This is a genomic window from Roseomonas sp. E05, assembly GCF_030063475.1.
GTDB lineage: Bacteria > Pseudomonadota > Alphaproteobacteria > Acetobacterales > Acetobacteraceae > Pseudoroseomonas.
This window is the reverse complement of sequence record NZ_JASIRT010000012.1, coordinates 55,596-111,543: the sequence shown is the minus strand read 5'-3', so window position 1 is coordinate 111,543 and position 55,948 is coordinate 55,596. Positions and strand designations below refer to the sequence as shown.

The 55,948-nt window shown below is 71.6% G+C and carries 52 protein-coding genes and 1 other RNA gene (2 of these 53 only partly in view); 30 read left to right on the top strand and 23 right to left on the bottom strand.

Going from position 1 to position 55,948, the window contains the following annotated elements; genetic code table 11:
• On the bottom strand, positions 1-1,289 hold the 5' portion of the coding sequence (locus QMO56_RS14230; RefSeq protein WP_283526612.1) for a DNA polymerase III subunit gamma/tau. Its footprint begins 586 nt before the window's first position; 1,289 of the gene's 1,875 nt are visible here — the first part of the coding sequence; its start codon is at positions 1,287-1,289; its stop codon lies beyond the left edge, outside the window.
• A gap of 85 nt (positions 1,290-1,374) precedes the next feature.
• An RNA gene (gene ffs / locus QMO56_RS14225) (signal recognition particle sRNA small type) lies at positions 1,375-1,466 on the bottom strand.
• A gap of 106 nt (positions 1,467-1,572) precedes the next feature.
• Between ffs and nudC the strand changes: the two genes are divergently transcribed.
• Complete coding sequence (gene nudC / locus QMO56_RS14220) at positions 1,573-2,499, top strand: NAD(+) diphosphatase (RefSeq protein ID WP_283526610.1); 927 nt, start codon at positions 1,573-1,575, stop codon at positions 2,497-2,499.
• On the top strand, positions 2,496-2,795 hold the full coding sequence (locus QMO56_RS14215) for a phosphoribosylamine--glycine ligase (protein WP_283526608.1): 300 nt from the start codon (positions 2,496-2,498) through the stop codon (positions 2,793-2,795). The genes nudC and QMO56_RS14215 overlap by 4 nt, the downstream gene beginning before the upstream one ends.
• A 262-nt stretch (positions 2,796-3,057) precedes the next feature.
• On the opposite strand, the gene QMO56_RS14210 is transcribed toward QMO56_RS14215, so the two are convergent.
• The 7 genes from QMO56_RS14210 to QMO56_RS14180 all read right to left on the bottom strand — a co-directional run bounded on the left by QMO56_RS14210 (position 3,058) and on the right by QMO56_RS14180 (position 8,131).
• Positions 3,058-4,014, bottom strand: a complete 957-nt coding sequence (locus QMO56_RS14210; RefSeq protein ID WP_283526606.1) for an SMP-30/gluconolactonase/LRE family protein — start codon at positions 4,012-4,014, stop codon at positions 3,058-3,060.
• Between the two features lie 81 nt (positions 4,015-4,095).
• Complete coding sequence (locus QMO56_RS14205; protein ID WP_283526604.1) at positions 4,096-4,281, bottom strand: hypothetical protein; 186 nt, start codon at positions 4,279-4,281, stop codon at positions 4,096-4,098.
• Between the two features lie 87 nt (positions 4,282-4,368).
• Positions 4,369-4,869 carry a YdcF family protein gene (locus QMO56_RS14200; protein ID WP_283526603.1) on the bottom strand — a complete coding sequence of 167 codons (501 nt, stop codon included), beginning with the start codon at positions 4,867-4,869 and terminating at the stop codon, positions 4,369-4,371.
• 10 nt (positions 4,870-4,879) lie between these two features.
• Positions 4,880-6,118, bottom strand: coding sequence for a methyltransferase (locus QMO56_RS14195; protein WP_283526601.1), 1,239 nt, complete (start codon positions 6,116-6,118; stop codon positions 4,880-4,882).
• Positions 6,119-6,503: 385 nt separating this feature from the next.
• Positions 6,504-6,773, bottom strand: a complete 270-nt coding sequence (locus QMO56_RS14190; RefSeq protein ID WP_283526599.1) for a DUF3140 domain-containing protein — start codon at positions 6,771-6,773, stop codon at positions 6,504-6,506.
• Positions 6,774-6,821: 48 nt separating this feature from the next.
• A complete protein-coding gene (locus QMO56_RS14185; protein ID WP_283526598.1) occupies positions 6,822-7,337 on the bottom strand; it encodes a hypothetical protein in 516 nt (171 codons plus the stop codon).
• 74 nt (positions 7,338-7,411) lie between these two features.
• Positions 7,412-8,131, bottom strand: coding sequence for a DUF1868 domain-containing protein (locus QMO56_RS14180; protein ID WP_283526597.1), 720 nt, complete (start codon positions 8,129-8,131; stop codon positions 7,412-7,414).
• Positions 8,132-8,252: 121 nt separating this feature from the next.
• Here QMO56_RS14180 and ltnD point away from each other — a divergent pair, with 121 nt between their 5' ends.
• Positions 8,253-9,170 carry an L-threonate dehydrogenase gene (gene ltnD, locus QMO56_RS14175; protein WP_283526666.1) on the top strand — a complete coding sequence of 306 codons (918 nt, stop codon included), beginning with the start codon at positions 8,253-8,255 and terminating at the stop codon, positions 9,168-9,170.
• An 80-nt stretch (positions 9,171-9,250) separates the two neighbouring features.
• Here the strand turns inward: ltnD and QMO56_RS14170 are convergent, their stop codons facing one another.
• Positions 9,251-9,568: a TIGR02300 family protein gene (locus QMO56_RS14170; RefSeq protein ID WP_283526596.1), complete on the bottom strand. Its 318-nt coding sequence runs from the start codon at positions 9,566-9,568 to the stop codon at positions 9,251-9,253.
• A 100-nt stretch (positions 9,569-9,668) separates the two neighbouring features.
• Between QMO56_RS14170 and aroA the strand changes: the two genes are divergently transcribed.
• The 11 genes from aroA (at position 9,669) to QMO56_RS14115 (ending at position 20,699) form a co-directional block, all read left to right on the top strand.
• Positions 9,669-11,036 (top strand): 3-phosphoshikimate 1-carboxyvinyltransferase, encoded by a 1,368-nt coding sequence (gene aroA, locus QMO56_RS14165; protein WP_283526595.1) that lies wholly within the window; start codon positions 9,669-9,671, stop codon positions 11,034-11,036.
• A gap of 2 nt (positions 11,037-11,038) precedes the next feature.
• Positions 11,039-11,698, top strand: coding sequence for a (d)CMP kinase (gene cmk, locus QMO56_RS14160; protein WP_283526594.1), 660 nt, complete (start codon positions 11,039-11,041; stop codon positions 11,696-11,698).
• A gap of 472 nt (positions 11,699-12,170) precedes the next feature.
• Entirely contained in the window at positions 12,171-13,892 is a 1,722-nt protein-coding gene (gene rpsA / locus QMO56_RS14155) for a 30S ribosomal protein S1 (protein ID WP_283526593.1), read from the top strand.
• Positions 13,893-14,016: 124 nt separating this feature from the next.
• Positions 14,017-14,925: a signal peptide peptidase SppA gene (sppA, locus tag QMO56_RS14150; RefSeq protein ID WP_283526592.1), complete on the top strand. Its 909-nt coding sequence runs from the start codon at positions 14,017-14,019 to the stop codon at positions 14,923-14,925.
• Between the two features lie 85 nt (positions 14,926-15,010).
• Entirely contained in the window at positions 15,011-15,340 is a 330-nt protein-coding gene (gene ihfB, locus QMO56_RS14145) for an integration host factor subunit beta (protein WP_283526591.1), read from the top strand.
• Positions 15,337-15,681 (top strand): lipopolysaccharide assembly protein LapA domain-containing protein, encoded by a 345-nt coding sequence (locus tag QMO56_RS14140; protein ID WP_283526590.1) that lies wholly within the window; start codon positions 15,337-15,339, stop codon positions 15,679-15,681. The genes ihfB and QMO56_RS14140 overlap by 4 nt, the downstream gene beginning before the upstream one ends.
• Before the next feature lies 1 nt (position 15,682).
• Positions 15,683-16,393, top strand: coding sequence for an orotidine-5'-phosphate decarboxylase (pyrF, locus tag QMO56_RS14135; RefSeq protein WP_283526589.1), 711 nt, complete (start codon positions 15,683-15,685; stop codon positions 16,391-16,393).
• Entirely contained in the window at positions 16,393-17,061 is a 669-nt protein-coding gene (locus tag QMO56_RS14130; RefSeq protein ID WP_283526588.1) for a phosphoribosylanthranilate isomerase, read from the top strand. The genes pyrF and QMO56_RS14130 overlap by 1 nt, the downstream gene beginning before the upstream one ends.
• A gap of 203 nt (positions 17,062-17,264) precedes the next feature.
• Positions 17,265-18,482 (top strand): tryptophan synthase subunit beta, encoded by a 1,218-nt coding sequence (gene trpB / locus QMO56_RS14125; protein ID WP_283526587.1) that lies wholly within the window; start codon positions 17,265-17,267, stop codon positions 18,480-18,482.
• Complete coding sequence (gene trpA, locus QMO56_RS14120; RefSeq protein ID WP_283526586.1) at positions 18,479-19,309, top strand: tryptophan synthase subunit alpha; 831 nt, start codon at positions 18,479-18,481, stop codon at positions 19,307-19,309. Before trpB ends, trpA begins: the two co-directional genes overlap by 4 nt.
• 142 nt (positions 19,310-19,451) lie before the next feature.
• Positions 19,452-20,699, top strand: a complete 1,248-nt coding sequence (locus QMO56_RS14115) for a DUF2254 domain-containing protein (protein WP_283526585.1) — start codon at positions 19,452-19,454, stop codon at positions 20,697-20,699.
• A 50-nt stretch (positions 20,700-20,749) separates the two neighbouring features.
• Here QMO56_RS14115 and QMO56_RS14110 read toward each other — a convergent pair whose 3' ends face one another.
• The 3 genes from QMO56_RS14110 to QMO56_RS14100 form a co-directional block, all read right to left on the bottom strand.
• Positions 20,750-22,789, bottom strand: coding sequence for an NAD(+) synthase (locus tag QMO56_RS14110; protein WP_283526584.1), 2,040 nt, complete (start codon positions 22,787-22,789; stop codon positions 20,750-20,752).
• Positions 22,790-22,872: 83 nt separating this feature from the next.
• Entirely contained in the window at positions 22,873-24,189 is a 1,317-nt protein-coding gene (locus tag QMO56_RS14105) for an LLM class flavin-dependent oxidoreductase (RefSeq protein ID WP_283526583.1), read from the bottom strand.
• 252 nt (positions 24,190-24,441) lie between these two features.
• The gene (locus tag QMO56_RS14100) at positions 24,442-25,935 is read right to left on the bottom strand and encodes a serine hydrolase (RefSeq protein WP_283526582.1); all 1,494 of its coding nucleotides are present in this window, start codon (positions 25,933-25,935) and stop codon (positions 24,442-24,444) included.
• A 44-nt stretch (positions 25,936-25,979) separates the two neighbouring features.
• On the opposite strand from QMO56_RS14100, the gene QMO56_RS14095 reads away from it, so the two are divergent.
• From QMO56_RS14095 to zwf, 7 genes are all read left to right on the top strand, one after another.
• Complete coding sequence (locus QMO56_RS14095) at positions 25,980-27,737, top strand: M28 family peptidase (RefSeq protein WP_283526581.1); 1,758 nt, start codon at positions 25,980-25,982, stop codon at positions 27,735-27,737.
• A 305-nt stretch (positions 27,738-28,042) separates the two neighbouring features.
• Complete coding sequence (locus QMO56_RS14090; protein WP_283526580.1) at positions 28,043-29,620, top strand: ABC transporter substrate-binding protein; 1,578 nt, start codon at positions 28,043-28,045, stop codon at positions 29,618-29,620.
• Positions 29,620-30,630, top strand: coding sequence for an ABC transporter permease (locus tag QMO56_RS14085; RefSeq protein ID WP_283526579.1), 1,011 nt, complete (start codon positions 29,620-29,622; stop codon positions 30,628-30,630). Before QMO56_RS14090 ends, QMO56_RS14085 begins: the two co-directional genes overlap by 1 nt.
• Complete coding sequence (locus QMO56_RS14080) at positions 30,630-31,469, top strand: ABC transporter permease (RefSeq protein WP_283526578.1); 840 nt, start codon at positions 30,630-30,632, stop codon at positions 31,467-31,469. Before QMO56_RS14085 ends, QMO56_RS14080 begins: the two co-directional genes overlap by 1 nt.
• Positions 31,469-32,452, top strand: coding sequence for an ABC transporter ATP-binding protein (locus QMO56_RS14075; RefSeq protein WP_283526577.1), 984 nt, complete (start codon positions 31,469-31,471; stop codon positions 32,450-32,452). The genes QMO56_RS14080 and QMO56_RS14075 overlap by 1 nt, the downstream gene beginning before the upstream one ends.
• Positions 32,449-33,474: an ABC transporter ATP-binding protein gene (locus tag QMO56_RS14070; protein WP_283526576.1), complete on the top strand. Its 1,026-nt coding sequence runs from the start codon at positions 32,449-32,451 to the stop codon at positions 33,472-33,474. The genes QMO56_RS14075 and QMO56_RS14070 overlap by 4 nt, the downstream gene beginning before the upstream one ends.
• Before the next feature lie 268 nt (positions 33,475-33,742).
• Positions 33,743-35,221: a glucose-6-phosphate dehydrogenase gene (zwf, locus tag QMO56_RS14065; protein WP_283526575.1), complete on the top strand. Its 1,479-nt coding sequence runs from the start codon at positions 33,743-33,745 to the stop codon at positions 35,219-35,221.
• A gap of 131 nt (positions 35,222-35,352) precedes the next feature.
• Here the strand turns inward: zwf and eutC are convergent, their stop codons facing one another.
• Positions 35,353-36,102: an ethanolamine ammonia-lyase subunit EutC gene (gene eutC, locus QMO56_RS14060; protein ID WP_283526574.1), complete on the bottom strand. Its 750-nt coding sequence runs from the start codon at positions 36,100-36,102 to the stop codon at positions 35,353-35,355.
• Positions 36,092-37,489 carry an ethanolamine ammonia-lyase subunit EutB gene (locus QMO56_RS14055; RefSeq protein ID WP_283526573.1) on the bottom strand — a complete coding sequence of 466 codons (1,398 nt, stop codon included), beginning with the start codon at positions 37,487-37,489 and terminating at the stop codon, positions 36,092-36,094. Before QMO56_RS14055 ends, eutC begins: the two co-directional genes overlap by 11 nt.
• 161 nt (positions 37,490-37,650) lie before the next feature.
• On the opposite strand from QMO56_RS14055, the gene QMO56_RS14050 reads away from it, so the two are divergent.
• Positions 37,651-38,340 (top strand): fumarylacetoacetate hydrolase family protein, encoded by a 690-nt coding sequence (locus QMO56_RS14050; RefSeq protein ID WP_283526572.1) that lies wholly within the window; start codon positions 37,651-37,653, stop codon positions 38,338-38,340.
• A gap of 351 nt (positions 38,341-38,691) precedes the next feature.
• Here QMO56_RS14050 and QMO56_RS14045 read toward each other — a convergent pair whose 3' ends face one another.
• From QMO56_RS14045 to QMO56_RS14015, 7 genes are all read right to left on the bottom strand, one after another.
• The gene (locus QMO56_RS14045; protein WP_283526571.1) at positions 38,692-39,063 is read right to left on the bottom strand and encodes a cupin domain-containing protein; all 372 of its coding nucleotides are present in this window, start codon (positions 39,061-39,063) and stop codon (positions 38,692-38,694) included.
• A 102-nt stretch (positions 39,064-39,165) separates the two neighbouring features.
• Positions 39,166-40,143 (bottom strand): tripartite tricarboxylate transporter substrate binding protein, encoded by a 978-nt coding sequence (locus tag QMO56_RS14040; protein ID WP_283526570.1) that lies wholly within the window; start codon positions 40,141-40,143, stop codon positions 39,166-39,168.
• Positions 40,144-40,322: 179 nt separating this feature from the next.
• On the bottom strand, positions 40,323-41,627 hold the full coding sequence (locus tag QMO56_RS14035; protein WP_283526569.1) for a TRAP transporter large permease: 1,305 nt from the start codon (positions 41,625-41,627) through the stop codon (positions 40,323-40,325).
• A complete protein-coding gene (locus QMO56_RS14030) occupies positions 41,624-42,214 on the bottom strand; it encodes a TRAP transporter small permease subunit (protein WP_283526568.1) in 591 nt (196 codons plus the stop codon). Before QMO56_RS14030 ends, QMO56_RS14035 begins: the two co-directional genes overlap by 4 nt.
• 1 nt (position 42,215) lies before the next feature.
• On the bottom strand, positions 42,216-43,214 hold the full coding sequence (locus QMO56_RS14025) for a TRAP transporter substrate-binding protein (RefSeq protein ID WP_283526567.1): 999 nt from the start codon (positions 43,212-43,214) through the stop codon (positions 42,216-42,218).
• Positions 43,215-43,283: 69 nt separating this feature from the next.
• Positions 43,284-44,957, bottom strand: coding sequence for a hydantoinase B/oxoprolinase family protein (locus QMO56_RS14020; protein ID WP_283526566.1), 1,674 nt, complete (start codon positions 44,955-44,957; stop codon positions 43,284-43,286).
• Positions 44,954-47,041 carry a hydantoinase/oxoprolinase family protein gene (locus QMO56_RS14015; RefSeq protein WP_283526565.1) on the bottom strand — a complete coding sequence of 696 codons (2,088 nt, stop codon included), beginning with the start codon at positions 47,039-47,041 and terminating at the stop codon, positions 44,954-44,956. Before QMO56_RS14015 ends, QMO56_RS14020 begins: the two co-directional genes overlap by 4 nt.
• Before the next feature lie 296 nt (positions 47,042-47,337).
• Here QMO56_RS14015 and QMO56_RS14010 point away from each other — a divergent pair, with 296 nt between their 5' ends.
• Both QMO56_RS14010 and QMO56_RS14005 read left to right on the top strand, forming a co-directional pair.
• On the top strand, positions 47,338-47,718 hold the full coding sequence (locus tag QMO56_RS14010; protein WP_283526564.1) for a hypothetical protein: 381 nt from the start codon (positions 47,338-47,340) through the stop codon (positions 47,716-47,718).
• Positions 47,719-47,813: 95 nt separating this feature from the next.
• Complete coding sequence (locus QMO56_RS14005; protein ID WP_283526563.1) at positions 47,814-48,056, top strand: DUF3297 family protein; 243 nt, start codon at positions 47,814-47,816, stop codon at positions 48,054-48,056.
• Positions 48,057-48,065: 9 nt separating this feature from the next.
• Here QMO56_RS14005 and QMO56_RS14000 read toward each other — a convergent pair whose 3' ends face one another.
• Positions 48,066-50,210, bottom strand: coding sequence for an HWE histidine kinase domain-containing protein (locus QMO56_RS14000; RefSeq protein ID WP_283526562.1), 2,145 nt, complete (start codon positions 50,208-50,210; stop codon positions 48,066-48,068).
• A gap of 292 nt (positions 50,211-50,502) precedes the next feature.
• Here QMO56_RS14000 and QMO56_RS13995 point away from each other — a divergent pair, with 292 nt between their 5' ends.
• The 6 genes from QMO56_RS13995 to QMO56_RS13970 all read left to right on the top strand — a co-directional run.
• On the top strand, positions 50,503-51,000 hold the full coding sequence (locus tag QMO56_RS13995) for an Lrp/AsnC family transcriptional regulator (RefSeq protein ID WP_283526561.1): 498 nt from the start codon (positions 50,503-50,505) through the stop codon (positions 50,998-51,000).
• A gap of 251 nt (positions 51,001-51,251) precedes the next feature.
• Positions 51,252-52,124, top strand: a complete 873-nt coding sequence (locus QMO56_RS13990; RefSeq protein ID WP_283526560.1) for an ABC transporter permease — start codon at positions 51,252-51,254, stop codon at positions 52,122-52,124.
• Positions 52,125-52,129: 5 nt separating this feature from the next.
• Positions 52,130-52,867 carry an ABC transporter ATP-binding protein gene (locus QMO56_RS13985; RefSeq protein WP_283526559.1) on the top strand — a complete coding sequence of 246 codons (738 nt, stop codon included), beginning with the start codon at positions 52,130-52,132 and terminating at the stop codon, positions 52,865-52,867.
• On the top strand, positions 52,867-54,009 hold the full coding sequence (locus tag QMO56_RS13980) for an acyl-CoA dehydrogenase family protein (protein WP_283526558.1): 1,143 nt from the start codon (positions 52,867-52,869) through the stop codon (positions 54,007-54,009). Before QMO56_RS13985 ends, QMO56_RS13980 begins: the two co-directional genes overlap by 1 nt.
• Positions 54,010-54,020: 11 nt before the next feature.
• Entirely contained in the window at positions 54,021-55,133 is a 1,113-nt protein-coding gene (locus tag QMO56_RS13975) for an LLM class flavin-dependent oxidoreductase (protein WP_283526557.1), read from the top strand.
• Between the two features lie 2 nt (positions 55,134-55,135).
• Positions 55,136-55,948: the 5' portion of an ABC transporter substrate-binding protein gene (locus tag QMO56_RS13970; RefSeq protein WP_283526556.1), read on the top strand. Its footprint extends 153 nt past the window's final position; only the first 813 of its 966 coding nucleotides appear in the window; its start codon is at positions 55,136-55,138; its stop codon lies off the right edge, out of view.

The following is a 55,948-nucleotide window of genomic DNA, read 5'->3' as shown; positions in this document are numbered from 1 at the left end:
CTGGCGCCGCCCTCGGTCAGCCGCTTCACCAGGTCGCCCGGCGTCGGCATGTCGGCCAGATGCGCGAGGCGGATCAGCACCATCTCGGCCGCCGCGCGGCGGTCCGGCGCCTCGGCCACCTCGCTGATGCCCTTCAGCAGCACCTGCCAGGCACGGCCCAGCACGGGCACCGAAAGCTTTTCCGCCAGCGCCACGCCGCGCACCCGCTCCGCCTCGGGCAGCGCGGGGTCCTGCCGCAGGGCGGGCACGGCGCGCAGGCGGGTCAGGGTGTGGGTGAGGTCCAGCAGGTCGGCCAGCACCACGCCGGGATCGGCGCCGCGCTCATGCCCGCGGTCCATGGCGGCCAGCACGGCGGCGATGTCGCCCTGGAAGGTGGCCTCCAGCAGGTCGAAGAGCAGGCCGCGGTCCGCGAGGCCCAGCATGTCCCGCACCAGGTTGGCCTGCACGCCCTCCGGGCTGCCGGCGGCCTGGGCGATGGCCTGGTCGAGCAGGGAAAGACCGTCGCGCACCGAGCCGTCCGCCGCGCGGGCGACCATGGCCAGCGCCTCCTCGGAGGCGGGCACGGCCTCGGCCTCGGCGATGCGGGCGAAATGCGCGCGCAGCTGCTCCTGCGGCACGCGGCGCAGGTCGAAGCGCTGGCAGCGCGAGAGGATGGTGGTCGGGACCTTGCGGATCTCGGTCGTTGCGAAGAGGAATTTGACCTGGGGCGGCGGTTCCTCCAGCGTCTTCAGCAGCGCGTTGAACGCCGCTGTCGAGAGCATGTGGACCTCGTCAAGGATATAGACCTTGAAGCGCGCCCGGGCCGGGCGGTAGCGCACCGCCTCGCGCAGCTCGCGGATATTGTCCACGCCGTTGTTGGAGGCGGCGTCCAGCTCCAGCACGTCCGGGTGGCGGTCAGCCAGGATCGCCTGGCATTCCGGGCAGACGCCGCAGGGATCGGCGGTCGGGCCGCCATTCCCGTCCGGCCCGACGCAGTTCAGCGCGCGGGCGATGATGCGGGCGGTGGTGGTCTTGCCGACGCCGCGCACGCCGGTGAGCATGAAGGCATGCGCCACCCGGTTCTGCGCGAAGGCATTCCTCAAGGTCCGCACCAGCGCCTCCTGGCCGATCAGGTCGGCGAAGGTCTGCGGGCGGTACTTGCGGGCGAGGACGCGGTAGGGGGTGGCCGGCGCCTCGGCGGCGGCCGGGGCGGGCGCAGCGGCGGCCGGCGCGGGCTCCTCGCCGAACAGGCCCGGCCCCTCGGGCGGGGGCGGCTGGTCGAGGCTGTCGGGGAGCAGGTCGCTTGGCATGGCGCGCGGCGTGAATCCGGTGCTGGCCGCGGCGGGCCGTGGGGCGGGAGTTTGGAAGGCCGCCAGATGGGGGAGGCCTCCGGTGGAAGACCGGCGGAACGACCCAGACGGAAACTCGTTGCGGCTGCTTCCTTCCGGACCTGACCGGGTTGGCGAGGCGCCTGTCCGCCGCCGACCTTCCACCGCCCAATATCATGCCTGGCCCCCGCCGGAGCAAGGGGGGGGTGGCGAAACTCCCGGCCGGTTGCCGGGGCGGCCGCCGCGTGGCAGGGTCCGGGGCAGCATGCTGTCCATCCCGGCTTCCCGTCCCAACGCCTATACCGGCAGCCCCCTCGACCGCGCCTCCGGCCGGCGGGAGGATGCCGACTTCATCAACGCCGCCCTGAGCTCGCCCGAGGCGCTCTACGTGCCGGTCTGGCGCAGCCGCTCGCTGATGCGAGGTGTCGAGGAAGGCCACCCGGAGGCCGTCCTGCTCTCCCCCGCCGCCGCCGAGGCGGTGCGCATGGCCGGCGGCCCCTGGGCCTTCCTGGGCCTGTGGGACGGCCGCCCGGTCTTCGCGGTGGACTGCTCCGCCGCCGAGGACCCCCTCCCCCTGCTCCCCGAGGGCTTCGGCGGTTTCACCGATCTGCGCGCCGTGGCCGGCCTGCTGCCGCCGGGCGAGGCCAGCGTGCTGGCGCATGCCCGCGGGCTGATGCACTGGCGCGTGCGGCACCGCTTCTGCGGCGTCTGCGGCGGCGCCTGCGAGCCGCGCTCGGCCGGCAATGCCATGGCCTGCACGGTCTGCAATGCGCAGCACTTCCCGCGCACCGACCCGGCGGTGATCATGCTGGTGACGGACGGCCCTCGCGCCCTGCTCGGCCATTCCACCCGTTTCCCCAACAGCGTGATGTACTCGACGCTGGCCGGCTTCGTGGAGCCGGGCGAGAGCCTGGAGGAGGCGGTGCGGCGCGAGGTGATGGAGGAGGTCGGCGTGCAGGTCGGCGCGGTGCACTACCACTCCTCGCAGCCCTGGCCCTTCCCCGCCTCGATCATGCTCGGCTTCCATGCCGAGGCGCTCTCCGGCGAGATCAGCATCGACCCGGAGGAGCTGCGCGACGCGCGCTGGTTCACCCGCGCCGAGATCCGCGCCCCGGAGCAGCACGGCTTCGCGCTGCCGCGCCTCGACTCGATCGCGCGGCGGCTGATCGAGGACTGGCTGGAGGCCGAATGATGCGCACCCTCCCTCTCCTGGCCCTGCTGCCGCTGCTCGCCGCCTGCGCCAGGACGCCCAGCCCCATCCCGACCGACGAGCCGCTCTCGCCGGTGCAGGCGGCCTGCCGCGATGAGGCGCGGAAGGCCCAGTCCGTGGACGACTTCGCCCGGCAGCTGAACATGAACAACCCCAACAACCGGGACCGGGTGATGCACGACATGCGGGTGGCGGAGCTGCGCGCCTATCGCGACTGCCTGCGTCGCAACGGGCTCGCCTCGCCGGGCGGCGTCGAATCGCCGGGGCCACCGCGGTGAAAGGCCAGGGGGCGCTGCCCCCTGGGCCCCCGCCGGGGGGATAGTATCCCCCCGGACCCCGCCAGCAACGGCCACTGCATCGCTTCGCGCCGGAGGGCATGGCCCTCCGGCGACTGCCGGTGCCGTATGCGCTGCCGTTTGAATGTTCCTGCCATCCGGCAAGCGCGCGCCTGGAAGCCTGAGAGCAAAAAACGCAAGGCGGGGTCCGGGGTGGCACTGCCACCCCGGCGGGGATCAGGGGGCAGCGCCCCCTGCTCCGCTTTCAGCCGCCTGCGACGCCCTGTACCGTCAGCAGCACGCTGTAGATCGAGCGTGAGGCCGCCATGAACAGCCGGTTCCGGTAAAGGCCACCGAAGCAGAGATTGGCGCAGCGTTCCGGCAGGTCGATATGACCGAGCGGCTCGCCCTGCGGGCTGAACACGCGGACGCCGTCGAAGTCCGGCCCGCCCATGCCCCAGCCGCACCAGAGATTGCCCTCGGTGTCCAGGCGGAAGCCGTCCGGCGTGTCGCCCGGCTCGCCCTGCACGGCCACGCGGCGGTTCGCGATGCGCCCGTCTTCCGTCACGTCATAGGCGGCGATGCGGCGCGGCTCGGCGCGGCTCTCCACCACATAGAGGATGCGCTCGTCGGGCGAGAAGGCCAGGCCGTTGGGGCCGGCCAGTTCGTCGGTCAGCAGCGTCACGGCGCCGGTCTGGCCGTCGATGCGGTAGACGCCGTGCGGCAGCTCGGGCTCGGCCTTGTGGCCCTCGATATGGCCGGCGATGCCGAAGGGCGGGTCGGTGAACCAGACGCTGCCGTCCGACTTCACCACGACGTCGTTCGGCGAGTTCAGCCGCTTGCCGTCGTAGCGGTCGGCCAGCACGGTGATGCGGCCGTCATGCTCGGTGCGGGTGACGCGGCGGCCGCCATGCTCGCAGGTGACGAGCCGGCCCTGCCGGTCCCGCGTGTTGCCATTGGCGAAGTTGGAGGACTGGCGGAACACCGTGACCTGCCCGGTGACCTCGTCCCAGCGCAGGATGCGGTCGTTCGGGATGTCGGACCACAGCAGGGCGCGATGGTCGCCGAACCAGACCGGCCCCTCCGCCCAGCGGCAGCCGCCGGCCAGCTTCTCCACCGCCCCGTTCATCGCCCGGAAGCGGTGGAAGGAAGGATGGAAGGCGCGGAAGCGCGGGTCCGGGTAGCGCTGGCTCGGCTCCCAGGGCGTCTCGTTCTGAATCATCGGGCCTCTCTCCCTTCGGGCGGCCGCAGCCTGCCATGGGCGCCACGGCACGGCCAGGGAGGGGCAGCCGTCAATCGGCGCTCAGGGATTGCGCTGTCCGGGCTTTTTCTGCGCCGGCGGATCGCCGGTCCATTCGTCGGTGATCAGCGCCTGGGCCTCGCTGATCCGGTCCTGCTCGCGCCCGGAGGGGGGTTTCGGGATGTAGCCCTCCGAGGCCTTTTCGGCGGGGTAGCGGGCCTTCGGACCTTCCGGCGGCTTGGCGGTCATGCGGGGCCTCCCTTCTGCTCTGCCTGGAACACCCGTCCTGAACGCCGAAGCGGCGGCGCCGTTCCATCGCGGCGGCGGCGTGGCGTCTCAGTCCTGGCGCCGCCGCAGTCTTTCCCAGCCCGCCAGGAGGGCGTCGTAGGGGAGCGCCAGCCCCTCACGCGCCCGCCACCACCAGCGCTCGCGCCAGTCATGGGCGGCCTCGGGCGGCGGTGCGGCGTGGGCCGGCACGCCGAAGGTGCGCAGCAGCATCACGCAGCGCAGCAGATGATAGCCGCTGCTGACGGCAAAGACCGGCCCCTCATGGCCTTGCAGCATCCGGGCGCAGGCGCGGGCGGAGCTGAGCGTGTCAGTGGCGGTGAGCTCCGGCCGGATGGCGGGGCCGGGCACGCCGAGATCCTGCAGCAGCCGCGCCATCACCTCGGCCTCGGGCGGGCCGTTGCGGCCCTGCCCGCCGGTCGGGATGTAGAGGGGGTCCTGCAGCGTGGCGCCGAAGGCGGCGGCGGCCATCACCCGGCGGCGCATGGTCAGGCTGGGGCCGCCATCGGCCCGCACCGCCGCGCCGAAGATGACAATGGCCGGCCTGCTCATCGGGGGTGGCTCATCCGGGCGGGGCCGCCAGCAGGAGCCGGTTCAGCGGCTCCATCGCGCCGCGCAGGGCGGCCAGGTCGCGGGCATAGGCCTCGCGGGAGATGCCGCGCCCCGCCAGCACGCCGCCGATCTCGCCAAGGCTGCGCCGCCCGTCCACCTGCGCCAGGATGGCCGCCGCCAGGCGCGGCACCGGCACGCCGACGCGCAGCCCGTCGAAGGTGACGCGCAGCACGCCGTCCGCGGGCAGGCCCCTGGCCAGAGCCGGGCCATCCAGCTCGCGCAGAACGGGGATGGCGGCGGGGTTCTCCCAGTCCGGCAGCGGTGCCGGGTCGCGCGTGCAGTAGGCGATGTGGATGCCCATGTTGCCGGTGATGGCCTCGGCGAGCGCCGCGCGCGCCACCGGGTCCAGCCGCGCGGTACGGGCGCGCAGCTTCGGGTCGTTCAGGTAGCGGTCGGGGTCGTAGCGCAGCGGCTCGACGAAGCAGCGGAGCGTAAGCCCTGCCCCCTCGATCAGCCGCGCCAGGGCGGGCACGGTGAAGGCGGCGTCCCGCGGGTTCAGCAGCAGGTCGTAGAGGCCGGCGTCGCCGCCGTCGAGATGGTCGGTGATCCAGGGATTGCGGCGCAGCCAGGCGGTCTCGGGCGCCTGCTTCCAGAGGCGCTTCGCGGCCTCCACGCGCTCGGGCGGCGGCTCGGAATCGGGGGCGAGCAGGCGCAGCGCGTCCTGCAGCATGTAGACGCCGGTGCGGCCATGCGGGGCATAGACCATCAGCCCAAGGCCGCCGCCCGGCGCCAGCGCCCCCGCCAGCGCCGCCAGCCCCGCCGCCGGGTCGGGCAGGTGGTGCAGCACGCCGCAGCAATCGATGTAGTCGAATTCGCCCAGCCCGAGTTCCGGCAGGTCCAGCAGCGAGCCGCCGACGAAGCGGATGTTGGTCAGGCCGCGCGCCCTGGCCCGCGCCTCCGCCACCTCCCGCGCGGCGGCCGAGCGATCGAGCCAGACCACCTCGCCAGGGCGCCCGGCCCAGGCCATCTGCTGGGCCAGCATCATGGTGCCGTCGCCACTGCCGCCGCCGGCCATCAGCGCGCGCAGGGGCTGGCTCGCCGGGCGGCGGGCGCCGAAGATCCAATGGTCGATCTCGCGCAGGTGGCTGGGGCTGCCGACGATCAGCCGCTTCGCCTCCTCGCGCGGGTCGCGCTGCGGGTAGGGATAGGCTTCGTACTGCGCGGCGAGGCGGGCATCGGTGGCGTCCATGGCCCGCTGGGATAGGCGATGCGCGGCGGGTGCGCCAGCGGGCTTCCCGCCGGGGCCCGGCCCCCCCATCTCCGGTCCATGCCGCCGATTTCCACCCTTTCCCGCATCGTCCTCGTGTTGCTGGCGGTGAGCGCGCTGGTGCGCATCGCCCTCTACGCCTTTGAGTGACGCGGCCAGGGAGGGCGCCGCCCTCCCTGGACCCTCCCGCCGGGGTGGTTGAACCACCCCGGACCCCGGCATTCGTTCCTTGCCCCCCGGCGCGAGGCGACGCAGCGGCCGTTCCTGGCGGGGTCCGGGGGGACACTGTCCCCCCGGCGGAGGATCCAAGGAGGCAGCGCCTCCTTGGCCCCGCTCAGCCGGCAAGCGGATCATGCCCCCTCGTTCATCAGCGGCCTCCGCCAGCGGGTGTCGCTGACATCGGCCGTTGCGCCATGTGCCGGTGGACGTAACCGACGACCTTGAGCATGTCGGCCCAGCCTGCCTCGGTCAGCCCGGCCTGCCGGAGGGCTCTGACCGCCAAATGCGCGCCCATGTGGTGGCCGACGGCTTCATGCTGCTTCGGGCCGGCCACCTTCTCTCCACCGGGCGCCATGCCGGCCGAGCGGCTTTCTCCGCTCTTCACCCATTGGCGCGGCTTCGCCGGCGGCCTGTTCACCACCCGGCGGAACCCGGCGGATCGCCCTGCGGTCCTTCGCCGCCCCCGTCATGCCGCACGCCCCAGCGCCCTGGCCAGTTCGCCCTTGTTCATGCGGGAGCGGCCGGGAATGTCGCGCCGCCGCGCCTCGGCCAGCAGCGCCGCCTTGGTGGTGCTTTCCACATCGGCGGTGCGGCGGGCGGTGGCAGTCTTGCGCGCCACCTCCTCCGGCTGGGCACTGGACTGACGGCCCTTGCGGCTGTCGGCGCGCTTCTTGGCGGTCGTGCGGCGGTACTCCTCGCCGGAGAGCGATTCGCGCGCCTTGCGCGGCAGGTAACGCTCGCCGGTCGTGCCGCTCCTGCGGCCGGACTTGGTGCCCCAGTCCTCGCGCTGCCACTGCTCCAGATGATTGTCGGCCGACTTGGGGCCGCGATAGCCGCCGCCTTCCGCCTTGTACTCGCTGACCGCGAGCTGCGCCTTGCGGGCCGACCACTGGCCGGGCTTGCCGCCCCTGGCCCCGTGCGTGACCTTGCGCTTCACCTTCTCCCAGAGCCTTGGATCGGTCTTCTCCGCCGTTCCGGCCATTTCGCCATCTCCGCTGCGCCACCTGCAACGTGAGGGACAACGGGCCAGTTGCCCCGACTCCTCAGCCCACTCCCTCAGCCGAGTCGCAGGACCGGGCGAAAGGCGTTCAGCGTCTCGAAGGCGCAGAGGCTGGGCGCGGGGAAGCGCAGCACGGGGTACCGGATGGCGAAGGCCTCGCCGAGGCGGCGCTGTGCCGCCGTCAAGCCGGCCGCCTCGGGCGGGTCCAGCCAGGCAAGGGAGTAGTTCAACGTGAGATGGAAGGCGTAGCGGCCATGGCTCGCGCGCCTCAGGCCGAGTCTCCGCGCCAGCGCCTGCCGCAGGGCGGCGAGCCGCTGCGCGGTGGCGACATCCTGCGGCTCCAGCCACAGCACCGTGCCGCCGCCGGAGGTCGGGCCGAGCGCGGTCGGGCGCATGGTGAAGCCGCCGGGCACGTGGAACCCGTTCAAGCAATCGGCAAAGTGCCGCGTCACTCCGGGGACGGAGGCATCGAGCGGCAGGCCGGCGGGCCAGTCCTGCGGGTGGCGCGCGCGGTCGTGCACGCCGTTGAACACCGTCATGTGAAAGCTGGCGGGGTCCAGCGCGACGAGCTTTGTGCCCCAGCCCGGCGCCGCGGCCAGTTCGGCGGCGATCGCTGCCAGCGCGGCATGCTCCGGCGCCTCCGGCGGCAGGGGGCAGAGCACCGTGTTCCCCGCAAAGGGCAGCGCCGTACCGTCCGGGGCGAACTTCACCCCGGGCACGGGATGCGGCTGGCCCGGCCTCCCGGTCAGGCGGGCGATGGCGGTATCGGGCGGCATGCGGGTCCTGCGGCGGTCATGGAGCGCATCAGCAGGCATCCGCGCGCCGCTGAAAAGGGGCTGCCTTGGCAGCCGCCACGCCCGGCGCCACCCTGCGGCGGAGGAACGGGAGGAGATGACCATGCAGGTTGGCGTCATCGGCTTGGGCAGCATGGGGATGGGCGCGGCGCTGTCGCTGCTGCGGGCCGGGCTCGCGGTGACGGGCTGCGACCCCCGCCCGGCGGCACGCGACGAGTTCGTCGCCGCCGGTGGCGCGGCGGTGGCCAGCGCCGCCGAACTGCCGCAGGGCACCGAGGCCCTGGTGGTGCTGGTGGTGAATGCCGCGCAGACCGAGGCGGCGCTGTTCGGCCCCGAGGGCGCCCTGCCCCGCCTGGCGCGGGGCGCGGTGGTGCTCTCCTGCGCCACCATGGCGCCGGACGCGGCCCGCCGCATCGCGGCGCGGCTGGAAGAGGCCGGCATGCTGCCGCTCGACGCGCCTGTCTCGGGCGGGGCGGCCAAGGCGCGCGAGGGCGCGATGACCGTGATGGCCGCCGGCGGCGCGGCGGCCTTCGGCAAGGCGGCACCCGTGCTGGACGCCATTGCCATCAAGGTCTGGCGGCTCGGCGAGGCGCCAGGACTAGGCGCCACGGTGAAGGTGGTGCACCAGCTCCTCGCCGGGGTGCATATCGCCGTGGCGGCGGAGGCCATGGCGCTTGGCATCCGCGCCGGGGCGGACCCGAAGACGCTCTACGACGTCGTCACCTCGGCCGCGGGCAACTCCTGGATGTTCGAGAACCGTATGGCACGGGTGCTGACGGGCGACGACGCGCCGCGCTCGGCGGTGGACATCTTCGTGAAGGACCTGGGGCTGGTGACGGAAATGGCCCGCTCGCTGGGCTTCCCGGTGCCGCTGGCAGCGCAGGCGCAGCAACTCTTCACGGCGGCGCATGCCATGGGGCAGGGGCAGAAGGATGACGGCTTCGTCATTCGCGTCTGGCAGGCACTCGCCGGCATCGCGCTGCCTGGGGACAGCAAGGCGCCGGCAGAAGGCAAGGCATAAGAAAAGGCCGGGAGAATCGCTTCCCCCGGCCCGCTCGCCCAGCCGTTTCCGGGCGCGCCTGCGGCGGCGCCCGGGGCGGCTCAGCTCTCTTCCTCGCGGTCGGTCTCGACCTCGATGTCGGCGTCGATGTCGTCCTCGGCGTCCTCAAGGTCCTCGGCGTCGTCGAGCGCCTCGTCGGTGTCCACGTCCTCCAGGTCGACCTCGTCGGAGTCGGCCTCGGGGGCGGGGCGCTTCTTGACCTTTTCCTCCACCGGCGCGGCGGCGCGGCGCAGGCGGGGCTGCTCGGCCGGCTGCTCGGTGCCGCATTTCGGGCACACGGCAGGCTGGCGCCCCAGATCGTAGAACTTGGCGCCGCAGGCGACGCAGGTGCGTTTCAGACCCAGATCGGGCTTGGCCATCAGCGTGAGTATCCCGGGAAAAAGGGGCCAGGCGCGGGCCGGCCGCGAAACAGGGGCGCGCATTGCCACGCCCCCAGGCTCCGTGTCAAACCCTCGCCTCGTGGGACACGAATCGAATGCCAGGCCGCTGCGTGCCGCCAGGCCGCAGAAAGGCCTCTCCGGCCGCCTCACCGTCGCCGGCGACAAGTCGATCAGCCATCGGGCGCTGATGTTCGGCGCCCTCGCGGTCGGCCGCACGGAAATCACCGGACTGCTGGAGGGCGAGGACGTGCTGCGCACCGCCGCCGCCATGCGCGCCCTGGGCGCCACGGTGGAGCGGCTGGCGCCCGGGCACTGGCAGGTGGCGGGGCGCGGCGTCGGCGGCCTCACCGAGCCCGAGGACGTGCTGGACATGGGCAATTCCGGCACCGCCGCGCGGCTGATCTGCGGGCTGATCGCCGGCCACCCGATCTTCGCCGTGCTGACCGGCGACGCCTCCCTGCGCAAGCGGCCGATGAAGCGCGTGACCGACCCGCTCGCCGCCTCCGGCGCCCGCTTCACGAGCCGCCAGGGCGGCCGGCTGCCGCTGGCCATCGAGGGCGCGGCCGAGCCGCTGCCGCTGGACTACACCCTGCCGATGGCCTCGGCCCAGGTGAAGTCGGCGGTGCTGCTGGCGGGACTCGGGGCGCGCGGCGTGACCCGCGTGGTCGAGCCGGAGGCGAGTCGCGACCACACCGAGAACATGCTGCGCCATTTCGGCGCCACCGTGCGGGTCGCGCCGCAGGGGCAGGGCCGCGTGATTGAGCTGGAGGGCCAGCCGGAGCTGGTGGCGGCGCCGGTGGCGGTGCCGGGCGATCCCTCCTCCGCCGCCTTTCCCCTGGTGGCGGCGCTGCTGGTGCCGGGCTCCGAGGTGACGGTGGAAAGCGTCGGACTGAACCCGCTGCGCACCGGCCTGTTCACCACGCTGCGCGAGATGGGCGCCGACCTCACGGTCAGCGACGCGCGCACCGAGGGCGGCGAGCCGATGGGCGACCTCACCGCCCGCCACGGCGCCCTGCGCGCGGTGGACGTGCCGGCCGGGCGCGTGCCCTCCATGGTGGACGAATACCCGATCCTGGCCGTGGCGGCCGCCTGCGCCGCCGGCGTCAGCCGCTTCCGTGGCCTGGCCGAGCTGCGGGTGAAGGAGAGCGACCGCGTTGCCGCCACCGCCGCCCTGCTCGCCGTCAACGGGGTGATGGTGGAGATCGAGGGCGATGACATGCTGGTGCACGGCACCGGCGCCCCGCCGGCGGGCGGCGGCCATGTCGTCACCCATATGGACCACCGCATCGCCATGAGCGCGCTGGTGCTCGGGCTGGCGACCCAGGCGCCGGTGACGGTGGACGATGCCAGCTTCATCGACACCTCCTTCCCCGGCTTCGCCGACCTCATCAACCGTGCCGCGGGCGGCGACGCCCTGCAGCGCCTGAACCGCCCGGGCAAGCCGTGAGCATGTCGCCGGAGGTCACCATCCGGAGCCTAGCCGGCATGGTCATCGCCGTGGACGGACCGGCGGCGGCCGGCAAGGGCACGCTGGCGCGCCGCCTCGCCGCCGAGCTGGGCCTGCCCTATCTCGACACCGGCCTGCTCTACCGCGCGACCGGCCGCCGGCTGCTGGACGCCGGCGCCGATCCGCGCGACCCCGTCGCCGCCGAGGCCGCCGCCCGCGCCCTGGCGCCGGCCGACCTGGAGCGCCCGGACCTGCGCGGCCCGGAGGCGGACAGGGCCGCGAGCGCCGTCGCCGCCATCCCCGCCGTGCGCGCCGCGCTTCTGGACTGGCAGCGCGACTTCGGCCGCACGCATGGCGCGGTGCTGGATGGACGGGACATCGGCACGGTGGTCTTCCCCGAGGCGCCGGTAAAGCTGTTCGTCACCGCCAAGGATGAGGAGCGCGCCCGTCGCCGCTGGCTGGAGCTGCAGGGGCGTGGCGTCACGGCCGAGCTGCCGGCGGTGCTGGCCGATCTCCGCGCGCGGGACGCGCAGGATGCCAGCCGCGCCACGGCACCGCTGAAGCCGGCGGCGGACGCGCTGCTGCTGGATACCACGACACTGGATGCCGAAGCCGCCTTCCGGACCGCCCGCGCCCTGGTGGCGGAGCGCCTCGGCCTCTGAACGGCACGCCCGGCGAGGGCAGAGCCGGGGGAGAATGAATTCTCCCCCGGAACCCCCTCTTCTTCTTTTCTGTCAGTTTTTCCAGCACTGCCGGAGAGCACGCAGGCCGGGGCCTCAGGCCCCCAGGCTTTCCTCGCCCCTTCTTCAGGGGAACAGGCCTCCCCTCGCCCGCCCCTCCGCGACGGTGAAACGTTGCGCTCCTGTCCGATTCCCCTTGACGCCAGGGGCCGGACTGGCCTAGGCGAGCCCTAAACCCTGTCACCGGCTGGTGCCGGGGCGTCCGGATCTCTGCGAAGCGCTGTACAGGCGCCCGCACCCGCCGGACCGGGAAGGGCGGACCGGAACACCGCTTATCGCAATAGGGCCGAACGGCGCCGCCTGCAGGCAGGCGCCCGGCTAAGCCGTGCTCGCGCAGGCGGGGGCGCATGAATCCTTCCGGGGCCTCCCGGGTGGATCAGGAACACACTGCTACATGGCACATGCCGACAGCCTTTCCACGACCCCGGCCGGTGGTGAGGACTTCGCCGCCCTGCTCGACGCCACGCTCGGCGCCGACACTGGCTTCGCCGGCTCGGTCGTCACCGGCAAGGTGGTCCGGATCGACGACGATTTCGCGGTCGTGGATGTCGGGCTGAAGAGCGAGGGGCGCGTACCCCTCAAGGAATTCGCGCCGCAGGGCCAGAAGCCCGAGGTGAAGGCCGGCGACACCGTCGAGCTGTTCGTCGAGCGCTACGAGGACAAGGACGGCTCCATCGTCCTGTCCCGCGAGAAGGCGCGCCGCGAGGAAGCCTGGACCAACCTGGAGAAGGCCTTCAACGCGCAGCAGCGCGTCAACGGCGTCATCTTCGGGCGCGTGAAGGGTGGCTTCACCGTCGATCTCGGCGGCGCCGTGGCCTTCCTCCCTGGCTCCCAGGTGGATATCCGCCCGGTGCGCGACGTCGGGCCGCTGATGGGCTCGCCGCAGCCCTTCCAGATCCTGAAGATGGACCGCGCCCGCGGCAACATCGTCGTCAGCCGCCGCGCGGTGCTGGAAGAGACCCGCGCCGAGCAGCGCAGCGAACTGATCCAGGGCCTCAAGGAAGGCATGATCCTGGACGGCGTGGTGAAGAACATCACCGACTACGGCGCCTTCGTGGATCTGGGCGGCGTGGACGGCCTGCTGCACGTCACCGACATCGCCTGGCGCCGCATCAACCACCCCTCCGAGGCCCTGACCATCGGTCAGCAGGTCCGCGTGCAGGTCATCCGCTTCAACCCCGAGACGCAGCGCATCTCGCTGGGCATGAAGCAGCTGATGTCCGACCCGTGGGAGGGTGTGTCGATCAAGTACCCGGTCGGCGCCAAGTTCTCCGGCCGCGTGACCAACATCACCGACTACGGCGCCTTCGTGGAGCTGGAGCCGGGCGTCGAGGGCCTGGTCCACGTCTCCGAGATGAGCTGGACCAAGAAGAACGTCCATCCGGGCAAGATCGTCGCCACCTCGCAGGAGGTCGACGTGATGATCCTGGACGTGGACGAGCCGAAGCGCCGCATCAGCCTCGGCCTCAAGCAGGCCCAGGGCAATCCCTGGGAGCTGTTCCTCGAGGCGCATGGCCCCGGCTCCATCGTCGAGGGCGAGATCCGCAACATCACCGAGTTCGGTCTGTTCGTGGGTCTGGCTCCCGAGATCGACGGCATGGTGCACATGTCCGACCTTTCCTGGGACGTCCCTGGCGAGCAGGCCATGGCCGACTACAAGAAGGGCGACATCGTCAAGGCGAAGGTGCTGGATGTTGACGTCGAGAAGGAGCGTATCTCCCTCGGCATCAAGCAGCTCCAGGCCGATCCGGCCGCCGAGGTGCTGGACCGCGTCCGCAAGGGTGACGTCGTCACCTGCATCGTGACCAAGGTCGAGCAGAACGGCATCGAGGTGAAGGTCGAGGAGGTGCTCACCGGCTTCATCCGCCGCGCCGAGCTGGCCCGCGACCGTGGCGACCAGCGCCCCGACAAGTTCGCCATCGGCGAGAAGGTCGATGCGAAGGTCACCGCCGTGGACCGCGCCGCCCGCCGCCTGGCCCTGACCATCAAGGGCAAGGAAGTGGAGGAGGAGCGCGAGGCGATGAAGGAGTACGGCACCACCGACTCCGGCGCCTCCCTGGGCGACATCCTCGGCGCGGCGATCCGCCGCCGCAACCAGATGGCGGGCGACGAGTAATCGTCCCCTCCCCTCTGGAGGAACTGCAGCGCCCCGGGTGGTCCGCCACCCGGGGCGTTTGCGTCTCGGGGGCGCCGGCAAGCCTTGACCGGGCGGCCCGCCCACCGCCATTGATGCGCGCAGCATGAGCGCTCCCCTGGAACATGATCTGCTGGTCGATCGCCGCCGCCTCAAGCGCCGCCTGCTGGGCTGGCGCGTGGCGGCTGTGCTGCTGGCGGCGGCGGCGCTGTTCGCCGTGTTCGGCACGCGGCTGGAGACGCGGGAGCACCTGGTGCGCTTCAGCGTCGAAGGCACCATCGGCGACGACCACCGCATCACCGAGGCGATCGCCAAGGCCGCGCGCGACCCGTCGGTGCGCGGCATGATCCTCTCCATCGACAGTCCCGGCGGCACGGTGGCCGGCGGCGAGGGGCTGCACGCCGCGCTCGGCCGTTTCCGCGAGCGCAAGCCGCTGGTGGCGGTGATGCGCGGCACCGCCGCCTCCGCCGCCTACATGATCGCCCTGCCGGCGGAGCGGATTTTCGCCCGCGAATCCACCGTCACCGGCTCGATCGGCGTGATCCTGCAGTCCTTCAACGTCAGCGGGCTGCTGGATATGCTGGGCGTCCAGCCGGAGATGCTGACCTCCGGGCCGCTGAAGGGCGTGCCCAGCCCCTTCCGCCCGCTCACGCCCGAGGGGCGGGCGGCGCTGGAGACGGTGCTGCGCGACCTGCACGGGCAGTTCGTCAGCATGGTGGCGGCAGGCCGCAGCCTGCCGCGCGAGCAGGTGGAGATGCTGGCGGATGGCCGCATCTACACCGGGAAGCAGGCGCTGGACCTGAAGCTGGTGGATGCCATCGGCGGGGAGCCGGAGGCGCGCACTTGGCTGGCCGGCGCGCATGACATCCCCGCCGACCTGCGCGTGCGGGATCTGGACCCGCGGGACACGGTGGAGCGCGCGCTGGGCGTCTCCGTGCATATGCTGATGAAAAGCCTGATTTCAGAATGGCTTGCAATTGACGGCCCGCAGGCTGTTTGGCAGCTTCCGCGATGAAGGGCCGCAAGCGCGCTTGCGGCCTGGCGGCGGGGTGGCAATCTTCCGGCCGGGGTTCCGGCGCAGGGCAGGAGGCAGGCGGGCCATGACCAAATCCGAACTGATCGCGCAGCTGGCCGCGGCCAACCCGCACCTGCGCCAGCCTGACGTGGAGCTGATCGTCAGCACCATCTTCGACGAGATCACCGCCGCCCTGTCACGCGGGGACCGGGTGGAGCTGCGCGGCTTCGGCGCCTTCTCCGCCAAGCAGCGCGACCCGCGCACCGGCCGCAACCCGCGCACCGGCGAGTCCGTGCCGGTCGCCGGCAAGTCCGTTCCCTATTTCAAGCCCGGCAAGGAACTGCGCGAGCGCGTCAATGGCGGCCCGCTGCAGGCGCCGAAGCGCAGCCCCCGCACCACGGTGACCACTCCATGACCATCATCGGCCTCCTGCTCACCGCCCTGCTGCTGCTGGTGCTGGTGCTCTTCGCCATCTCCAACGCCGCCCCGGTCGCGCTGCAGCTCTGGCCTTTCGACGTGAGCTGGGAGGTGCCGCTGGCCGGCGCGGTGCTGGGTGCCGCGGCGCTCGCCTTCCTGCTCGGCGCGCTGCTGGCCTGGGGCAGCGCCCTGCATTACCGCCGCCGCGCCCGCAAGATGCAGCGCGCCGCGCAGCTGCTGGAGGCCGAGCTGGCCGAAATCCGGGCGCAGCAGGACGCCGCCAACCCGGTTCCCTCCACCGCGCCGGCCGCCTCCACGGCCCTGGCCCCGACCCACTGAGATGCGCGGGAAGCCCAACAGCACCGGGCTGATCACCGCGCTCGACACGCCCGATGCCGCCCGCGCCGAGGCCTGGGCGCGCGCCGTCGCGCCGCATGTCGGGCTGGTGAAGGTGGGGCTGGAGCTGTTCTGCGCCGCCGGCCCGGCGGTGGTGGCGCGCATCGCCGCGCACCGCCCGGTCTTCCTGGACCTGAAGTTCCACGACATCCCGAACACCGTGGCCGGCGCCGTGCGCTCGGTCTGCGCCACCCGCCCGGCGATGCTGACCCTGCATGGCGGCGGCGGCGGCGCCATGATCGAGGCCGCCCGCCGCGCCGCCGAGGACAGCCTGGGCGAGGCGCGCCCCGCCATCCTGGCGGTGACGGTGCTGACCAGCTTCACCGCCGCTGGTCTGGCCGAGACCGGCGTCATCGGCGGCCCGACGCAGCACGTGCTGCGGCTGGCGCGGCTGGCGCTGGAGGCCGGGGCGGACGGGCTGGTCTGCTCTCCCCAGGAGATCTCCCGGCTGCGCGACGCCTTCGGCGAGGCGCCGCTGCTGGTGGTGCCCGGCGTGCGCCCGGCCGGCAGCGACAAGGGCGACCAGGCGCGCGTCGCCGCGCCCGAGGAGGCTGCCGCCGCCGGGGCGGACTGGCTGGTGGTCGGCCGCCCGATCACCGCGGCGCCCGACCCGGCCGCCGCCGCCGCCGCCATCGCCGCCAGCTTGCCGCGCTGATGTCCGGCTCCCTCCCAAAGGTGCAGGTCAAGATCTGCGGTATCAACGACGCGGCGGCCTATGACGCGGCCTGCCGCGCCGGGGCCGACTGGGTGGGCTTCGTCTTCTATCCCCCCTCCCCGCGTGCGGTGACGCCCGAGCAGGCCGGCGAGTTGGCGGCGCGCGGCAGCACCGGGCGCCGCCCGCTCTGCGCCGGCCTGTTCGTGGACGCGACGGATGCCGAGATCGGTGCGGTGCTGGAGGCCGCGCCCCTGAGCCTGCTGCAACTGCACGGCACCGAGAGCCCGGAGCGCTGCGCCGCCATCCGCGCGCGCTTCGGCCTGCCGGTGATGAAGGCGCTGGGCATCGCCACGCCGGAGGACCTCGGGCTGCTGGAGGCCTATGCGCCGTCGGTGGACCGCTTCCTGCTGGACGCCAAGCCGCCGCGCGGCGCCACCCTGCCGGGCGGCAATGCCGCCAGCTTCGACTGGTCCCTGCTGGCCGGCCACCCGATCCCCCGCCCCTGGATGCTGGCGGGCGGGCTGACGCCGGTCAACGTGGCCTCTGCCATCCGTGCCACGGGCGCGCCGGCGGTGGATGTCTCCTCCGGCGTCGAGCGCATGCGCGGCGTGAAGGATCCGGTGCTGATCGCCGCCTTCGTCGCGGCCGCGCACGCGGAGCAGGATTAGAAAGGCCGGGGGAATGAATTCCCCCAGACCCCCTTCTTTTTTCTTCGGGTCTCCCGCGCGGGTGGCCAGCACACGCCAGAATCGACAAAAGAAAGAAGGGGGTTCGGGGGAATTCATTCCCCCGACCTTTCCCCTCCCCCCAATGGCGCCTCTATCCCCATATGGCAGGGCGCGCTAACACTCGGCGCAGCTTGGAGGGACGCGTGAACCAGCCTCTGCCCAATTCCCTGCGCCAGGGCCCCGACGGACGGGGTCGTTTCGGTCAGTTCGGCGGCCGCTATGTCGCCGAGACGCTGATGCCGGTCATTCAGGAGGTCGAGCAGGCCTACAATGCCGCGCGGCAGGACCCGGCCTTCATGACGGAATGGCGGCGGCTGCTGAAGGACTATGTCGGCCGCCCCAGCCCGCTCTGGCTCTGCGAGCGGCTGACGGAGCACCTCGGCGGCGCGAAGGTCTACTTCAAGCGCGAGGAGCTGAACCACACCGGCGCGCACAAGATCAATGCCGTGCTCGGCCAGATCCTGCTGGCCAGGCGGATGGGCAAGCCGCGCATCATTGCCGAGACCGGCGCCGGGCAGCACGGTGTCGCCACCGCCACCGCCTGTGCGCTGTTCGGCCTGAAGTGCATCGTCTACATGGGCGCCACCGACGTCGAGCGGCAGCAGCCCAACGTCTTCCGCATGAAGCTGCTGGGGGCGGAGGTCATCCCCGTCACGTCAGGCGCCGGCACGCTGAAGGACGCGATGAACGAGGCGATGCGTGACTGGGTCGCCAATGTCTCGGACACCTACTACTGCATCGGCACCGTCGCCGGCCCCGCCCCCTTCCCGCAGATGGTGCGCGACTTCCAGTGCGTGATCGGCGAGGAGACGAAGCAGCAGATCCTGGCCGCCGAGGGGCGCCTGCCGGACGCGCTGGTCTGCGCCGTGGGCGGCGGTTCCTCCGCCATGGGGCTGTTCCACCCCTTCCTCGATGACGCCGAGGTCCAGATCATCGGGGTCGAGGCCGCCGGGCGCGGCATGGAGACGGGCGAGCATGCCGCCGCCATCGGTGGCGGGCGCCCGGGCGTGCTGCACGGCAACAAGACCTACCTGCTGCAGAACGGCGACGGCCAGATCCAGGAGGCGCACTCGATCTCGGCCGGGCTGGACTATCCCGGCATCGGGCCGGAGCACTCCTGGCTGCACGAGATCGGCCGCGTGCAATACGTGGCGGTGACGGACCAGGAGGCGCTGGAGGCCTTCCAGCTCTGCTCACGGCTGGAGGGCATCATCCCCGCGCTGGAGTCGGCGCACGGGCTGGCCTACGTCATGAAGCTCGCGCCGACCATGGCCAAGGACAAGATCATCGTCCTCAACCTGTCCGGCCGCGGCGACAAGGACATCTTCACCGTCGCCAAGCACCTGGGAGAGTCGCTGTGAGCCGCATCGCCGCCCGCTTCGCGCAGCTCAAGGCGGAAGGCCGCGGCGCGCTGATGCCCTTCCTGGAGGCCTACGACCCCGATCCCGCGACCTCCATGGCGCTGCTGCGCGGCCTGCCCGGCGCGGGGGCGGACCTGATCGAGATTGGCGTGCCCTTCACCGACCCGATGGCCGACGGACCGACCGTGCAGCGCGCCGGGCAACGCGCGCTGAAGGCTGGCGGCAGCCTGGCCGGGGCGCTCGCCATGGTGCGCGACTTCCGCCGCGAGGACGACGAGACGCCGGTGGTGCTGATGGGCTATCTGAACCCCATCCTCTCCTACGGCGTCGAGAGCTTCTGCACCGAGGCGGCCGATTCCGGCGTGGATGGGCTGATCGTCGTGGACATGCCGCCGGAGGAGGCCGACGAGCTGGCCGGGCCGGCACGCGAGCAGGGATTGGACCTGATCCGCCTCGTCGCCCCCACCACCCATGACGAGCGGCTGCCCAAGGTGCTCGAAGGCACCAGCGGCTTCATCTACTACGTGGCCATCACCGGCATCACCGGGACGCGCAGCGCCACCCAGGAGGCACTGGCCGCGGCCATTCCGCGCCTGCGCCGGTACACCGACCTGCCGATCGCCATCGGCTTCGGCGTGCGCACGCCGCAACAGGCCGCCGAGGCGGTGCAGGTGGCGGATGGCGCGGTGGTCGCCTCGGCGCTGATCGAGACCCTCGCCGCCAGCCTGGACGAGAAGGGCCGCGCCCGGCCGGACACGCTGCGCAAGGTGCTGGACCAGGTTCGCGGCCTCGCCGAGGCAGTGCGCGGAGCGCGCGTTTCCGCCTGAAGGCCGGAGTTCCCCCGAGCCCCGCGGGGAACCTGAAGAAAAAAGAAGGGAGTCTGGGGGAATTCATTCCCCCAGCCTTGGGCAGGGCAACTTCTCCGCACCGCGCCGGGTTCAGCCGGCACGCAACGGAGGAAAAGCCTGCATGAGTCGCTGGCAATGGCTGTGGCGGCGGCTGACACATCGCCTGTGGTTCCGCGCCGCGCTGTTCACGCTGCTCGCGGTGGCCACCGCCCTGGTGGCCTCGGTCGCCGAACCCTTCATCCCCTACAAGATCACCGTCACCATCGGCGCCCAGGCGGTGGACAACATCCTCGGCATCCTGGCTTCCAGCATGCTGGCGGTGACCACCTTCTCCCTCACCACCATGGTCTCGGCCTATGCTGCTGCCACCAGCAACGCCACCCCGCGCGCCACCCGCCTGGTGATCGAGGACCGGACGGCGCAGAACGCCATCGCCACCTTCCTCGGCAGCTTCCTGTTCAGCGTCGCCGGCATCGTCGCGCTCAGCACGGGCATCTACGGCGAGAACGGGCGGGTCATCCTGTTCGTCGTCACCATCCTGGTGATCATCTGGATCGTCGTCACCCTGCTCCGCTGGATCGAGCGCCTCTCCGGACTCGGGCGTGTCGAGGAAACGACCGCCCGCGTCGAAGCGGCCACGCGCGAGGCACTGCAGCAGTGGGTTGAGCGGCCCTATCTGGGCGCCCGCCCGCCCGTGCCGGAGCCGGAGGGCGCTCCGCAGATCTTTCCGGAGGAGCGGGGCTACCTGCAGCATGCCGATCTCGGCCGGCTCTCCACCCTGGGCGAGGAGATGGGCCAAGCGGTCCACCTGCTGGTGCTCCCCGGCGCCTATCTGCACCCGCACCGCCCCCTGCTCTGGCTGGCGCGCCCCTGCGATGACGAGATGGCCGCCCGCCTGCGCGCCGCCTTCACGCTCGGCAGCAGCCGCTCCTACGACCAGGACCCGCGCTTCGGGCTGATCGTGCTGTCGGAAATCGCCTCCCGCGCTCTTTCGTCGGCGGTGAATGATCCGGGCACAGCGATCGGCGTGCTCACCGGCGGCGGCAAGCTGCTTGCCGAATGGGCCGAGGCGCAGGCGCAGCACCAGTCGGAGAACCCATTGCCGCATGTGCATGCGCCCGGCCTCTCGGCCGAGGAGATGTTCGACGACTTCTTCCATCCCATCGCCCGCGACGGGGCGGGGATGCTGGAGGTCGGTATCCGGCTGCAGAAGACGCTCCGGATGCTGGCGCCGCTTGGCGGCTTCCGGTTCATCGCGCGGCGGCATTCGCAGGAGGCGCTGGAGCGTGCGGAGCAGGCGCTCGGCATGTCTTCGGAGCGCCAGATCCTGCGCGAGCTGGCGCTCACGGAGCGGCAGGACCTCTCCTGAACTGACAAAAAGAAGATGGGGGCCGGGGGAATTCCTTCCCCCGGACTTTTTTACTCTGCCGGCACGTTGCTCCGCAGCTCGGCCAGCCAGGCATTGGCATTGCCATCGGAAGGCGCACGCCAGTCGCCGCGTGGCGAGAGGGAGCCGCCCGCCACCACCTTCGGCCCGTTCGGCAGGGCCGAGCGCTTGAACTGGGCAAAGCCGAAGAAGCGCTGCAGGAACACCTCCAGCCAGCGCCGGATGGTCGGCAGGTCGTAGGCGTTGCGGCTGGCCTCCGGGAAGCCGGGCGGCCAGGTGCCGCGCGCCGCGTCGCCCCAGGCCTGCAGCGCTAGGAAGGCGATCTTGGAGGGGCGGAAGCCGTAGCGCAGCGTGTAGAAGAGGTTGAAGTCCTGCAGGGCGTAGGGGCCGATCTTCGCCTCGGTGCTCTGGAGCTGCTTGGTCTCGTCATCGGCCGGGATCAGCTCGGGGGAGATCTCGGTCTCCAGCACCGATTGCAGCGTCTCGTTGACCCCCGCCTCGAACTGCCTGGAGGCGATGACCCAGCGGATCAGGTGCTGGATCAGCGTTTTCGGCACGCCGGCATTGACGTTGTAGTGCGACATCTGGTCGCCGACGCCGTAGGTGCACCAGCCCAGTGCCAGCTCGGAGAGGTCGCCGGTGCCGAGCACCATGCCGCCATGCCGGTTGGCGGCGCGGAACAGGTAGTCGGTGCGCAGCCCGGCCTGGACGTTCTCGAAGGTGACGTCATAGACCGGCTCGCCCCTGGCGAAGGGGTGGCCGAGATCGGCGAGCATCTGCCGGGCGGCCGGGCGGATGTCCAGCTCGTGCGCGGTGACGCTGAGGGAGGCCATCAGCCGGTGCGCGTTGGTCTTGGTGCCGGCCGAGGTGCCGAAGCCGGGCAGGGTGTAGGCGATGATGTCGCTGCGCGGACGCCCCATGCGGTCGAACGCCTTGGCGGCGACGATCAGGGCCTGGGTGGAATCGAGCCCGCCCGAGACGCCGATGATGATCTTGCGGTTGCTGGTCGCCTGGCAGCGCTGCACGAGGCCGGAGACCTGGATGTTGTAGGCCTCGTAGCAGTCCTGGCTCAGCCGCTCGGGGCTGGCGGGGACGAAGGGGAAGCGCTCCACCGATCGCGCGAAGCCGATATCCTCCATCGGCGGGTCGAGCCGGAAGGTCACGGTGCGGAAGGCGCGGGTGTGCAGGCGCTGGTTGTCGTCGAAGGTGCCCTGGCGGGCGCGCTCCTGGCGCAGCAGGTCGAGGTCCACATCGGCGATGACGACCTGGTCGGCCTCGGGGAAGCGGTCGCTCTCCTTCAGGATCTCGCCGTTCTCGAAGATGGAGACCTGGCCGTCCCAGGCGAGGTCGGTGGTGGATTCGCCCACGCCGGCGGCGGCGTAGAGATAGGCGGCGAGGCAGCGCGCCGACTGCGACTGGCAGAGCAGCCGGCGCGTGTCCGCCTTGCCGACGGTGATGTTGCTGGCCGAGAGGTTGGCGAGCACGGTGGCGCCGGCCAGGGCAGCCGTGGCGCTGGGCGGCACCGGCACCCAGAAGTCCTCGCAGATCTCGGCATGCAGCACGAGGCCGGGGAGGTCCTCGGCGGCGAAGAGCAGGTCAGGCCCGAAGGGGGCGCACTGGCCGGCGACGGTGATCTCGCCGCCCTCCGTGCCGGCGCCAGAGGCGAACCAGCGGTGCTCGTAGAACTCGCGGTAGTTCGGCAGATGCACCTTCGGCACCACGCCGAGCAGCCGCCCGCGCTGGATCGCCAGGGCGGTGTTGTAGATCCGCCGGCCATGTCGCAGCGGGGCGCCCACCAGCAGCACCGGGCGCAGCGTGGCGGAGGCGGCCAGCAGCGTGCCGACGGCCTGCTCCACCGCGTCCAGCAACGTGTCCTGCAGGTGCAGGTCGTCGATGGCATAGCCGGAGAGCGACAACTCGGGGAAGACCGCGAGCGCGGCGCCCTCGGCGTCGCATTGCCGGGCGGCGGCCAGGATGGCCTCGGCATTGGCGGCGGGGTCGGCCAGGGTGCAGCGCGTGGTGCAGGCGGCGACGCGCGCGAAACCGTGGCGATAGATGGCGTGGAAGCTCATGCGCGCAGCCTGCCCTTGCAGCGGGCCTTCCGTCCAGTCACCTGCCCGCGCAGGGGGAACGCGGCGGCGGCGCCCGAGGTTCCCTACCCCGCGGCGAAAAGGGCGCTGGCCGGGCGCTCCAGCCCGAGATGGTCGCGCAGGGTGCGGCCGCGGTATTCGCGCCGGTAGAGCCCGCGCCGCTGCAGTTCCGGCACCACCAGGTCCACGAAGTCCTCGAAGGCGCCGTGGAAGTAGGGCGGCAGGATGTTGAAGCCGTCGCAGGCACCGCTGATGAACCATTCCTCCAGCGTGTCGGCGATGTCGGCGGGCGTGCCGCAGATCACCCAGTGGCCGCGCGCCGCGGCGGTCAGGTTGTAGAGGTCGCGCAGCGTCATCTTCTCGCGCCGCGCCTTGGCCAGCAGGGCGCGGGCGAAGCCGTGCGAGGTGTCGGGCAGCGGCAGGTCGGGCACCGGCCCGTCCAGCGGATAGGCCGACATGTCCGTGCCCAGGCGGTAGCCCAGCATGGCCAGCGCGTCCGTCTCGCCGACGAAGGACTGCAGCCGGTTCAGCACCGCGCGTGCCTCCTCCCGCGTGCGGCCGATCACCGGCATGACGCCGGGCAGGATGGCGACCTCCTCCGGCCGGCGGCCGAAGCCGGCGAGCCGGTCATGGAAGCCGGTGCGGAAGGCGCGGGATTCGTCGAGGTCCTGGGTCACGGAGAAGATGGCGTCGGCCGTGCGGGCGGCCAGCCGCTGGCCCGGCTCGGAGGAGCCGGCCTGCAGGATCACCGGCCGGCCCTGCGGCGTGCGGCCGATGTTCATCGGCCCCTTCACCTGGAAGTGGCGGCCCTTGTGCTCCAGCGGGCGCACCTTGCTGCTGTCGAAATAGCGGCCGCCCTCGCGGTCGGCGAGGATGGCGCCGTCGTCCCAGCAGTCCCAGAGCCCGCGCACCACGTCCACGAATTCCTCGGCGATCTCGTAGCGGTCGCCATGGCGCGGGTGCTCGCGGCCGAAATTGGCGGCGGCATTGGGGCCGGAGGTGGTGACGGCGTTCCAGGCCGCCCGTCCGCCGGAGAGATGGTCGAGCGAGGCGAAGAAGCGCGCCACCTGGTAGGGCTCGCAGTAGGTGGTGGACATGGTGGCGCCGAGGCCGAGATGCGTCGTCGTCACCGCCAGCGCCGAGAGCATGGTGACCGGCTCGAAGCGGCAGGCGAAGGACGGGTGGTCGTTGATGTTGGCGGAAAGCCCGTCGCCCAGGAACAGCAGGTCGAACAAGCCGCGCTCGGCGGTGCGGGCAATCCGCTGGATGACCTCCAGGCTCTGGAAACTGTCCGCCGCGCCCGGATAGCGCCAGCCGGCAATATGGTTGCCGGTGCCAAGCACAAAGACACCGAGATGCATCTGCCGGGACGTTTCAGGCATCGGTTCGTTCTCCAGACCGCGACGGGCACCGCAGGGCCGAGCGAAATGCGTGCCAGGGCGGGAGGCAGCACCGGGGGAGAATGAATTCTCCCCCGGACCCCCACTTCTTCTTTCTATCAGTTTTGCCGCGCTGGCGGCACGCGCCCACGCCGGGCCTGAAGCAGCCCCGGCGACTGTGACCGGCAAACTGGCAAAAGAAAGAAGGGTCAAACCTATAGGTTTGACCGGGGGAATTCTTTCCCCCGATCTTGTTCACCCGCGCCGGAAGGTCAGCATCCGGCTGCGTTGGGAGACGAGGCGCAATGCGTCCGGCGCCGCCAGCCAGAGCGCGAAGCGGCTGCGCGAGGGCGGCGAGGCGCGTTCCGCCAGCGCCTTGCCCTGGCCGAGAGGCCGCAGCGCCGCCCATTGCCGGGGCTGGCCGGGCAGGCGGATGCGCCCATCCTCGGCGATGGTGAGGCGCGCTTCGCAGCCCAACCCCTCGCCCACCCAGTCCCCGAGCAGGCGCGGATCGAGCGCGGCATCCTCCGGCACCGGCAGCAGGCGGCAAGGCTGATGGCCGAGGCTGCCCTCCAGCGCGCCGTCCGGCGCCGCCCGCAACGCGAAGGCCAGATGCGCCTGGAGGCCATGCACCAGCCCGTCGGGACCTTCGGAGAGCGCCTCCTGCGCGCCGAGCAGGAAAAGGGAATCGCCGGTGGAGTCCACCCAGAGCGGGCCATCCGCCTGCGCGAAAAGACCTGCGGGCAGGCGGCCGGGCGGCGGCAGGGCGAGGCCGGTCAGCGCCGCCATGACCGCGAGGGACATGCGGTAGGCGCCGGTTTCCTCGCGGTTGCTCAGGACGATGACGCCGGTGCCCAGTTCCGGCGCCAGCAGCAGGTGGTTCTTGTAGCCCGGCAGCGAGCCGCCATGACCCCAGAGCACCGGCCCCTCCAGCGGCACGCGGGAGAGGCCGAGGCCATAGCCGGTCTCGCGCCCGTCCAGCAGCGTGCCGAAGCGGGTGAGCGCGTCCCACAGCCCGGCCGTGCCGCCCTCCCCGGCCATCAGGCGGAGCGACCAGCGCATCAGCGCCTCGGCCGAGCAGGCGAGTCCGCCGGAGGCCGAGTAGTTCAGCCCGTAGCGGCCGCGCCGCCAGCCGCGCCCGGCATCCCGCCAGTAGCCGGTGGCAAGGTTCGGCACCGGGGTTGTCTCGTCCTCCGGGTAGAAGAGGCCGAGGCCGGGGAAATGCCGCTCCAGCAGGGTGCCGAAGGGGGCGGAAAGCGCCGACTCGGCGAGGCGGTAGCCGGTGTTGCTGTAGGAGATGCTGCTGCCGGGCGCAAAGTTCAGCCCGGGCAGGGCGCGCGCCATCTCCAGCAGGGTGGCACGGCTGAAATTCGCGCTGGCAGGCAGGCCGAGCAGACTGAAGCTCTCCGCCAGGTCCGGCAGGCCGCCCGTCATGCCCAGGGCGCGACCGAGCGGCACGGCAGCCACCGCCTCCGGCAGGCCCGGCACCAGCACGCCGAGCGGCGCCGCCATGTCCATCCCCTCGCGCAGCGCGACGGCGCAGAAGAGGTGCTTGGTGATGGAGGCGAGGCGCGTCGGCGTCGCGATGCCGAAAGGCAGGTCGTGCTCGATGCTGGCGAGGCCACGCGCCTCGACGAAGCGCGGGCCGGAGGCGTCGAAGCCGAGCACGATGCCGCCCGGCTCGTCCGCCGCCCAGCCGGAGACCAGTTCGGCCGCGCAGGACGCCGCCTGCTGCCAGGAGAGAGACATTGTCGCACCTTCCCGCTTCGTTCCGGACGGCTCATAGTCGCCCCATGTCGCTCGACCTGATCCTGTCCGACTTGTCAACCGATGCGGTGCGCGCGCATGTCGAGCACATCGCCCACGAGATCCCCTCCCGCCTCGCCGGATCGCCCAATGGCGCGCGCATGGCGGAGTACAGCGCGGCGGCGCTGCGCGAGGCCGGGCTCGAAGCCTGGATCGAGGATGGCGAAGGGCTCGTCAGCTTTCCGGAGCCGGGCGCGCTGAACGTGCTGGCGCCGCGCGAGATCGCCATCGAGGCCTTCACGCTCGGCCACAGCGTCTCCACGCCGCCGGAGGGGATCACCGCCACGCTGATCGATGTCGGCGGCGGCGGCTTCGCCGACTACGAGGGGCGCGACGCGCGCGGCTGCATCACGCTTTCCGAACTCTCCTACTCGCCGGCGCGGCACGAGAAGCAGCGCATCGCGGCGCTGCAGGGCGCCCTCGGCTGCATCATGTTCAACTGGGGGCCGCCGGAGAGCACCGCCATTCCCTTCGGCTCGGTGAAGCCCGCCTGGGGCAACCCGACGCGGCGCGGCATGGCGGAGGAGATGGCCACCCTGCCCTGCATCGGCATCGCCCGCAGCACCGGGCTGATGCTGCGCGGCATGCTGGCGGAGGGGCCGGTGCAGGTGCGGCTGGTGGCGCGCGCCGAGAATCGCTGGGCGCCGGTGCATGTCACCGTGGGTGAGCTGGCCGTGCCGGGCAGCGAGGATTTCGTGCTGCTCGGCGGCCACCAGGACTCCTGGTTCGGCCCGCAGCCGACGGACAATGCCACCGGCAATGCCTGCGTGCTGGAACTCGCGCGCGTCTTCGCGCGGCACCGGGAGAAGCTGCGCCGCGGGCTGGTCTGCGGCTTCTGGGCGGGGCACGAGACGGGCACGATGATCGGCTCCTCCCGCTTCGCCGACCGGCACTGGGACCGGCTGCGCGCGCATGCCGTGGCCTATCTGCAGATCGACCAGCCGGCCTGCCTGGGCGTCTCCGAATGGTCCGCCTCCTCCAATGCCGAGTTGCGCCGCTTCCATGAGGGCGTCGAGGCGCGGATGCTGCCGGACTGGCCGCGCCGTTGGCATCGTGCCGGAAAAATGGGCGACGCCTCCTTCTTCGGCCTCGGCATTCCGATGTTCGGCGGCCAGGGCGGCTATACCCAGGCCGAGCTGGCCGCGACGGCGGGCGCCTCCATCGGCTGGTGGCACCACTCGCTGGAGAACACGCTGGACAAGGTGGACTGGGCCAGCATGCCCGCGCATCTGCGCGTCTATGCCGGCTATCTCTGGGCGCTCTGCACCGAGGCCCTGCTGCCCTTCGACTATACCGAGGTGGCGGCGCAGTTCGTCGCACGGCTGGCAGAACTGGCGCCGCTCGCACCCGGTCTCGGGCTGGAAAGCGTGCTGGACCGCGCCCGCGCACTGGAAGCCGAAGCCGCCGCGCTGGAGCGCCTCGCCGCCGCCTGGCGCGCCCGCTACGCCGCGGAGCCCGGCCTGGACCCCGCCCCGGCCGCGCGGCTGAACGCCTGCTTCCGCGCCCTTTCGCGCCGGCTGATCCCGCTCGCCAGCACCGCCTGCGGCCCCTATGGCCAGGACATGTACGGCTACACGCCGCAGGGCAGCATGATCCCCGGCCTGTTCGACGTCCCGCGTTACGCCAGGGCGGAAGGCGTGGAGGCGCGCCTGCTGGAAGTGGAGTTGCGCCGTGCCCGCAACAGCGTGGCGGACGCGCTGGAAGACTGCACGGCGCTGATCGCCGCGACACGCGTGGGGCTTTGAAAAGGTCGGGGGAATGAATTCCCCCGAACCCCCTTCTTTTTTCTTCGGATCTTCAACGCCAAACTGCCACTGAGGCTGTTTCAGCCTCGGCGCGGGCGCGTGCCACCCACGCGGCAGAACTGACAGAAAGAAGAAGAGGGGGTCCGGGGGAGAATTCATTCTCCCCTGGTTCCAGCCCTCGACCGTTTCTGGCCCGGTGCTTGCTTGAAGCTCCCCCGACATCACCGCAGGGCGGCCCCGCTGATAACGCCGCTTCGCCTGTCCGCACGGCACTTGCCTGAACCGGGAGCAGATTGCGCATGCGCTTGACACGACGAGAGGCCGCCACCCTCGCTTTCGCCGCATTGGTGGCGGGCCCCATGCGCGGCCATGCCGCCACCCCCGGCATTCTGGTCCGCTCCGACGGGCAGCCGGTCAATCTCGACCCGCACCAGATCTTCGACGTGCCGATGATGGGCTTCGCGTTGAACGTCTATGACGGGCTCTACCGCTACGAGAACAATCCGCCCGAGCTGAAGCCCTGGCTGGCCGAGAGCCACACGGTCTCCGAGGACGGGCTGGACTGGACCTTCAAGCTGCGCGGCGGCGCCAAGTTCCACGACGGCGCGCCCCTGACCGCCGAGGACGTGGTGTTCAGCTTTCGCCGCGTGCTGGCCATCGGCAAGGCGCCGGCCAGCGCCTTCCTGCCGATCCTGAAGCCGGAGAACGTCACCGCGCCGGACGAGACCACGGTGCGCTTCCGGCTGGAGAAAGCCTATGGCCCCTTCCTCGCGGCCATCCCGATCGTTGCCATTGTCAACGCCAAGCTGGTGCAGGCCAATGTCAAGGGCGACGACAACGGCACCGCCTGGCTGGCCACCGCCGATGCCGGCTCCGGTGCCTATTCCGTGGTCGCGGGCAGCGTGACACCCTCGGAGAAGCTCGATCTGGAGCGCTTCGCCGGCCACTTCATGGGCTGGTCCGACAATCCTAGCCCGATCAACAAGGTGGCGATGCGCTCGGTGAAGGAGACCTCCACCGGCGTGCTCGGGCTGATGAACGGCTCGATCGACATGACCGACTCCTATCTGCCGACCGACCAGGTCGAGCAGATCCAGGCGAGCAAGGTCGCGCGGGTCGAGAAGCATCCCTCGATGCGGACCTTCATCATCCGCATGAACAACGGCCGCGCGCCCTTCAACAACCTCAACCTGCGCAAGGCCTTCGCGCACGCCTTCAACTATGACGGCTTCATCAACGAGATCCTGAAGGGCTATGCCGACCGCGACCCGACGCCGCTGCCCAACGGGATCTGGGGCTATCCGAAGGGCGCCCAGGGCTACGACTACGATCTCGACAAGGCCAGGGACTACCTGAAGAAAGCCCAGGCCGAGGGTTTCTCGCTGCGCACGCCGGTAAAGATCCACATCCAGTCGCAGCTGGAGCAGACCAACCAGGCGGCGCAGCTTTTCCAGAGCGACCTCGCCTCGCTCGGCGTGCGGTTGCAGATCGTCGCCGACACCTGGGCCAACATCTCCACCAATGTGGCCGCCGCCGACAGCTCGCCGGACATGTGGATCCACTGGGTCAGCACCTATTTCGTCGATCCGGAGAACTGGATCGGCCAGATGTATGACAGCCAGTTCCACGGCACCTGGAAGGCCTCCTCCTTCTACAAGAACCCGAAGGTGGACGAGCTGCTGCGCCGCGCCCGGGGCCTGGTGAAGCAGGAGGAGCGCGCGCCGCTCTACGAGGAGGCCACGAAGCTCATCATGGCCGACTGCGTGGATGTCTGGATCTACAACACGGTGGAGCTGCGCGGCGTCTCCAACCGCGTCGGCGGCTACCGCTTCTGCCCGGTGGGCGGCGGCGGCGAGATGCGCTGGCTGCAGTTGAAGGCCTGATGGCGGGCTTCGTCCTGCGGCGGGCCCTGCTGGTCCTGCCCTCGCTCTTCGGGCTGCTGATCGTCACCTTCCTGCTGATCCGCATGGTGCCGGCCGATCCGGCGGCGGCGCTGGCGGGCGACAACGCCACGCCGGCGCAGGTGCAGGCGATCCGCGAGCAGATGGGGCTGGACCAGCCCCTCCCCGCGCAGTTCCTGCGCTATCTCGGCGATGTGGCGCGGCTGGATTTCGGCAACAGCTCCTATTCCAGCCGCCCCGTCGCGCTCGACATCCGCGAGCGGCTGCCGGCCACGCTGGAACTGACCTTCGCCGCGCTGCTGATCGCGACGGTGCTCGGCGTGCCGCTCGGGGTGATCGCGGCGGTGCACCACAACCGCTGGCCGGATTTCCTGCTGCGCGTGCTCTCCGTCGCCGGCATCGCCATGGCGGCCTTCTGGCTGGCCATCATGCTGCAGATGCTCTTCGCCATGCGGCTCGGCTGGCTGCCATTGCGCGGGCAACTCAGCGTCGGCCTCACCGCGCCGGACGGCCCCACCGGCTCGGTGCTGCTCGACAGCCTGATCGCCGGGCGCCTCGACATCTTCACCGATGCGCTGCGGCATCTCGTGCTGCCGGCGGTGACGCTTTCTCTTGGCGGCCTCGCCACCATCACGCGCTTCACCCGCGCCGGGGTGCTGGAGACGCTGCAGAAGGACTTTGTCGGCTACGGCCGCGCCGTTGGCGTCCCGCGGCGGCGGCTGGTCTGGATCTATGTGCTGCGCAACTCGGTGGTGGCGACGGTGACGCAGATCGGCCTGCTCTTCGGCGGGCTGATCGCCGGCGCGGTGGTGGTGGAGTCGATCTACGACTGGCCGGGCATCGGCAGCTACACCGTGCAGGCCATCCTGACCGCCGATTCCAAGGTGATGCTGGCGGTGACGCTGCTGATCGGGCTGATCTACGCCGTGGTCAACATCCTCACCGACATGGTGCACGCGCTGATCGACCCGCGCCTGCGGGATGAGGGCTGATGCTGATCCTCCGCAAGTTCGCGCGCGACCTGCCGGCCATGCTCGGCCTCGGCATCGTGCTCGTCGTGGTCTTCCTGGCCATCTTCGGCCCCTGGCTGGCGCCATACCCGCAGGACGCCTTCCAGTCCCACCTGCTGCAGCGCCTGAAACCGCCCAGCGCCGCCTTCCCCTTCGGCACCGACAATCTGGGGCGGGACATCCTCTCGCGCGTCATCCTCGGCGCGCGCGGCGCGCTGAAGGTGGCGCTGGCGGTGGTGGGCGCGGCCATGGCGATCGGCGTGCCACTCGGGCTGCTGGCCGGCTACACGCGCGGCTTCGTCTCCGAGCTCATCATGCGCGTGACGGACGTCTTCCTGGCGCTGCCGCAGCTCATCCTGGCGCTGGCCCTGGCGCAGCTCCTCGGCGCCTCGACGGAAAGCGCCATGCTGGCCCTCGCCCTCACCTACTGGCCCTATTTCACCCGCATCGTGCAGGCCGAGACGCGGCGGCTCTCCGCCTCGCTCTTCGTGGACGCGCTGCAGGGGCTCGGCGCCGGCACCTGGCGCATCCTGCTGCTGCACATCCTGCCCAACGCGCTCTCGCCGGTGATCGTGCGCGCCACCATCGGGCTCGGCTTCACCATCCTGGTGGCCGCCGTGCTCGGCTTCCTCGGCATGGGCGCGACCCCGCCCGACCCGGACTGGGGCCTCGCCGTGGCGCAGAGCCGCACCTACCTGCCCGGCGCCTGGTGGTTCGCCACCTTCCCTGGCCTCGCCATCCTGGTCGCCGTGCTCGGCTTCAACCTGCTCGGCGACGGGCTGCGCGACATCGCCGACCCGCGCCTCAGGCGGTCCCGCTGATGGCCGTGGACACGCTGGCCGTGACCGGCCTCAAGGTCTCGATCCAGGGCGACGAGGGCACCGCGCGCATCCTCGACCATATCCGCCTGCACCTGGCGCCGGGGCGCATCCTCGGCGTGGTGGGCGAGTCGGGCTGCGGCAAGTCCACGCTGATCCGCGCCATCCTCGGCATCCTGCCGGAGGGCGCGCGGGTGGAGGCGGGCGAGGTGATGTTCGAGGGCGAGAACCTGCTCGCCTTCTCCGAGGCGGAGCTGAACCGCAACGTGCGCGGCAGCCGCATCAGCTTCATCCCGCAGGACCCCTATCTGGCGCTGAACCCGCTCTTCACCATCGGCCAGCAACTCACCGAGACGCTGCGCTGGCACGCCCCTGCGCTGCGGAGCAATGCCCAGCGCCGCGCCCGGCTGGTCGAGCTGCTGAGGCGCGTGCAGCTCCCCGATGCCGAGGGCGCGCTGGACCGTTATCCGCATCAGTTCTCCGGCGGCCAGCGGCAGCGCCTGCTGATCGCCGCGGCGCTGGCCTGCTCGCCGCGCCTCGTCATCGCCGACGAGCCGACCACCGCGCTCGATGTCACCACCCAGCAGCAGATCCTGGTGCTGCTGCGCGAGCTGGTGACGGAATTCGGCCTCTCCATGCTCTTCGTCACGCATGATCTCGGCGTGGTGGCCGAACTGTGCGACGCGGTCTGCGTCATCTATTCCGGCCAGACGGTGGAGAGTGGCCCGACCGCCCCGCTGCTGAAGGCGCCGCTGCACCCCTATACCCGGGCGCTGCTGGGCTGCCACCCCGAGCGCAGCGAAGGCTTTGCCGGCATTCCCGGTGCCGTGCCCTCGCCGCTGCGCGCGCCGCCCGGCTGCCGTTTCGCGCCGCGCTGCGCCCATGCGCGACCGGCCTGCAGCGCGCGCGCGCCGCACCTGCTGACGCCCGAGCCGGGACGGCAGGTGGACTGCATCCTCTACGAACAGGACACCGTGCCGGCATGACCTCGATGCTGGAAGTGCGCGACCTCTCCGTGCATCTCGGCGGCAGGCGGCGCTGGTTGCGCAGGTCGGTCCCGCCGGTGCGCGCCGTGCGCGAGGTGAACCTTGACCTGCGGCCGGGCGAGATCCTCGGCGTGGTCGGCGAATCCGGCTGCGGCAAGACGACGCTCGGCCGCACCATCCTCGGCCTGCAGCGCGAGGCGGCGGGCGAGATCCGGCTGGAAGGGCGCTCCGTTGGCGGCCTGGCGCCGCGGGAGGCGCGGCAGGCCCGGGCCGCCATCCAGTACGTCCACCAGGATGCCGGCGCGGCGCTGGACCCCTGGTGGAGCCTCGGCCGCACGCTGGAGGAGGCGCTGCTCATCCACGGCGTCACCGCGGCCGCCGAGCGGCGCGAGCGGGTGGACGCCATCCTCGCCGCCGTCGGGCTGGATGCCACGGTGCGGCCGCGCTACCCGCACGAACTCTCCGGTGGCCAGCTCCGCCGCGTGGCCCTGGCGCGCATCCTGGTGCTGCGGCCGAAGATTGTCATCCTGGACGAGCCGACCTCGGGCCTCGACATGTCCGTGCAGGCGGCGGTGCTGAACCTGCTGCTGGACCTGCGGCGACGCTTCGGCCTCAGCTACCTGTTCATCTCGCACGACCTCTCGGTGGTGCGGCGGCTCTGCGACCGGGTCGCCGTCATGTATCTCGGCCGGGTGGTGGAGCTGGCGCCGGCCGAGACGCTCTTTGCCGCTCCGCTGCACCCCTATACCCGCACCCTGCTGGCTGCCGCACCCAGCCTGGACCCCTCCACCCGTCCTGCGACGGCGGCCCTGCAGGGCGAGCCGCCCAGCGCCGCGCGCCTGCCGCCCGGTTGCGCCTTCGCGGCCCGCTGCCCGCACGCCGCGCCGCGCTGCCGCAGCGAGGATCCGCCGCTGGAGCACGCCGATGACGGGCGGCAAGTGGCCTGCCATCGCTGGCGGGATCTGCCGGGGCACTCCGTCCCTGGCGCGGTGTCCACAGCGCAGCTTGCGGCGCACTCCTGAGAAGGCTGGGGGAAGGAATTCCCCCAGACCCCCATCTTTTTCTTCGCGGTTATGGGCGGATTGATGAGCGTGCCCATTTTTGCGGCATGCCGGGCGTAAAGCGGGCGATATCCGCCCGGCGCACCGAAACTCGCGCACGAGTGGAGCAGTCAGGGGCAGCTTCTATCGTCATTTTGTCGGATGGAGCGGAATGACGCAGATGGCGCGTGGAGCCTTGCGCCGCAGCACGCTACCTTGCCCCTCCGTCTGATCCCGAGGAGCGGCAGCAATGGCCCGATTTCTCCCCGTAGCGCCTTTCGACTGCGTCGTGTTCGGCGCGACGGGCGACCTGACCATGCGCAAGCTTCTGCCCGCGCTCTACGACCGTTTCCGGGACCGGCAGTTCTCCTCGACCAGCCGCATCATCGCCGTCGCCCGCACGGCCATGGACACCGACGAATACCGCCAGAAAGCGGAGACGGCGCTCCGCCAGTTCGTGCTCCCGGCCAATCTGGATGCCGAGACGCTGCAGGCCTTCCTCGCCCTCGTGAGCTACCAGACGGTGGATGCGCTCTCCGACGAAGGCTGGGCGGATCTGGTCGCGACCCTGAGCGAGCGGCCGGAACAGGTGCGACCCTTCTATCTCGCCACCTCGCCGGAGCTTTACGGGCCGATCTGCCAGAAGCTGGCGCGCCATGGCGGGCTGCACCCGCTCTCCCGTGTGGTGCTGGAAAAGCCCATCGGCCACGACCTCGCCTCGGCGCGCGCCATCAACAACGCCGTCGGCGAGGTGATGCCGGAGTCGCAGATCTTCCGCATCGACCACTATCTCGGCAAGGAGACGGTGCAGAACCTGCTGGCGCTGCGCTTCGCCAACCCGATCTTCGAGCGGCTGTGGAACGCCGACATGATCGACCACGTGCAGATCACCGTGGCCGAGACGGTCGGCGTGGAAGGCCGCGGCGGCTACTATGACCGCTCCGGCGCGCTGCGCGACATGGTGCAGAACCACATGCTCCAGCTGCTCTGCCTGCTGGCGATGGAAAGCCCGATCTCGCTCGACGCCGACGCGGTGCGGGACGAGAAGCTGAAGGTGCTGCGCGCGCTGCGCCGGGTGGAGCCGCATGAGGTGAACAGCTTCACCGTGCGCGGTCAGTACACCGCCGGCGCGGCGAACGGCCATGCCGTGCCCGGCTATCTCGTGGATATCGGCAGCACCGAGCGCAGCCTGACCGAGACCTTCGTGGCGCTGAAGGTGCAGGTGAATTCCTGGCGCTGGGCCGGCGTGCCCTTCTATCTGCGCACGGGCAAGCGGCTGCCGCGCAAGGTGTCGGAGATCGTGGTGCAGTTCCGCACGCCGCCCTTCAGCATCTTCCCGCGCGAGCAGCACGATCTGCAGCCGAACCGCCTGCTGATCCGCCTGCAGCCCGAGGAGGGCATGCGGCTGGAGATGATGACCAAGGAACCCGGCCCCGGCGGCCTGCATCTGCGCCCGACCGGACTCGACATCAGCTTCGAGAAGGCCTTCGGCACCCGCTACCCCGACGCCTATGAGCGCCTGCTGATGGATGTGGTGCGCGGCAATACCACGCTCTTCATGCGGCGCGACGAGGTGGAAGCCGCCTGGGGCTGGGTGGAGCCGCTGCTCGAAACCTGGGCCGAGCGCCCCGAGGCCCCGCGCCCCTATGTGGCGGGAAGCTGGGGGCCGACCGCCGCCATCGCCATGATCGAGCGCGACGGCCGCACCTGGTACGAGAGCGAGGACTGAAAAAAAGTCCGGGGGAAGGAATTCCCCCGGACCCCCATCTTCTTTTTGTCAGTTTGGCGCCGCGCTGGCGGCCCGCACGGGAAACCCGAAGAAAAAGATGGGGGTCTGGGGGAATTCATTCCCCCAGCCTTTCAGGTGCCAGGCAATGCCGCCTGCTGGTCGTCCTTCAACCCGATCCCGGTGAGCTTCAGACGCAGCGCCTCGGCCATCAGCCAGGCCAGCTTGTCGGCCGCGGCCTCATAGGAGAGTCCGCCGGATTGATGGATGTTGGAGATGCAGTTGCGCTCCGAATCCCGCCGCCCCGGCTGCGGAGCATGGGTGAGATAGACGCCCAGGCTATCCGCCACCGAAAGGCCGGGACGTTCGCCGATCAGCATGGCGCAGAGCCGCGCGCCGAGGGCAGCGCCGATCTCGTCGCCCAGCGCCACCCGCGCCTGGGTGGCGATGACGACAGGCGCGATGCGCCAGCCCGGCAGCCGCGCGAGAGTGGCCTGCAACAAGGGAAGCGCGTGCCGCTGCACGGCCGTGGCGGAAAGCCCGTCCGCCAGGACGAAGGCCGCGTCCCACGCGCCGTGCGGCAGGTCGCGGAGGCACCCCGGATCGAGACGCCGGCCAAGGTCCGGCCGGCGGAGATAGGTGCCGCGCTCCGGCGCCTGGCTGCGCACGACGACATGCGGGCGCCCCTCCAGCGCGGTGACCAGCGTGGCCACGTCGAGCGCCGCGTGGACCGCGTCGCGCGCCCGTGCATGGGCGAGTTGAAAGTCGAGCACAGCCTCCAGCGGCGGCGCGTCACCCCGGCGGCCGAGGCCGATGCGCGCCGGCGTCATCCGCCGCAGCGGCGCCCAGGGATCGGCGGCGGGGGTGTCGCGCTCAGGCGGCATCGGCGACGCCTCCGGCCAGCAGGCGGCGCATCGGGGCCTCGGCCAGAGTGTGGAGGCGGCCGGCGCCGTCCATCAGGCCCATCGCTTCCAGCCAGGCCTCGAATTCCGGCGCGGCGCGCAGGCCGAGCGTGGAGCGCAGGTAGAGCGCGTCATGGAAGGAGGTGCTCTGGTAGTTGAGCATGATATCGTCCGCGCCGGGCACGGTGATGATGAAGTTGCAGCCGGCAACGGCGAGCAGCGTCATCAGCGTGTCCATGTCGTCCTGGTCGGCCTCGGCATGGTTGGTGTAGCAGACATCCACGCCCATCGGCACGCCGAGCAATTTGGCGCAGAAATGGTCCTCCAGCCCGGCGCGGATGATCTGCTTGCCGTCATAGAGGTATTCCGGTCCGATGAAGCCGACCACGGTGTTCACCAGCAGCGGGCGGAAGGCGCGGGCGACGGCGTAGCTGCGCGCCTCCACGGTTTGCTGGTCGATGCCGTGATGCGCGTCGGCGGAGAGCGCGGCACCCTGGCCGGTCTCGAAATACATCACGTTGTCGCCCGCCGTGCCACGCTTCAGCGCCAGCGCCGCCTCCTGCGCCTCCCGCAGCACGGCAAGGGAAACGCCGAAGCCGGCATTGGCCGCCTCCGTCCCGGCGATGGACTGGAACACCAGGTCCACCGGCGCGCCGCGCTCGACGAGGCGGATGGCGTTGGTCACATGGGTCAGCACGCAGGTCTGGGTGGGGATGGCGTGGCGGGCGCGCAGCCCGTCCAGCATCTCCAGCAGCGCCAGGCCGTTGGAGAGGCTGTCGGTGGCGGGGTTGACGCCGATCACCGCATCACCGGCGCCGAGGAGCAATCCGTCCAGCGTGGCGGCGGCGATGCCGCGCAGGTCGTCCGCGGGGTGGTTGGGCTGCAGGCGCGTGGCGAGCCGCCCGGGCAGGCCGATCGTGCTGCGGAATGCCGTGACCACCCGGCAGCGCCGCGCCACCGCGATCAGGTCCTGGTTGCGCATCAGCTTGCAGGCGGCGGCGGCCATCTCCGGCGTCAGGCCCGGTGCCAGGGCGGCCAGCGCCTCGGTGGTGGCCTCGTCGGAGAGCAGCCAGTCCCGCAGCCCACCCACGGTCAGGTGGCGAACGGGGGCGAAGGCGGCCATGTCCTGCATATCCTGGATCAGCCGCGTCACCTCGTCCCGCTCGTAGGGAACCAGCGGCTCCTCCAGGAAGCGGGTCAGCGGCAGGTCGGCCAGCACGGCGCGGGCGGCGATGCGCTGCGCGTCGCTCTCCGCCGCCAGCCCGGCCAGCTCGTCGCCCGAGCGGCGGGGGGAGGCCTTCGCCAGCACCGCCCGCAGGTCCGCGAAGCGGTGCCGCTCGCCCCGGAAGTCGCTGACATAGCGGCCCATCGCCCCCTCCTTCCGCAGAGGCCGCAAGCCTAGCATCCCCCTCCCCGCCGCCAACACCGGATTGCGCGGAAGCCGCTGGCTTGACGGGTTTTCCAGGCGCTCCTAACCCATTCCGGCAACCGCTTGGACCGGCCCGGCAGCGGGCCAGGGGAGGACCTGCCTTGCAGTACGTCATCGAGGCCCCGCAGCCGGCCACCGTGCCGGTCGAGGGCGAGACCGCCGTCTTCCCGGTGCGCCGCATCTGGTGCGTCGGCCGCAACTATGCCGACCACGCCCGCGAGATGGGCCACGACCCCGACCGCGAGCCGCCCTTCTTCTTCGCCAAGCCGGCGACGGCGGTGGTGCCGGGCGGCGGCAGCCTGCCCTTCCCCGTGCAGACCAAGGACCTGCACCACGAGATCGAGCTGGTCGTCGCCATCGGCAAGGGCGGCAAGGACATCGCCGTGGAGGACGCGCTCTCGCACGTCTATGGCTATGCCGTCGGTCTGGACATGACGCGGCGCGACATCCAGGCGGAAGCCAAGAAGCTCGGCCGCCCCTGGGAGCTGTCGAAGGGCTTCGACCAGTCCTGCCCGATCAGCGCCATCATCCCGGCGTCCAGGATCGGCCATCCCGGCAAGGGCAAGATCGAGGTCAGCGTGAACGGCAAGGTGCAGCAGACCGGCGACATGAACCAGATGATCTGGTCGGTGCCGGAGAGCATCGCCTATCTCTCGCGCTATGTGGAACTGCTGCCGGGCGACCTGCTGATGACCGGCACCCCGGCCGGCGTCAGCGCCGTGAAGCCGGGCGACAGCCTGCACGGCACCTGCGAGGGCGTCGGCGAGGTGCGCGTCACCTACGCCGGGTGAAAGGCCAGGGCGGGTCCGGGGGACTGCCCCCCAACCCGTCCCGGACCGGCCGGCCTCCCGCCGGGCGCCGTGCCGGACCTTGCGGGTGCCGGGGGGCTGGCCATTCCGCCGCCGAAGGGCGGCAAGGCAGCACTCCAGGCTGAAGCGCCGCGGCACAGGGACAGAGGCATGCTTCTCCTCCTCGCTTCCGCCGGTCTTCTGTTCCTATTCTGCGCTTGGCTGGGCGGGAAAGGCTCGACCTCCTTGAGGCCGCCCCCGGATGGCGCGGCGGCCCTCTGAGGAGCAGCCGCGAGGCGCCATGTTTACGCCACCCCGCCCATCACGGGAGGCGCGGCTGGGGGTCATCCGATCTCACGTGGTGCCGAAGCCCTTCCCGGCCACGCGGTACTGCGGCCGCGGCGGGCTGAAGATGTCGAGCACCCGCGCGCCCTCCGGCCCGGCGCGCATGGTGTGCGGAACCCCGCCCGGCGTGCGCCAGAAATCGCCCTTGCGGACGGGAATCTCCTCGTCGCCCTGGATGCGGATGGCGCTCCCCTCCAGCAGGACGCCCCATTGCTCCTCGGGATGGTGATGCATCTCGCCCGCGGCATTGGGCGCGATGGTGACGATGGACAGCATGGCATGCTCGCCGGCGAAGATCCGCGTGGTCAGGCCAGGGGCGAGCTCGCGCAGGATGCCGCCGGCCGCATCATCGAGGTTATGGAATTCGTCAGCCTGCTTCATGGTGCACTCCCTTTTCGGAAACCTGGAGATCGGGCCGGCGCCCGGTTCCGCCGCCTGCCGGCCGCTCGCCTTCGCCAGTGGTGCCGCGCGAAGAAGGCGGCATCAATCCGGCCGGACATGGTTGGCGCGCGCCACCTCGCCCCAGATGCGGATCTGGCTCTCCACGAACTTGGCCAGGGCCGGCGCGTCGCCGAGCACCAGCTCGGCCTGGTTCACCTCGGTGAACTGCCGGGCGATGCGGGGCTCGCGGTAGGCGTCGATCACGGCGGCCTGGAAGCGGGCGAGGATCGGCGCCGGCACGCCCGCCGGGGCGAAGACGCCCCACCAGGCCTCGGCGGTCAGATCGGGGAAGCCGGACTCCGTGGCGGTCGGCACATCAGGCAGCGCCGGCAGGCGCTTGCTGCCGAACTGCATCAGGGGCCGCAGCGTGCCCCCCGAGATCTGGGAGGCCAGCAGGGCGGCGCTGCCGATCATCATGTCCACATGCCCGGCCACGGCATCGTTCACCGCCAGGCCGCCGCTGCGATACGGCAGGTGGGTGATCTCGACGTCCTTGCGCTGCGCCATCATCAGCATGACCAGGTGCCCGATCGTGCCGTTCCCCGTCGAGCCGAAGGAGACCGGCCCCTTGCGCGCGGCCGCGAAGACATCCTCCATGCTGCGATAGGGCTTGGAGGGCTGGCAGGCCGTGACATAGGGCGCCCGGCCGATCTGCGTCACCGGGTCCAGGTCCTTCTCCAGATCGAAGGGCAGACTCGGCACCAGGATCGGCATCAGGGCGTGGGAGTCGAAGGTGAGCAGCCACGTGTACCCGTCGGGCTTTGCCTTCGCCACGACATCCGCGCCGATGCTGCCGGCTGCGCCGCTGCGGTTCTCGACGATGATGGGCACCCCGAGGCGCTGCTGAAGCCCCGGCGCGACCAGGCGGGCCGCGGCGTCGGTCGAGCCGCCGGGCGCGAAAGGCACGACGATCCGGATGGTCTCGCTGGGCCAGTTTCCGGCTTCGGCAGCGGCGCCGGGCCGGATGGCCGGCAGAGCCCCCATGGCAGCCACCACGGCGCGCCTCGTCCAAGGCTTCATGAACCTGTCCTCCCTTTTGGCGCCTTGATCGGCGCTTCGCTTTCACGCTGCCGCCACTCGGCGGCGGAGTCCATCGGCTTGTGACGGGGTGCGGGAAAAAGGGGAGCCCTGGCGGCTGAGCAGCGCACTCGAAGAAAAAAGATGGGGGTCCGGGGGAATTCCTTCCCCCGGCCTTTTTCTTACCCCAGCAGCAGCGAAGGCCCGAGGCTGACGATGCCCGGCACCAGCGCCAGCAGGATGACGAAGCCCATCATGATCAGCAGGTAGGGCAGCGTGACACGGGCGATGGTGCTCAGCGATTCCCCCGTCAGCCCCTGGATGACGAAGAGGTTGAACCCCACCGGCGGCGTGATCTGCGCCATCTCCACGGCGATGACGAGATAGACGCCGAACCACAGCTTGTCGAAGCCCGCGGCCGTCACGAGCGGCAGCACCACCGGCAGCGTCATCACGATCATTGAGAAGCCATCGAGGAAGCAGCCGAGGATCAGGTAGAGCAGCGTCAGCGCCACGATCAGCATCAGCGGCGAGAGACCCCAGCTCGTGACGATCTCCGCCACCTGGCGCGGCACGCCGAGGATGGCCGCGACATTGCCGAGAATCGACGCGCCGAGCACGATCAGCCCGATCATGCCACAGGTCTGCGCCGCACCGATGCCGATGGCGCGCAGCGTCGGCCAGTTCAGCTCGCCCTGCAGCCCGCTGACCAGCACGGCGCCCAGCACGCCCACCGCCGCCGCCTCGGAGGGCGTGGCGATGCCGGCATACATCGAGCCCAGCACGCAGAGGATCAGGAACAGCGTCGGCGCCAGCTCGCGCAGCGCGGCGAAGCGCTGACCCCAGCGCATGCCACGCTCCTCCGCGCTCTGCGGCGGCAGCAGCCCGGGCTGCAGCTTGCTGTGCAGCATCACCCAGGCCATGAAGCAGCCGGCCAGCAGCATCCCCGGCAGGAAGCCGGCGGTGAACAGCCGCAGCACGGATTCATCGGCCAGCACGCCGTAGATGATCATCACGCTGGAGGGCGGGATGAGGAAGCCGAGCGTCCCCGCCCCCGCCAGGCTGCCGATGGCGATGCGCCGGTCATAGCCGCGCGCCTTCAGCTCGCTCAGCGCGATGCGGCCCACCACCTGCGTCGTTGCGGCGGAGGAGCCGGAGATCGCCGCGAAGATGGTGCAGCCGACCACGTTGACATGCAGCAGCCGCCCCGGCAGCAGCGCCGCCCAGGGCGCCAGCCCGTTGAACAACGAGCGCGAGAGCCGCGTGCGGAACAGGAACTCGCCCATCAGGATGAAGAGCGGCAGCGCCACCAGCTCGGAGGTGGTCAGGATGTTGAAGGTGTACTGCGCCAGCAGCCGGTCCACCGGCAGGCTGCGGAAGCCCCAGAGCAGCACCATGGAGGTCGCCATCAGCGCGATGCCGACCCAGGCGCCGACCGCGAGCATGCCGAACAGCGCGGCGAAGAGCGCGCCCATCACCCCCGTCATTCGCCGACACTCCCGGCCTTCAGGCTCTCATCCTCGGTGGGCAGGCCGAGCAGCACGCGCAGCAGCCGCGTCGCCATCTGCACGGCCAGCAACACGGCGCCGAGCGCCAGCACGGCGTCGGGGATCCAGAGCGGCGTCAGGCTGCCGCTGGAGAGCCGGCCGCTGCTCCAGGCGCGCAGCGCGAACTGCACCAGCGCCCAGGCCAGGAACCCGGTGACGAAAAGGCCGATCAGCGTCGCCACCAGCTCCAGCACCAGCGTGAAGCCGCGCCCCGCACGCGCCAGCAGGATGGAGACGCGGATATGCGTGCCGGCGCGCAGCCCCGCCGCCGCGCCGAACAGGAAGACGGCCCCCATCAGATAGGCGCCGTATTCCCAGGCGACGGTGATCTCGCCGCCGAAGCCGGGAAAGAGCTTGCCGAGCAGGCCGGCCCCCACCTCGGCCAGGATCAGCAGCAGGAGCGCCACCAGGCAGAGCGAGGCGAAGGCGCCGCTGGCCGCCGCGACGCCGTCGGAGAAGCGCAGCACCGCCGGCGCCATCCCCGAGGGTGGCGCCGCCCGTGCCGGATGCAGCACGGGAGAGGCCAAATCAGGCCCTCCCGAGCTCGGCCAGATAGGCCTCGATGATCGGCTTTGCGGAAGGCACGCGCTTGATGAAGTCGTCCTTCATGAAGGCGGTGCGCTTGCGCATCTCGGCCAGCATGGCGGGGTCCACGTCCACCACCTGCATGCCCTCCTTGGTCAGCCGCTGCACGCTGGTGGTGTCGTCCTTGGCGGCGACGTCCCAGAACTCCGGCTGCAGCGTCTTGGCCAGGGTCTCGATCTTCTCGCGGTTGGCGGCGGAGAGGTCGTTCCAGGTGTCGAGATTGATGGTGACGAGCTGCGAGGAGAAGGTGTGGTTGGTGCGGTAGGCGACCTTCATGAACTCCCAGAACCGCCCGTCCACGCCCGAGGTCGCCGAGGTGCAGACGCCATCGATGCGGCCGGAGGCGAGCGCGGGCACCACCTCGCCCCAGGGCATCATGGTGCCGGCGGCGCCGAGCGCGGTGCACATGTCGGCCACGCCCTTGTCGGAGGCGCGGATGCGCACGCCGCGCAGCCCGTCGATCGAGGCGATCGGCGACTTCAGGTGCATGTACTGCGTCGGCCAGGGCACCGTGTAGAGCATCTTCTGGTTGTTGGCCTTCACCACGCGCTCGTATTCCGGCAGAAGGTACTTATCCAGCACCTTCAGCTCGTCGAAGGAGCCGATCAGGAAGGGAATCGATTCGATGCCCATGATCGGCGCATCGCCGATCTGCTGGTTGTTCAGCACATCGGCCATCGGCACCAGCCCGTCGCGCACCGAGCGCAGCAGCTCCGGCCCCTTGAAGCCGAGCGCGCCGCCGGAATGGACGGTGATCTGCACCTCGTTGCCGGTGGCCTTGGCCACCTCGGCGGCGAAGCGCTTGGCGTTCTGGGTGTGGAAGTTGCCGTCCGGCCAGACGGTGGCGAGGTCGAGCTGGGTGGCCGCCCGGGCGGAGCGGATCAGGGCGGGGGCGGCGAGCGTGCCGAGAGCCGCCGTCATCAGGATGCGACGCGTGGTCATTCGTAAGTCTCCCGTGAAGCTCTGCGCCGGGCTCTGCGGCCCGGCTTTTCCTGTTCTGGTTCTGAAGGCCTATTCGGCGGCCTGTGGCGCCCCATAGAGCCGCGCCGCGGCCTCGGGCGTCACCAGCCCGTTGCGCAGGTCGGCCGCGCGCTGTGCCGCCGGGCGCGCCTTCGGGTCGCCGAGGCCGCCGCCGCCGGGGGTCAGCACCACCAGCCGCTCGCCGGGCGGGATGACCTGCAGCCCCTTGCCGCGCAGCGTGGCGCCCGAGGCCAGGCCGACATGGCCTGGTGCGCCCCCGCCGCCGCCCTCCGCACCGCGCGGCGGATAGGCGATGCGGTCGAAGGCCGCCAGCAGCTCGAAGGGCGCGTCCTCGTTGTTGCCGATCTCCATGATCTGCCCGAGGCCGCCGCGATGCGCGCCGGCGCCGCCGCTGTCCGGCCGCAGTTCCTTGCGCCAGAAGATCAGCGGCGACTGGATCTCGGCGATCTCCACCGGCGTGCCCTGCACGCCGCTGGGGAAGGCGGTGGCCGAGAGCCCGTCCTGCGCCGGGCGGCCGCCGGTGCCGCCATTGGTGGTGATGGCCAGCGCATAGCCATGGTTCGGCCCGCGGCTCTCCTGCCGCTCGCCGCGCACGACGATGTTCCAGAGGCAGGAGGTGCCCTCCGCCGGCACGCGGTCGGGGATGGCCTGGCGCAGGCAGCCGAAGACCATGTCGGGCAGCATCTGGCCGAGCACATGCCGCGAGGAGACCGGCGCCGGCTTCGGCGCGTTCAGCACCACGCCGCGCGGCGCCGAGACGGTGAGCGGCGCCAGCGAGCCGGCATTGTTCGGGATGTTGGCGGCGACGATGCAGCCCAGGCCGAAGACCGTATAGGCCGTGGTATAGGCCAGCGGCACGTTGATGCCACGCCGCACCTGCTGCGAGGTGCCGGTGTAGTCCACATGGATGCCGCTCTCGGAGACGGTCAGCTCGGCCTGCAGCGTCAGCGGGTGGTCGTAGCCGTCCACCGTCATGCTGTAGCGCCAGGTGCCTCTGGGCAGCTTCGCCACCTCGGCCAGCACCGCCTCGCGCGAGCGCGCGATGATGTATTCGGCGAGCGGCTCCAGCGTGTCGATGCCGAACTCCTCCATCATGGCGGAGAGGGCGCGCGCGCCGACATCGTTGCAGGCGGCGAGGGAGTAGGTGTCGCCCTCGGTGTCCACCGGCAGCCGCGTGTTGGCGCGGATCATCGCCATCAGCGTCTCATTGACCTGGCCCTGGTCGATGAGCTTCAGCATCGGGATATAGAGGCCCTCCATGAAGACGTCGGAGGCCTCGGGACCGTTGCCCAGGCCGCCGATGTCCATCAGGTGGCTGGTGCAGGAGAACAGGCCGACCAGCTTGCCCCGGTGGAAGGCGGGCGTGGTGATGACGAAGTCGTTCAGGTGGCCCGTGCCCATCCACGGGTCGTTGGTGATGTAGGCGTCGCCCTCCTTCATCGTCTCGATGGGGAAGTGGCGGAGGAAGTGCTTCACCGATTCCGCCATCGAGTTGACATGGCCCGGGGTGCCGGTGACGGCCTGCGCCAGCATCCGCCCCTCCAGGTCGAAGATGCCGGCGGAGATGTCGCCGCATTCGCGCACGATCGGGCTGAAGGCGGTGCGGATCAGCACCTGCGCCTGCTCGCCGACCACGGCGATCAGGCGGTTCCACATGATCTGCAGGTCGATCAGGCTCGCCTGCGGGCGGGTCTCGGTGCTCATGCCGCCTTCTGCTCCATCACGATGCAGCCGCTGCCGTCCACATGGGCATCGAAGCTGCCGGATACGTAGGTGGTGGTCTCGTCCTCGGCGATCAGTGCCGGGCCGGGGACCACGGCGCCGGGCGCCATGGCGGTGCGGTCATAGACCGGCACCTCCACGGCCTTCTCGCTGCGGCCGTCGAAGACCAGCCGCAGCCCGGCCGGCTTCGGCGCCGGCGCGGGGGCGACGGGCGCCGCCACCGCCGGCGGCTCGGCCACCGTGGAGACCAGCACCGACCAGTTCAGCACCTCGATCGCCGCCGCCGGAATGGCGCGGGCGAACTGCGCCGCGTATTCCGCCTCGAAGATGCGGCGCAGCTCGGCCACGTCCTCGGCGCCCAGCTCGCGGTTCGGCAGCGCCACGGTGATCTCGTGGCCCTGGCCGACATAGCGCATGAAGGCGGTGCGCCGCTCGAAGAGGGGCGCACCGCGCGCGCCCGGCTCGACCAGCGCGCGGGCCGAGACCGCCATCTCCTGGAACAGCGCCGAGATGGCCGGGCCGTCGAAGCTCTCGTCCAGCAACGCATGGCGGCTGCGCACGATCTCATAGGCTACCGGCGCGGCCAGGAAGCCGACCGCCGAGCCGACGCCGGCATTCGGCGGCACCACGACGCGCGGCACGCCGACCTTCTCGGCCACCCGCGCGGCATGCAGCGGCGCGGCGCCGCCGAAGGCGATCATGGTGTGCTGGCCGATGACGGCGCCGCGCTCGGCAGCGTGCACGCGGGCGGCGCTGGCCATGTTCTCGCAGACCATCTCATAGACGGCATAGGCCGCCATGTCGGGCGACAGGCCGAGCTTCTTGCCGATCTCGCTGCCGAGCGCCTGGCGGGAAAGCTCCGGCTGCAGCGTCATGCTGCCACCGGCAAAACCCTCCGGCTCGATCAGGCCGAGCGCCACGTCGGCGTCGGTCACCGCCGGGCGGGTGCCGCCGCGCCCGTAGCAGGCCGGGCCGGGCACGGAGGAGGCGCTTTCCGGCCCCACCGTCACCCGCTGCAGCGCGTCCACCTGGGCGATCGAGCCGCCGCCGGCGCCGATCTCCACCATCTCGATGACGGGGATGCGCAGCGGCAGGCCGGAGCCCTTCAGGAAACGCGCCGTGCGGTCCACCTCGAAGAAGCGGGAGGTGGCCGGCTCGCCCTTCTCGATCAGGCAGATCTTGGCGGTGGTGCCGCCCATGTCGAAGGAGAGCACCTTCTGCTCGCCGGCCCGCAAGGCCACCTGCGCGGCGAAGATGGCGCCGCCGGCGGGGCCGGATTCCACCAGCCGCACCGGGAACTTCTGTGCCGTCTCCAGCGCGGTCAGCCCGCCGCCGGAGGTCACCAGATAGGTCGCGCCGCGGTACTGCCGCTCGCGCAGGGCGGCGGCCATGCGGCCGAGATAGCCCTCCATCAGCGGCTGCACATAGGCATTGGCCACCGCCGTCGAGGTGCGCTCGTATTCCCGCACCTCCGGGCAGACCTCGTGCGAGAGGGTGATGGAAAGCCCCGGCATCGCCGCCTTCAGCCGGGCGCCGGCGGCCAGCTCATGCGCCGGGTTGGCATAGGCGTGCAGGAAGGCGAAGGCGACGCTCTGCACCCCGGCCTCGCGGAGCGCCGGCACCAGCGCGTCCAGCGCCGCCTCGTCGAGCGGCAGGCGCACGCGGCCCGCGGCGTCCATCCGCTCCGGCACGGTGAAGCGCAGCGCGCGCGGCACCAGCGGCACCGGCTTCTCCAGCGTCAGGTCGTATTGGTCGTAGCGGCTCTCGGTGCCGATCTCCAGCACGTCGCGGAAGCCCGCCGTGGCGATCAGCGCCGTCCTGGCGCCACGGCGTTCGATGATGGCGTTGGTGGCCAGCGTCGTGCCATGGACGAAGACGTCGATGTCGGAAAAGCGCAGGCCCGCATCCTGCAGGACCAGGGAAACACCCTCCAGCACGCCCTCCTCCGGCGCAGCCGGCGTGGTCAGCACCTTGCGCGTGCGGCGCGTACCGTCGGCATCGAGAACGATGTCGGTGAAGGTGCCGCCGATATCCGCCGCCAGCCGCACGTTTGAGCTCGAACTCAAGTCCCTGTCTCCCTGCGTCTCTGGATCCGCCCGGCTGATTTCCCGTGGCGGGGCAACCCGTGCCTGGCCTCCGTGCGCGGCGGAGGCGGAGCAACTCTCGTGCCAGCATGCCCATTCCGGGGCTGCTTGGCGAGGCGGCGGTTCAGCGCGCGTGATTGGTTTGAATGCCGCCGCCGATGCCGGTATGCCTTGCAGGTCCGTCGCGCCGCGCGCGCCGCGGGGGCGGACGGGGTCCGCCCGGCGCCAGGGGGGCCGCCCCTGTCCAGAAGGGCCCGCATCCAGAAGGGAAAGCCGCCATGCCCACCGCCCCGGCCCATTCCGACAGCTTCGCCACCTATCGCCAGAGCCGCGGCGGCACGTCCCGGCTGGTCCTGCGTGGGGCCTCGATCCTCTTCTGGGGGCTGGTGACCTTCAGCCTGACCTTCATCGAGTTGGTGGCGGAACTGGCCGGACCGCTGCTGCTGCTGGTGGGCGCGCTCTGGTGGCTGGGGCTGCAGGCCCTGGGCGGCCTGACGCTCGACCCGGAGCTGCAGCAGTTCCTGCACTACGTCCCCAGCCAGCTGCGGGCGGGCGGATACCTGTTCACCCCGGGCGGGCTGATCCGGCAGGGCCTGTTGCTGCTCGCCGTGGTGGCGGCCTGCCGCACGGTGAACGGCATCATCGCCCGCGAGGCCTGAGCCGGGCGCCATGGCCGATTTGGCAGGGCGGCGCCGCTTGGTTATCACCCGACGCGGCATGCCCGCCCTTGTTCCGCCGGAGGAAGAGCCACCCGATGACCGATACCCCGCCTGATCGCCTGTCGAGCAACCCGCGCAGCCCCTATTACGACGCCGCCCTGCTGGAGCGCGGCATCGGCGTGCGGTTCAAGGGCGCCGAGAAGACCAATGTGGAAGAGTACTGCGTCAGCGAGGGCTGGGTCCGCCTGACCGTGGGCACCACCCTGGACCGCAAGGGCAACCCGATGACCATCAAGCTGCAGGGGCCGGTCGAGCCCTATTTCCGCACCACCCCCTGAGGCGCCGCCTCAGGCGGTGACCATGAAGGCCGGCCGGCTTTCGCCGGCGGGCTCGGCCAGAGCCGTCCGGGCCAGCGGCAGGGTGATGCGGCAGGCCAGGCCGGAGCCCTCCCAGCGGCGCTCCATCTGCCCGCGCAGCTGGCTGCGCAGGGTGGCCTCGATGATGCGGGAGCCGAAGCCGCTCCGGGCCGGCGCCCCCTGCAGGGGCGGGCCGCCGGTTTCCAGCCAGTCCAGCACCAGCAGGTCCGCATTCCGGTCGAGTGCCCAACGCAGGGTCAACGTGCCGTCCGGCCGGGAGAGGGCGCCGTATTTGGCGGCGTTGGTGGCCAGCTCGTGCAGCACCATGGCCAGGGGCTGCACGGCCGTGGCGGCCAGCGGCAGCGGCGGCCCCTCAAGCCGGATGCTGCTGCAGGCATGGCAGCGCACCGTCGCATAGGGCGCGAACTCCCGCTCGGCGATGGCGCGCAGATCGGCACCGGCCCATCCCTCCTGGGCCAGCAGCGCATGGGCGCGGGCCAGTGCGGCGATGCGCGCCTCGACGGCGGCGACGAAGGCGCCGGGCTCCTCGGTCCGGGTCAGCCGCACCACGGATTGCACGATGGAGAGCACGTTCTTGGCGCGGTGGTCCACTTCGCGCGCCAGCAGCCGCTGCAGTTCCGCGGCGCGGCGCTGCGCGTCCGTGTCCTCGACGACGCCGGCCCATTCCACCAGCCGGCCGTCCGGACTGAGCACCGGCACACCCCGGCTGCGGACCCAGAGCCAGGCGCCGTCATGCCGCCGCACCCGGAACTGCACGTTGAGCGGCCGACGCTCGAGGAAGGCTGCCTGCCAGGCCGCCAGGGTGGTGGCGGCATCCTCCGGGTGGATCGCGGCGGCCCAGCCGGTGCCCTGGAGCTGCTCCGGCGCCTGCCCCGTCAGCAGTTCCCAGCCCCGGCTTTCGAGAATGTTGCCAGCCGCATCGGCCTGCCAGAGCGCGACAGCCCCGGCCTCGGCCAGGGCGCGGTAGCGGCGCTCGCTGGCCAGAAGCGCATCCACCGCGTGCCGCTCGGCCTCCATCTGCCGCCGCAGCGTGGCGGCGGCGGCGGCGAGGGCGCGCTGCAGCGCGGCGAATTCCTTGATCTCCGCGGTTTCGGCCAGGGGCGCCAGCAGCAGCAGGTCCCTGCCCTGCGCGACCGCCTCGGCCTGCCGCTGCAGCGCCGCGATCGGCGCCAGCACGCGCCGGCTGAGCCACCGCGCCGCGGCCAGGGCCAGCAGCATCGCCGCCAGGCCGCCGCCGGCCAGCGCCAGCAGCGGCCGGTTCCAGATCGCCCGCGAGGCGGCGAGCGGGGCGGCGACGACGATGTTCCAGCCAGGGAGCCCCTCGATGGCGCGGAAGGCGTAGAGGACTTCCTCGCCTTCGAGCGCCCGCCCCTCGCCGCCGCCCATGCTGCGACCCTGCATCACCCGGACCAGCCCGGCCGGGATGGTCGTGCCGCTGAAACGCTCGGCGGCGCGCGAGCGCGCGACGAGGACGTGACGGCTGTCGATCAGCGCCGCGAAAGTGTTCCCCGTCAGGTCCGGCGCCGCCAGCAGGCTGGAGAGGCTGGCCGGCTCGACCCAGGTGCCGACCACGGCGAGGATGTGCCCCTCCCGCATGACCGGGCTGTTCACCATGATGCCGGGGCGCCCGGTCACGGCGCTGACCAGCAGGTCGCTGACGGCGGGCTGACCGGTTTCCAGGGTCCGGCGCGTCGCGGCGACCGCCTGGGTGGCCGGCAGCGCGGCGCCGAAGGGGCGGTCGGTGTCCAGCCGGATGCGCAGATCCGGCCCGATCAGCGCGACTGACGTTCCGACGGCCTCTGCGGCCCGCTTCGCATGCCGGTAGAACGGCGCGAGGTCAGCCTCCAACTCGCCGTCCAGCGCCGGCGAGGCCGCCAGCCCCGCCAGGCTGGCGAAATGCTGCTCCATCTCGCGTTCGACCACGAGGCCCAACGCCCGGGCGGTGTCCTGCAGGCGGTCCTGCAGGGCACGGTCATAGGATGTCAGGGCGAGCCAGGCGCCCGCCGCACCGACGGACAGCGCCGGCACGAGCACGATGAGGGCCAGGACAAGAAGCCGGAGCCAGAGTCCACGCAGGCGCTTTGGCTGCGGCAGCTTCCCCACTCCTTGCCCCATGCGAATGCCCCGCCCCGCTCTGCACCCTCCGGCGGCCTGCGCATCCCGGGAACTGGCCGACAGTGCGTGATGCTTGTGATTTCCAATTCACAATCCCGTCAAGCACAAAAAAGTGAATAAACCCTTTGCGGCTGCGGTGACGGCATACCTGTTGCCCCTCGGCCACCAATGGATGCTGCCGCCCCTGACTTGTGATCTGCCGGCACCGGGCGGAACCGCGTATTGCGCTCCCGAGGCGTGTCGCCGCGCCCTCGCAGCCCCCCTCCCGGAACCCACAGGAGGCTCCCCGCCCATGGACGATATCGACCGCCGGCTGCTCACCCTGCTGCAGGAGGACGCCACCCTCTCCATCGCCCAGCTCGCCGACCGGGTGGGGCTCTCCCCCACCCCCTGCTGGAAGCGGGTGCAGAAGCTGGAGGCGGCGGGCGTCATCGCCCGGCGCGTGGCGCTGGTCTCGCCCGAGGCGGTGGGGCTCGGCCTGCATGTCTTTGTCGCCATCGAGGCGGGCGAGCACAGCCCGGCCTGGATGGCGCGCTTCCGCGCCGCGGTGGAAGCCATGCCGGAGGTGATGGAGGTCTACCGCATGGCCGGCGAGGTCGATTACATGCTGCGTGTCGCGGTGGCCGACATGGCGGCCTTCGACACCTTCTACCGCCGCCTGGTGGAGGCCGTACCGATGCGCGACGTCACCTCGCGATTCGCCATGGAGCGGATCAAGCACACCACCGCCTACCCGCTGGCGGGCGGCGCCTTCCGGGAGCGCGGGGCACCGGAGCCGGCAAAGGAATAGAATTCCCCCTCCGGCCCGCCGGACGACAATGCCATGCTGCGGCACGGCGGAACTTTGGAAAACACAACTCTTTCACCAAAGCCCTGCAATCCTTAGCTTTTCCGGCGATGCACCATTCCGTTGCCTTGCTGGACCTCCGGCTTGCGCGTGGCCGGACCGGCCGCCGGATGCGCTGTCGGCGCTGATCCCGCCGCCTCCGCCCCAGCCTTTCCTTCCGCCCTGAACGCGGCTGCGGCCGCGAAGGAGCCCGCATGCCCGATACCCAAGTGGCGGCCGCCCCACGCCCGCTTGCGGCACCCCGCGCCTCCGCCACCACCTCGCCCGCCCGCCTTCCGGCCACCGCGCGCAAGCCCCGGCATAAGCTCCTTGGCGGCCGCTGGCGCCGCTTCGTCTCGCCGCTGCTGCTGGTGCTGCTCTGGCAGGCCGCCTCGATGGCCGGGCTGATCTCGCCGCGCACCCTGGCGGCGCCGACCACCGTGCTGGCCAGCACCTGGGAGCTGATCGAGACCGGCGAGCTGCCCTATCATCTGCTCGTCTCGCTCGGCCGGGTGCTGACCGGCTTCACCCTCGGCGTCACCACCGGTGCGGCGCTGGCCCTCGCCGCCGGCCTCTCCCGCCTCGGCGAGGAGGTGGTGGACGCGCCGATGCAGATGCTGCGCACCATGCCCTTCCTGGCGCTGGTGCCGCTCTTCATCCTGTGGTTCGGCATCGGCGAGACGCCGAAGATCGCGCTCGTCGCGCTCGGCGCCACCTTCCCGGTCTATCTCACCCTCTTCGCCGGCATCCGCGGCACCGATCCCAAGCTGGCCGAGGCGGCCAAGGTCTTCGGGCTCGACCGGCGTGGGCTGATCCGCCACGTCATCCTGCCCGGCGCCTTGCCCTCCGCCCTGGTCGGGCTGCGCTACGCCCTCGGCAGCGCCTGGCTCTCCCTGGTGATCGCCGAGCAGATCAACGCCACCGCCGGCATCGGCTTCCTGATCAACGACGCGCGCGAGTTCCTGCGCACCGACGTCATCGTCGTCGGCCTGGTCGTCTATGCGCTGCTCGGCCTCGGCGCGGACGCGCTGGTGCGCCTCGTTGAGCGCCGCGCCCTGGCCTGGCGCCCCGGCCTGCTGAAGGCATGAGACCCATGGACATCCACGCCCCCGCCCTCGCCACGCATGACGCGCTGCGCGTCCGCAACCTGACCCGCCGCTTCGGCGAGAACACGGTGCTGGACGCGCTGAACCTCGACCTCGCGCCCGGCAGCTTCACCGCCCTGCTCGGCCGCAGCGGCTCGGGCAAGACCACCCTGCTGCGCACCCTCGCCGGGCTGGACGACGCCCCGCCCGATGCCCGGCTCGACCTGCCCCGCCCGGCTGCGGTGGTGTTCCAGGAGCCGCGCCTGCTGCCCTGGAAGAAGATCTGGCAGAACGTCATGCTCGGTCTGCCCGGCGCCGGCGCCCGCCGCCGCGCCGAGCAGGCGCTGGCCGAGGTGGGCCTCGGCCACCGCCAGGATGCCTGGCCCGTCACCCTCTCCGGCGGCGAGGCGCAGCGCGCCGCGCTGGCCCGCGCCCTGGTGCGCGAGCCGCGCCTGCTGCTGCTCGACGAGCCCTTCGCTGCGCTCGACGCGCTGACCCGCATCCGCATGCACGCCCTGGTGCTGGATCTCTGGCGCCACCACGGCCCGACCACGCTGATCGTCACCCATGACGTGGACGAGGCGGTGCTGCTGGCCGACCGCGTGCTGGTGCTGGATGGCGGCCGCATCGCCGCCGACATCCCCGTGGACCTGCCGCGCCCGCGCGCCCATGCCGATGCCGGCTTCGCCGCGCTGCGGCGCCGGCTGCTGGCCGAGCTGGGCGTCGGCCAGGAGGAGGCGGCCTGATGGACGGCGTCCTGCTGCGCCCGCCCTCCTTCCAGACGCTGGCGCGGGACTTCGCCGCCACCGCCGCGCGGCACGACCGCGAGGCCAGCTTCCCGCACCAGAACTTCCGCGCGCTGCACGCGGCCGGGCTGCTCGGCCTGACCGTGCCGCGCGAGCATGGCGGCGCAGGCGCCGGGCTGGCGCAGAGCGCCGCCGTGGTCGGCGCCATCGCCGAGGGCTGCCCGGCCACCGCCCTGGTGCTGGCCATGCAGTTCATCCAGCACCGGATGCTCGGCCGCGAGGCAGCCTGGGCGGGGCTCAGCGCCCGGCTCGGCGAGGGCGCCGTGCGGCGCGGCGAGCTGGTCAATGCGCTGCGGGTGGAGCCGGAGCTGGGCACCCCGGCGCGCGGCGGCCTGCCGGCCACCCGGCTGCGCCGCAACGGCGAGGGCTGGGTGCTTTCCGGCCGCAAGATCTACTCGACCGGGGCGCCGGGGCTGCACTGGATGCTGGTCTTCGCCGCCACCGAGGAGGAGTCGCCGCGCACCGGCCTCGTTCTCGTACCGGCCGATGCGCGCGGCCTGCGCATCGAGGAAAGCTGGGACCAGGCCGGGCTGCGCGCCTCGGGCAGCCATGACGTGGTCTTCGAGGGCGTCACCCTGCCGGCGGAGAACGCGCCCGACCTGCGCCCGCCCGCCGAATGGGGCCGCCCCGACGCCACCCAGGCCGCCTGGAACACGCTGCTGATCGCCGCCCTCTACACCGGCGTGGCGCGCGCCGCGCGGGACTGGCTGGTGCAGTTCCTGAACGCGCGCAAGCCCGCCAATCTCGGCGCCGCCCTGGCCACCCTGCCGCGCATGCAGGAGGCGGTCGGCCGCATCGAGGCGCGGCTGCTGGCCAATGACCGGCTGGTCGCCGATGCCGCCGCCGCGGAGGATCGCGGCGAGGGCCTCTCCGCCGCGCAGACCGGGCTGGTCAAGACCCTCGCCGCCGAGAACGCCATCGAGGTGGTGCAGCAGGCCATCGCGCTCTGCGGCAACCACGGGCTGGCGCGCGGCAACCCGCTGGAGCGCCACCTGCGCGACGTGCTCTGCGCCCGCATCCACACCCCGCAACCCGATGCCGCCCATCTCGCCGCCGGGCGCCTCGCCCTCGGCCAAAGCTGAAGGAGGAAGCCATGACGAAGTCCCAGGACGTCGAATTCATCGGCATGGTGCAGCCGCGCCAGCAGTCCGAGATCCATCCGGCGCAGGGGCCGGCGATCGACCCCGGCTATTTCCGCGCCTCGGTCGAGGCGCACGACCAGGGCGGCTTCGACCGCATCCTGATCGGCTGGTACAGCAACGGGCCGGACGGGCTGCTGCTCGCCTCGCACGCGGCGGCCTATAGCTCGAAGGTCGGCTTTCTCGTCGCGCACCGGCCGGGCTTCCAGGCGCCGACCAACGCCGCCCGCGCCTTCGCCACGCTGGACCAGCTCAGCAACGGCCGCGCCGCCATCCACGTCATCTCCGGCGGCGACGACGCCGACCAGGCGCGCGACGGCGACTGGCTCGGCAAGGACGACCGCTACGCCCGCACGGACGAATACGTCTCCATCCTGAAGTCCATCTGGACCGGCAGCGGCCCGGTGGACCACGAGGGCGCCTACTACCGCATCAAGGGCGCCTCGCCCGAGGTGCGCACGGTGCAGCAGCCGCGCATCCCGATCTATTTCGGCGGCGCCTCCGAGGCGGCGCTGCGCGTCTCCGGCAGGCATGCCGACGTCTACGCGCTCTGGGGCGAGACCCATGCCCAGGTGCGCGAGATCGTCGCGCGCGTGCGCGCCGAGGCGGCGAAGCACGGGCGCGAGGTGCGCTTCAGCCTTTCCTTCCGCCCCATCCTGGCGGAAACCGAGGAGGAGGCCTGGGCCAGGGCCGAAGGCATCCTGCAGCGCGTGCGCGCGGTGCGTGGCCAGGCGGCGCTCGGCCGTGGCCCCGGGCCGCAGAATGCCGGTTCGCAGCGCCTGCTGGAGGCGGCCGCGCTGGGCGACCGGCCGGAGGGGCGGCTCTACACCGCCATCGCCCGCGAGACCGGCGCGCGCGGCAACACCACCGCGCTGGTCGGCACGCCGCAGCAGGTGGCGGAGGCCTTCCTGGAATACTACGACCTCGGCGTCACCACCTTCCTGATCCGCGGCTTCGACCCGCTGGAGGACGCGGTGGAATACGGGCGGACGCTGCTGCCCCTCACCAGGCGGCTGGTGGCCGAGAGGCTCGCCCGCCGCACCAACAGCCTGCAGGCGGCGGAGTGACCATGCTGCAACGACGCACTTTCCTGGCCGCCGGCACCGCCGGCCTGCTGACCCTCGCCGCGCCGCGCATCCTGCGCGCCGAAACCCCGCTGCGTGTCGGCGACCAGCGTGGCAACGCCCGTGCCGTGATGCAGGCCGCCGGCGTGCTGAAGGAGATCGAGCACCGCATCACCTGGAGCGAGTTCCCGGCCGCCGCGCCGCTGGTGGAGGCACTGAACGCCGACGCCATCGACACCGGCCTGGTGGGCGATGCGCCCTTCACCTTCGGCGCTGCCGCCGGCGTGCCGATCAAGGCCATCGCCGCGACGCGCGAGGGCGGCGAAGGCCTCGCCATCCTGGTGCCGAAGAACAGCCCGGCGCAGAGCTTCGCCGACCTGCGCGGCAAGCGCATCGCCACCGGGCGCGGCTCGATCGGCCACCAGCTCATCCTGGCGGCGCTGGAGCATGCGGGCTGGCCGCAGGATGCGGTGGAGTTCGTCTTCCTGCTGCCCTCCGACGCCAAGGCCGCCTATAGCAGCGGTGCGGTGGAGGCCTGGTCCACCTGGGAGCCATATGTCTCGCAGGAGGAGGTGCTGGCCGGCTCCCGCGCCGTGGTGGACAGTGGCGCCCTGAAGATGGCGCGGCTGAGCTTCCAGGCGGCGCGCGAGGACGCCATCAAGGCGCGCCGGCCGGAGCTGGCCGACTTCGTCCGCCGGCTGGCGGCGGCGCGCGCCTGGGCGAACGACAACATCCCCTCCTATGCGAACACCTGGGCTGGGCTGATGAACATCCCGGAGCCGGTGGCGCAGCGCTGGTTCGAGCGCGCCCGCACCCGC

Coding starts and splice junctions, on each gene's coding strand:
- nudC (WP_283526610.1), top strand. CDS start 1,573: ATGCTGTCCATCCCGGCTTCCCGTCCCAACGCCTATACCGGCAGCCCC.
- QMO56_RS14215 (WP_283526608.1), top strand. CDS start 2,496: ATGATGCGCACCCTCCCTCTCCTGGCCCTGCTGCCGCTGCTCGCCGCC.
- QMO56_RS14210 (WP_283526606.1), bottom strand. CDS start 4,014: ATGATTCAGAACGAGACGCCCTGGGAGCCGAGCCAGCGCTACCCGGAC.
- QMO56_RS14205 (WP_283526604.1), bottom strand. CDS start 4,281: ATGACCGCCAAGCCGCCGGAAGGTCCGAAGGCCCGCTACCCCGCCGAA.
- QMO56_RS14200 (WP_283526603.1), bottom strand. CDS start 4,869: ATGAGCAGGCCGGCCATTGTCATCTTCGGCGCGGCGGTGCGGGCCGAT.
- QMO56_RS14195 (WP_283526601.1), bottom strand. CDS start 6,118: ATGGACGCCACCGATGCCCGCCTCGCCGCGCAGTACGAAGCCTATCCC.
- QMO56_RS14185 (WP_283526598.1), bottom strand. CDS start 7,337: ATGGCCGGAACGGCGGAGAAGACCGATCCAAGGCTCTGGGAGAAGGTG.
- QMO56_RS14180 (WP_283526597.1), bottom strand. CDS start 8,131: ATGCCGCCCGATACCGCCATCGCCCGCCTGACCGGGAGGCCGGGCCAG.
- ltnD (WP_283526666.1), top strand. CDS start 8,253: ATGCAGGTTGGCGTCATCGGCTTGGGCAGCATGGGGATGGGCGCGGCG.
- QMO56_RS14170 (WP_283526596.1), bottom strand. CDS start 9,568: ATGGCCAAGCCCGATCTGGGTCTGAAACGCACCTGCGTCGCCTGCGGC.
- cmk (WP_283526594.1), top strand. CDS start 11,039: ATGTCGCCGGAGGTCACCATCCGGAGCCTAGCCGGCATGGTCATCGCC.
- rpsA (WP_283526593.1), top strand. CDS start 12,171: ATGGCACATGCCGACAGCCTTTCCACGACCCCGGCCGGTGGTGAGGAC.
- sppA (WP_283526592.1), top strand. CDS start 14,017: ATGAGCGCTCCCCTGGAACATGATCTGCTGGTCGATCGCCGCCGCCTC.
- ihfB (WP_283526591.1), top strand. CDS start 15,011: ATGACCAAATCCGAACTGATCGCGCAGCTGGCCGCGGCCAACCCGCAC.
- QMO56_RS14140 (WP_283526590.1), top strand. CDS start 15,337: ATGACCATCATCGGCCTCCTGCTCACCGCCCTGCTGCTGCTGGTGCTG.
- pyrF (WP_283526589.1), top strand. CDS start 15,683: ATGCGCGGGAAGCCCAACAGCACCGGGCTGATCACCGCGCTCGACACG.
- QMO56_RS14130 (WP_283526588.1), top strand. CDS start 16,393: ATGTCCGGCTCCCTCCCAAAGGTGCAGGTCAAGATCTGCGGTATCAAC.
- QMO56_RS14115 (WP_283526585.1), top strand. CDS start 19,452: ATGAGTCGCTGGCAATGGCTGTGGCGGCGGCTGACACATCGCCTGTGG.
- QMO56_RS14110 (WP_283526584.1), bottom strand. CDS start 22,789: ATGAGCTTCCACGCCATCTATCGCCACGGTTTCGCGCGCGTCGCCGCC.
- QMO56_RS14105 (WP_283526583.1), bottom strand. CDS start 24,189: ATGCCTGAAACGTCCCGGCAGATGCATCTCGGTGTCTTTGTGCTTGGC.
- QMO56_RS14100 (WP_283526582.1), bottom strand. CDS start 25,935: ATGTCTCTCTCCTGGCAGCAGGCGGCGTCCTGCGCGGCCGAACTGGTC.
- QMO56_RS14095 (WP_283526581.1), top strand. CDS start 25,980: ATGTCGCTCGACCTGATCCTGTCCGACTTGTCAACCGATGCGGTGCGC.
- QMO56_RS14085 (WP_283526579.1), top strand. CDS start 29,620: ATGGCGGGCTTCGTCCTGCGGCGGGCCCTGCTGGTCCTGCCCTCGCTC.
- QMO56_RS14080 (WP_283526578.1), top strand. CDS start 30,630: ATGCTGATCCTCCGCAAGTTCGCGCGCGACCTGCCGGCCATGCTCGGC.
- QMO56_RS14075 (WP_283526577.1), top strand. CDS start 31,469: ATGGCCGTGGACACGCTGGCCGTGACCGGCCTCAAGGTCTCGATCCAG.
- QMO56_RS14070 (WP_283526576.1), top strand. CDS start 32,449: ATGACCTCGATGCTGGAAGTGCGCGACCTCTCCGTGCATCTCGGCGGC.
- zwf (WP_283526575.1), top strand. CDS start 33,743: ATGGCCCGATTTCTCCCCGTAGCGCCTTTCGACTGCGTCGTGTTCGGC.
- eutC (WP_283526574.1), bottom strand. CDS start 36,102: ATGCCGCCTGAGCGCGACACCCCCGCCGCCGATCCCTGGGCGCCGCTG.
- QMO56_RS14055 (WP_283526573.1), bottom strand. CDS start 37,489: ATGGGCCGCTATGTCAGCGACTTCCGGGGCGAGCGGCACCGCTTCGCG.
- QMO56_RS14045 (WP_283526571.1), bottom strand. CDS start 39,063: ATGAAGCAGGCTGACGAATTCCATAACCTCGATGATGCGGCCGGCGGC.
- QMO56_RS14040 (WP_283526570.1), bottom strand. CDS start 40,143: ATGAAGCCTTGGACGAGGCGCGCCGTGGTGGCTGCCATGGGGGCTCTG.
- QMO56_RS14035 (WP_283526569.1), bottom strand. CDS start 41,627: ATGACGGGGGTGATGGGCGCGCTCTTCGCCGCGCTGTTCGGCATGCTC.
- QMO56_RS14025 (WP_283526567.1), bottom strand. CDS start 43,214: ATGACCACGCGTCGCATCCTGATGACGGCGGCTCTCGGCACGCTCGCC.
- QMO56_RS14020 (WP_283526566.1), bottom strand. CDS start 44,957: ATGAGCACCGAGACCCGCCCGCAGGCGAGCCTGATCGACCTGCAGATC.
- QMO56_RS14010 (WP_283526564.1), top strand. CDS start 47,338: ATGCCCACCGCCCCGGCCCATTCCGACAGCTTCGCCACCTATCGCCAG.
- QMO56_RS14005 (WP_283526563.1), top strand. CDS start 47,814: ATGACCGATACCCCGCCTGATCGCCTGTCGAGCAACCCGCGCAGCCCC.
- QMO56_RS14000 (WP_283526562.1), bottom strand. CDS start 50,210: ATGGGGCAAGGAGTGGGGAAGCTGCCGCAGCCAAAGCGCCTGCGTGGA.
- QMO56_RS13995 (WP_283526561.1), top strand. CDS start 50,503: ATGGACGATATCGACCGCCGGCTGCTCACCCTGCTGCAGGAGGACGCC.
- QMO56_RS13990 (WP_283526560.1), top strand. CDS start 51,252: ATGCCCGATACCCAAGTGGCGGCCGCCCCACGCCCGCTTGCGGCACCC.
- QMO56_RS13985 (WP_283526559.1), top strand. CDS start 52,130: ATGGACATCCACGCCCCCGCCCTCGCCACGCATGACGCGCTGCGCGTC.
- QMO56_RS13980 (WP_283526558.1), top strand. CDS start 52,867: ATGGACGGCGTCCTGCTGCGCCCGCCCTCCTTCCAGACGCTGGCGCGG.
- QMO56_RS13975 (WP_283526557.1), top strand. CDS start 54,021: ATGACGAAGTCCCAGGACGTCGAATTCATCGGCATGGTGCAGCCGCGC.